Source organism: Bradyrhizobium sp. UFLA05-89, from assembly GCF_059803475.1.
Window position 1 is genome coordinate 1 of record NZ_JBANBA010000035.1, and the last position, 57,671, is coordinate 57,671.

45 protein-coding genes, 3 tRNA genes and 2 pseudogenes (1 of these 50 running past the window's edge) are annotated in these 57,671 nt (G+C 63.3%); 39 read left to right on the forward strand and 11 right to left on the reverse strand.

The features are described 5' to 3' along the window. Window positions 1–92: 92 nt before the first annotated feature. The 8 genes from SO139_RS19630 to SO139_RS19665 all read left to right on the forward strand — a co-directional run bounded on the left by SO139_RS19630 (window position 93) and on the right by SO139_RS19665 (window position 6,786). On the forward strand, window positions 93–413 hold the full coding sequence (locus tag SO139_RS19630; protein WP_498540403.1) for a hypothetical protein: 321 nt from the start codon (window positions 93–95) through the stop codon (window positions 411–413). A gap of 86 nt (window positions 414–499) precedes the next feature. After that, window positions 500–1,132 (forward strand): hypothetical protein, encoded by a 633-nt coding sequence (locus tag SO139_RS19635; protein ID WP_498540404.1) that lies wholly within the window; start codon window positions 500–502, stop codon window positions 1,130–1,132. Between the two features lie 98 nt (window positions 1,133–1,230). Then, the gene (locus tag SO139_RS19640) at window positions 1,231–1,437 is read left to right on the forward strand and encodes a cold-shock protein (RefSeq protein ID WP_498540405.1); all 207 of its coding nucleotides are present in this window, start codon (window positions 1,231–1,233) and stop codon (window positions 1,435–1,437) included. Window positions 1,438–1,743: 306 nt separating this feature from the next. Next, window positions 1,744–4,050: a VapE domain-containing protein gene (locus tag SO139_RS19645; RefSeq protein ID WP_498540406.1), complete on the forward strand. Its 2,307-nt coding sequence runs from the start codon at window positions 1,744–1,746 to the stop codon at window positions 4,048–4,050. A gap of 269 nt (window positions 4,051–4,319) precedes the next feature. Then, window positions 4,320–4,526, forward strand: coding sequence for a hypothetical protein (locus tag SO139_RS19650; RefSeq protein WP_498540407.1), 207 nt, complete (start codon window positions 4,320–4,322; stop codon window positions 4,524–4,526). Window positions 4,527–4,727: 201 nt separating this feature from the next. Further along, on the forward strand, window positions 4,728–5,339 hold the full coding sequence (locus SO139_RS19655) for a hypothetical protein (RefSeq protein ID WP_498540408.1): 612 nt from the start codon (window positions 4,728–4,730) through the stop codon (window positions 5,337–5,339). Then, window positions 5,336–6,094 carry a terminase large subunit domain-containing protein gene (locus SO139_RS19660; RefSeq protein WP_498540409.1) on the forward strand — a complete coding sequence of 253 codons (759 nt, stop codon included), beginning with the start codon at window positions 5,336–5,338 and terminating at the stop codon, window positions 6,092–6,094. The genes SO139_RS19655 and SO139_RS19660 overlap by 4 nt, the downstream gene beginning before the upstream one ends. Continuing rightward, window positions 6,085–6,786, forward strand: a complete 702-nt coding sequence (locus tag SO139_RS19665; protein WP_498540410.1) for a hypothetical protein — start codon at window positions 6,085–6,087, stop codon at window positions 6,784–6,786. Before SO139_RS19660 ends, SO139_RS19665 begins: the two co-directional genes overlap by 10 nt. A 14-nt stretch (window positions 6,787–6,800) precedes the next feature. On the opposite strand, the gene SO139_RS19670 is transcribed toward SO139_RS19665, so the two are convergent. Next, window positions 6,801–7,031 (reverse strand): hypothetical protein, encoded by a 231-nt coding sequence (locus SO139_RS19670; protein WP_498540411.1) that lies wholly within the window; start codon window positions 7,029–7,031, stop codon window positions 6,801–6,803. A 141-nt stretch (window positions 7,032–7,172) separates the two neighbouring features. After that, a tRNA-Arg gene (locus tag SO139_RS19675) sits at window positions 7,173–7,249 on the reverse strand. 369 nt (window positions 7,250–7,618) lie between these two features. Between SO139_RS19675 and SO139_RS19680 the strand changes: the two genes are divergently transcribed. The 6 genes from SO139_RS19680 (at window position 7,619) to SO139_RS19705 (ending at window position 18,807) form a co-directional block, all read left to right on the forward strand. Beyond that, the gene (locus tag SO139_RS19680) at window positions 7,619–12,823 is read left to right on the forward strand and encodes an alpha-2-macroglobulin family protein (RefSeq protein ID WP_498540412.1); all 5,205 of its coding nucleotides are present in this window, start codon (window positions 7,619–7,621) and stop codon (window positions 12,821–12,823) included. Window positions 12,824–12,934: 111 nt separating this feature from the next. After that, complete coding sequence (gene pbpC, locus SO139_RS19685) at window positions 12,935–15,043, forward strand: penicillin-binding protein 1C (protein ID WP_449381020.1); 2,109 nt, start codon at window positions 12,935–12,937, stop codon at window positions 15,041–15,043. Between the two features lie 50 nt (window positions 15,044–15,093). After that, a complete protein-coding gene (locus SO139_RS19690; RefSeq protein WP_498540413.1) occupies window positions 15,094–16,836 on the forward strand; it encodes an ArnT family glycosyltransferase in 1,743 nt (580 codons plus the stop codon). A 1-nt stretch (window position 16,837) separates the two neighbouring features. Then, window positions 16,838–17,677 carry a phosphatase PAP2 family protein gene (locus tag SO139_RS19695; protein WP_474800776.1) on the forward strand — a complete coding sequence of 280 codons (840 nt, stop codon included), beginning with the start codon at window positions 16,838–16,840 and terminating at the stop codon, window positions 17,675–17,677. Between the two features lie 63 nt (window positions 17,678–17,740). After that, complete coding sequence (locus SO139_RS19700) at window positions 17,741–18,472, forward strand: glycosyltransferase family 2 protein (RefSeq protein ID WP_449381021.1); 732 nt, start codon at window positions 17,741–17,743, stop codon at window positions 18,470–18,472. Beyond that, window positions 18,469–18,807: a lipid-A-disaccharide synthase N-terminal domain-containing protein gene (locus SO139_RS19705; protein ID WP_449381022.1), complete on the forward strand. Its 339-nt coding sequence runs from the start codon at window positions 18,469–18,471 to the stop codon at window positions 18,805–18,807. The genes SO139_RS19700 and SO139_RS19705 overlap by 4 nt, the downstream gene beginning before the upstream one ends. Window positions 18,808–19,081: 274 nt before the next feature. Here the strand turns inward: SO139_RS19705 and SO139_RS19710 are convergent, their stop codons facing one another. The 5 genes and pseudogenes from SO139_RS19710 to SO139_RS19730 all read right to left on the reverse strand — a co-directional run. Then, complete coding sequence (locus SO139_RS19710) at window positions 19,082–20,365, reverse strand: MFS transporter (RefSeq protein WP_498540414.1); 1,284 nt, start codon at window positions 20,363–20,365, stop codon at window positions 19,082–19,084. Then, a complete protein-coding gene (locus SO139_RS19715) occupies window positions 20,272–21,435 on the reverse strand; it encodes a hypothetical protein (RefSeq protein ID WP_449381024.1) in 1,164 nt (387 codons plus the stop codon). The genes SO139_RS19710 and SO139_RS19715 overlap by 94 nt, the downstream gene beginning before the upstream one ends. Before the next feature lie 37 nt (window positions 21,436–21,472). Then, window positions 21,473–21,703 carry an aminotransferase class III-fold pyridoxal phosphate-dependent enzyme gene (locus SO139_RS19720; protein ID WP_449381025.1) on the reverse strand — a complete coding sequence of 77 codons (231 nt, stop codon included), beginning with the start codon at window positions 21,701–21,703 and terminating at the stop codon, window positions 21,473–21,475. 94 nt (window positions 21,704–21,797) lie between these two features. Beyond that, window positions 21,798–22,130: pseudogene (locus tag SO139_RS19725) on the reverse strand (aminotransferase class III-fold pyridoxal phosphate-dependent enzyme); the annotation flags it as partial. 49 nt (window positions 22,131–22,179) lie between these two features. Continuing rightward, window positions 22,180–22,950: pseudogene (locus SO139_RS19730) on the reverse strand (SidA/IucD/PvdA family monooxygenase); the annotation flags it as partial. Window positions 22,951–23,434: 484 nt separating this feature from the next. Between SO139_RS19730 and SO139_RS19735 the strand changes: the two are divergent. Next, window positions 23,435–24,340 (forward strand): LysR substrate-binding domain-containing protein, encoded by a 906-nt coding sequence (locus SO139_RS19735; protein ID WP_498540415.1) that lies wholly within the window; start codon window positions 23,435–23,437, stop codon window positions 24,338–24,340. Window positions 24,341–24,754: 414 nt separating this feature from the next. Here SO139_RS19735 and metC read toward each other — a convergent pair whose 3' ends face one another. Next, window positions 24,755–25,948, reverse strand: a complete 1,194-nt coding sequence (gene metC, locus SO139_RS19740) for a cystathionine beta-lyase (RefSeq protein WP_449381027.1) — start codon at window positions 25,946–25,948, stop codon at window positions 24,755–24,757. Window positions 25,949–26,335: 387 nt separating this feature from the next. On the opposite strand from metC, the gene SO139_RS19745 reads away from it, so the two are divergent. The 4 genes from SO139_RS19745 to SO139_RS19760 are packed head-to-tail and all read left to right on the forward strand — an operon-like array spanning window position 26,336 to window position 30,851. After that, entirely contained in the window at window positions 26,336–27,352 is a 1,017-nt protein-coding gene (locus SO139_RS19745) for an amino acid ABC transporter substrate-binding protein (protein WP_449381028.1), read from the forward strand. Window positions 27,353–27,376: 24 nt separating this feature from the next. Continuing rightward, window positions 27,377–28,582 (forward strand): amino acid ABC transporter permease, encoded by a 1,206-nt coding sequence (locus SO139_RS19750; RefSeq protein WP_474800782.1) that lies wholly within the window; start codon window positions 27,377–27,379, stop codon window positions 28,580–28,582. Next, a complete protein-coding gene (locus SO139_RS19755) occupies window positions 28,579–30,099 on the forward strand; it encodes an amino acid ABC transporter permease (RefSeq protein ID WP_449381030.1) in 1,521 nt (506 codons plus the stop codon). Before SO139_RS19750 ends, SO139_RS19755 begins: the two co-directional genes overlap by 4 nt. Window positions 30,100–30,110: 11 nt before the next feature. Continuing rightward, window positions 30,111–30,851, forward strand: a complete 741-nt coding sequence (locus SO139_RS19760; RefSeq protein WP_449381031.1) for an amino acid ABC transporter ATP-binding protein — start codon at window positions 30,111–30,113, stop codon at window positions 30,849–30,851. A 134-nt stretch (window positions 30,852–30,985) separates the two neighbouring features. Here the strand turns inward: SO139_RS19760 and SO139_RS19765 are convergent, their stop codons facing one another. Both SO139_RS19765 and SO139_RS19770 read right to left on the reverse strand, forming a co-directional pair. Continuing rightward, window positions 30,986–32,020: a cysteine synthase A gene (locus tag SO139_RS19765; protein WP_449381032.1), complete on the reverse strand. Its 1,035-nt coding sequence runs from the start codon at window positions 32,018–32,020 to the stop codon at window positions 30,986–30,988. A gap of 84 nt (window positions 32,021–32,104) precedes the next feature. Next, window positions 32,105–33,334, reverse strand: coding sequence for a class I SAM-dependent methyltransferase (locus SO139_RS19770; protein ID WP_449381033.1), 1,230 nt, complete (start codon window positions 33,332–33,334; stop codon window positions 32,105–32,107). Between the two features lie 564 nt (window positions 33,335–33,898). Here SO139_RS19770 and SO139_RS19775 point away from each other — a divergent pair. The 8 genes from SO139_RS19775 to SO139_RS19810 all read left to right on the forward strand — a co-directional run bounded on the left by SO139_RS19775 (window position 33,899) and on the right by SO139_RS19810 (window position 45,993). Next, entirely contained in the window at window positions 33,899–35,371 is a 1,473-nt protein-coding gene (locus SO139_RS19775) for an efflux transporter outer membrane subunit (RefSeq protein ID WP_449381049.1), read from the forward strand. Further along, on the forward strand, window positions 35,361–36,821 hold the full coding sequence (locus SO139_RS19780) for an efflux RND transporter periplasmic adaptor subunit (protein ID WP_498540416.1): 1,461 nt from the start codon (window positions 35,361–35,363) through the stop codon (window positions 36,819–36,821). Before SO139_RS19775 ends, SO139_RS19780 begins: the two co-directional genes overlap by 11 nt. A 27-nt stretch (window positions 36,822–36,848) precedes the next feature. Next, window positions 36,849–39,995 carry an efflux RND transporter permease subunit gene (locus SO139_RS19785; protein WP_449381035.1) on the forward strand — a complete coding sequence of 1,049 codons (3,147 nt, stop codon included), beginning with the start codon at window positions 36,849–36,851 and terminating at the stop codon, window positions 39,993–39,995. Between the two features lies 1 nt (window position 39,996). Continuing rightward, on the forward strand, window positions 39,997–43,098 hold the full coding sequence (locus tag SO139_RS19790; RefSeq protein ID WP_449381036.1) for an efflux RND transporter permease subunit: 3,102 nt from the start codon (window positions 39,997–39,999) through the stop codon (window positions 43,096–43,098). A 38-nt stretch (window positions 43,099–43,136) separates the two neighbouring features. Beyond that, the gene (locus SO139_RS19795; protein ID WP_449381037.1) at window positions 43,137–43,877 is read left to right on the forward strand and encodes a tRNA-uridine aminocarboxypropyltransferase; all 741 of its coding nucleotides are present in this window, start codon (window positions 43,137–43,139) and stop codon (window positions 43,875–43,877) included. A gap of 106 nt (window positions 43,878–43,983) precedes the next feature. After that, window positions 43,984–44,781, forward strand: coding sequence for an ABC transporter permease (locus SO139_RS19800; protein WP_449381038.1), 798 nt, complete (start codon window positions 43,984–43,986; stop codon window positions 44,779–44,781). A gap of 9 nt (window positions 44,782–44,790) precedes the next feature. Continuing rightward, window positions 44,791–45,558 (forward strand): ABC transporter ATP-binding protein, encoded by a 768-nt coding sequence (locus tag SO139_RS19805; protein WP_449381039.1) that lies wholly within the window; start codon window positions 44,791–44,793, stop codon window positions 45,556–45,558. Window positions 45,559–45,919: 361 nt separating this feature from the next. Next, window positions 45,920–45,993: transfer RNA gene (locus SO139_RS19810), tRNA-Cys, on the forward strand. Between the two features lie 419 nt (window positions 45,994–46,412). Here SO139_RS19810 and SO139_RS19815 read toward each other — a convergent pair. Continuing rightward, the gene (locus SO139_RS19815) at window positions 46,413–46,592 is read right to left on the reverse strand and encodes a hypothetical protein (RefSeq protein ID WP_449381040.1); all 180 of its coding nucleotides are present in this window, start codon (window positions 46,590–46,592) and stop codon (window positions 46,413–46,415) included. A 265-nt stretch (window positions 46,593–46,857) separates the two neighbouring features. Between SO139_RS19815 and SO139_RS19820 the strand changes: the two genes are divergently transcribed. The 12 genes from SO139_RS19820 to SO139_RS19875 all read left to right on the forward strand — a co-directional run. Next, window positions 46,858–47,118 carry a hypothetical protein gene (locus tag SO139_RS19820; protein WP_449381041.1) on the forward strand — a complete coding sequence of 87 codons (261 nt, stop codon included), beginning with the start codon at window positions 46,858–46,860 and terminating at the stop codon, window positions 47,116–47,118. Window positions 47,119–47,409: 291 nt separating this feature from the next. Next, window positions 47,410–48,573: a PspA/IM30 family protein gene (locus SO139_RS19825; protein ID WP_449381042.1), complete on the forward strand. Its 1,164-nt coding sequence runs from the start codon at window positions 47,410–47,412 to the stop codon at window positions 48,571–48,573. Between the two features lie 10 nt (window positions 48,574–48,583). After that, window positions 48,584–49,255, forward strand: coding sequence for an OB-fold-containig protein (locus SO139_RS19830; RefSeq protein ID WP_498540417.1), 672 nt, complete (start codon window positions 48,584–48,586; stop codon window positions 49,253–49,255). Window positions 49,256–49,266: 11 nt separating this feature from the next. Further along, window positions 49,267–50,970 (forward strand): flotillin family protein, encoded by a 1,704-nt coding sequence (locus SO139_RS19835; RefSeq protein WP_449381044.1) that lies wholly within the window; start codon window positions 49,267–49,269, stop codon window positions 50,968–50,970. A gap of 229 nt (window positions 50,971–51,199) precedes the next feature. Beyond that, complete coding sequence (locus SO139_RS19840) at window positions 51,200–51,568, forward strand: hypothetical protein (RefSeq protein ID WP_449381045.1); 369 nt, start codon at window positions 51,200–51,202, stop codon at window positions 51,566–51,568. Window positions 51,569–51,721: 153 nt separating this feature from the next. Continuing rightward, window positions 51,722–51,796 (forward strand) — tRNA-Asn (locus SO139_RS19845). Window positions 51,797–52,427: 631 nt separating this feature from the next. After that, window positions 52,428–52,631: a CsbD family protein gene (locus SO139_RS19850; RefSeq protein WP_449381046.1), complete on the forward strand. Its 204-nt coding sequence runs from the start codon at window positions 52,428–52,430 to the stop codon at window positions 52,629–52,631. Window positions 52,632–52,797: 166 nt separating this feature from the next. Then, on the forward strand, window positions 52,798–52,992 hold the full coding sequence (locus tag SO139_RS19855) for a hypothetical protein (protein ID WP_498540418.1): 195 nt from the start codon (window positions 52,798–52,800) through the stop codon (window positions 52,990–52,992). Window positions 52,993–54,660: 1,668 nt separating this feature from the next. Continuing rightward, window positions 54,661–54,789 carry a hypothetical protein gene (locus SO139_RS19860; RefSeq protein WP_498540419.1) on the forward strand — a complete coding sequence of 43 codons (129 nt, stop codon included), beginning with the start codon at window positions 54,661–54,663 and terminating at the stop codon, window positions 54,787–54,789. A 141-nt stretch (window positions 54,790–54,930) separates the two neighbouring features. Beyond that, window positions 54,931–55,596: a protein-L-isoaspartate O-methyltransferase family protein gene (locus SO139_RS19865; protein WP_449383800.1), complete on the forward strand. Its 666-nt coding sequence runs from the start codon at window positions 54,931–54,933 to the stop codon at window positions 55,594–55,596. 198 nt (window positions 55,597–55,794) lie between these two features. After that, the gene (locus SO139_RS19870) at window positions 55,795–57,201 is read left to right on the forward strand and encodes a TolC family outer membrane protein (protein ID WP_449383816.1); all 1,407 of its coding nucleotides are present in this window, start codon (window positions 55,795–55,797) and stop codon (window positions 57,199–57,201) included. A gap of 356 nt (window positions 57,202–57,557) precedes the next feature. Then, window positions 57,558–57,671 carry the 5' portion of a PopZ family protein gene (locus tag SO139_RS19875; protein WP_449383801.1) on the forward strand. The gene runs 651 nt beyond the window's last position, so 114 of the gene's 765 nt are visible here — the first part of the coding sequence; the start codon lies at window positions 57,558–57,560; the stop codon falls past the right edge of the window.

Here is a 57,671-nt window from a genome sequence, read left to right on the forward strand (position 1 = left end):
TTCAACGCACGATCGTCGTAGTGCAAGCCAGCGTCGGCACGCTGCTCGTCGATTAGAGGAGCCTCAAGGACATGTCATACACCTACGCAAACTTGCGCGGCAAAATCCTCGCGCTGGCCGGAAACTACACGCTTCGCGGCGTTGAGGACTGCGGCGTTATCTTCCGCTCCGGAGATCCCAGCAACATCATCGTTACGGTGCCTGGCGATCTGCCGGAAGGCTTCAACTGCGGTTTCATCATTTCTGGGACCGGCACAATCACGCTCGCTGCTGGCGCGACGCCCGGCGTGGTCGCGACGAACAAATCGGGCAAAACCGCACTGACCACGCAGTATCGGGCGGGCTCAATTTTCGTCGCGAAAAACAGCAACGGCCGATCGGCGGAATTCCTCGCCGGCGGGGACTTCTCGTAAAAACCCAGAAGGAAGGTAGAACGACAATGCAACTACCAGTTCGACGGAAAAATCCCAGTGCGGCGCCTGCGGCCGGGTTCGAACAAATGACCAAGGGCTTTGGTGAGGGCAGCAAGCTGCTCGACGGCCTTGCGACATCGGTCAAGAACGCGGTCGGCGCGTATCGCACGTCGCTCGAATCGATCGCGCGTGTCGCGACCGACAGCACGTTGACCCCTGGTGCGCAACTCGTACGCCAGGCGGCGGTAACCAAATCGAAAATGAAGCCCGCGTTTGACGCACTGGTCAAAGCACGCGAAACCGCACGCGCAAGCATCACCGGCCATGAAGCGAAGCTATCGGAAGCGCTGCGACCGAAGGCTGGTCTCAGCCTGGAGGATGTCTCGATCGCCGCCGAGACGCGGGCGCATCTCAAAAGCCTCGACTCTGCCGGTCGGGCGAAGGCGTTCAACGCGATACTGAAGGACGGCGATCTCGAAGGCATGCGCGCGATCGCAAGCGTGCCGCCGATGTTGAGCGGACTCGAAGCTCAATCACACGAGCTTGCCCGAGAACGTTTCCTCACGATCATGGAGCCCGAGGCGTTCACCAATCGCAAGACCCTCGCAGAGGCTGAGAGGTTCGTCGCGGCTTTCGAGGATCAGTTGCGGCAGAATATTGCCGATGCGGTCGACTTCAAGACCGCGGCCGAAATCGAAGGCAAGGCGATCACCGAATAGCGGTCCGCGACGATCCCCCGCGGACTGCTCAACCCCGGCGCGGTTGTTTCTCGCCGATCGCGCCGGGGTTCTCAATCCCCAATTCAGGAACAGAAGCAATGCAAATCGGTAAAGTCGTTAAGTGGAGCTGTGAAAGAGGCTTCGGCTTCGTGAGGACGGATGTCAGCAAACATGACATCTTCGTTCACGCCTCGAAGCTGCCCGTCGGCACTAGCGCGCTGGCACCAGGAACGCACATCGCGTTCGAAATTGAGATCTCCGAGCGGACCGGCAAACCGCAAGCAACCAACGTCAGGTTGGCCTGACGATGAGCGAAATCGATCAAGCCGCGGAGCACGCGTACACGCTTCTGCGCGAGCACGTCGAACGGTATCGCGCCGAAATCGTTCGGGAGCCTCTAGCCTGGCGCACTCGCTGCCGGGAACTGGCGGAAGAGCTGGAGTGGATCCTCTTTTGCCGGGATCATCGACTCCCGCGGGCGCCAAAAAAGCCGCCACCGAAATATCCCCCACCGCCGCCATTGCGGCGCTGACAAAACGAAAGGCCCAACGCGGGGGCACGCGCCGGGCCTTTGGATTACTTGGTGACCGCGCCGTTGGAGGGCGCAATCGATGCATCGTTTGTACACGAACAACCTGAAAACTGCAACTTCTTTTCTTCCTGACGCCAAAAAATTCCCAATCCGACCCGACACGAAGCGACCGGCCATCATCGGATGGAAGGCCGCGGCGACGAATGACCCGGCACAACTCACCGGGTGGGCGGAAGAATTTCCCGGCTGTGCCTGGGCGATCGCGTGCGCCGAAAGCGGCTTGATCGGCGTCGAAATCGATATCAAGGCGCGCAAGCTCGCCAGAGACAAAGATAGCGAACAGGCCGGCACCGAACGTGCTTGGGCGGCATGGTTGGAGCTTTGCGCCGAATGGGGCTTTGATGCCCACCAGCGACCGCACGTCATCAGCAAGTCCGGGGGATATCACTTTTACTTTTCAGCGCCGGGCGTAGATGTGAAGGCGCTGGTCCAACGCGGGATAAAGAAGCTCGACGGCTGGCAGCAAGCCTGCGTCGAGACGCGCATCAACGGCTACATGCTGATTCCCGGCTCCGTAATCGACGGGCTTGCATACACTGTTTGTCCCGATGCCCCGTCCGAGCCCTATCAAGCGCCTGCGGGTTTGATCGAAGCCTCCAAAGACGCCCGCGCGCTGAGAAGCACTCCGCCGGATCCGTCCGTTATCAAGCCGGGCAGCTATGACCTGCGCGCCTTCGCAAAATACATGCTCAAGGTGCATCACCAGGTCGGCATGCCCTATGACGTCTGGCGCGCTGCGATTTGGGCCACCGTCGCGCAGTACGGACGTTATGTCGCCCATCAAATCGCCAGTGCGATGCACGACGGGGAGGCGCAAACCACTTACCTGATTGACGATCTTGTCAACCGCGGTCGGGAGGAATTCCGCGAGGGCGACTCGACATTCAACACGCTGTTTCAATTTGCGCATGAGAACGGCATTCGCGACGTCGTGCCGAAATCGGCCGCCGCGATGTTCGGTTGGCCGGCCGCTCCGCTCGACATCGACGCAATCCTGGCCGAGATAGATGCGGAGGCGAAGGTTATTCCTCCATGTCCTGCGCCGTTGCCCGTCGTGACGTCGCCAGCGCTCGCGCCAGGATTGCCGCCGCCGTCTGGCAGTCCTGGCGCCATGATGGCCGCGCGGCTCGCGTGGGAACAGAAACTCGATATCGACACCAAAACCGGAATCGTCGGCAACCTCGCGAACACAGCGTTGATAGTCGAAAACACGCCGCTACTCGCGGACGCGCTGGCGTACGACGAAATGCAGCGGCTGGTCATGCTGCGAAGCCCGATCGATCCTGACGGAGTGTTCGCGCCGCGGCCGATGACTGACAATGACGTCACGATCGTGCAGCGCTGGTTACAGCATAGCGACCGCGGTTCGAACCGGCTCAAGAGCATTGCGAAAGCGACCGTGCAAGACGCGCTGACCATGCACGCGCACAGATGCGGATATCACCCCGTGCGGGACTATCTGCGTGGCCTGCGGTGGGACGGTGGCAAGCGTTTGGCCACGTGGTTGACGCGATATCTCGGAACGCCGGACACGCCTTATGAGGCCGCGGTGGGCGCGATGTTCCTGATTGGCATGGTGGCGCGTATCGTGCGGCCGGGCTGCAAGGCTGATTACATGCTCGTACTGGAAGGCGAGCAAGGTGCGATGAAATCGGGCGCGTGCAAGGTGCTCGGCGGCGAGTGGTTCGACGATTCGTTGCGGGACATCGCCCATAAGGACGCGTCACAGCATCTGCGCGGATTGTGGCTTGTCGAGGTTGCCGAAATGCACGCCATGGGCAAGGCCGACACCGCATTGCTCAAGGCGTTTATCACCCGGACCGAGGAACGCTATAGGCCAAGCCACGGGCGCAACGAAGTGATCGAACCCCGGCAGTGCATTTTCATCGGCACGACCAACAAAGACACCTACCTTCGCGACGAAACGGGTGGGCGCCGGTTCTGGCCGGTCAAATGCGGTGCGATCGACATTGAGGCACTGAAGGCCGACCGTGACCAGTTATTCGCCGAAGCCGTGGCGCAGTTCGACGCGGGCGCGCAGTGGTGGCCAAACCGGGATTTCGAGCGCGAGCACATCGCCCCGCAGCAATCGGCCCGGTATGAGGCGGACGCGTGGGAGGATGCGATTAGCTCTTGGCTGGCCACCCCGGCCGCGCTCGCCAGACCGAATATCACGGTAGGCGAGATCGCCACACACGCGCTGCACGTCGAGAAGGCCAAGCTGGGCAGGGCGGATCAGAACCGAATCATAGCGGTGCTGGAACGGCTCGGGTGGGAACGTGGAAAGCCCACTATGACGCGCAAGCCTTGGGTACGAAGCCGCTGACCAATGACCGACTATGACTGACTTTCCTAGAGACTCTATGGAGAGAAAATACAGGGGCAGGGTACGCGTATAGACTCTAAGGAAAATTGGTCATGTCAGCCATGTTAGTCATGTCGGTCATGCCAATCGCAAATGTTGACAGTTAACATCGGAAGTTGAAAGTTTACAATAATCGCAACGGTATCAATAACTTACCTAAAATTCAAGTCTCGATCGCCAATCGCAAATGTGCATGATGCTTCTGCGGCACTTCAATTTGGGGTTCACAAATGGCTGACGTGGTTCGACTGCTGCGGGAGAAAGGTTTCATCTGCGTCGGTGACGTCGATGCGTACGACGATGCAATCGAGACGTTCGCAAATGGTGGTAGCCGGGCGGAGCTGATCGAGCGCCTGATGAGCTTGGGAATGACGGCTGGCGAAATCCGCTGGCACGCAGAATATCCGGGTCGGCGCATGGTGGCCGTCGCGATCTGAGGCGACACCGATCTTCGAAAGATGCCACAAATTACCTGACTAACTCAGCTATATCGATCCTTATTAGCGGACTAAGCATCCGCTACTCATGTATTTTGTGTAGCAAAATCAATATGTTGAATTGCCTTGTCTGACTCATGTTGCGTAAATGATTATTATGCGATATAGTACAAAAATCATACCCACCCCGAACGAATTCAAATGGCCAAGACCGGACCCGGTAACTGCGGCGTCTGCAACCACGCCGATCGAGCGCTAATCGACCGCGCCCTGGTCGCGCGCGTCCCGCGCAAGGTGATCAGCGAGCGCCACGGCCTGCCCGTGCACGTGCTCAAGCGGCATGCGGCCTTCCACCTTAGCCCGGCTGCTAAAGCCGCGTTGCTCGTGGCTACGGCGCCCACTGGCGTTGATCCTGACGTCCTGGCGCGGCAGGAGGGCAGCGGTCTGCTCGCCGGCATAGCGGCGGCCCGCATGCGCCTACAGAGCGACGCCAACCTGGCTAGGCAAGCGGGCGACACTCAGGGCGCCGTGGCGGCCGAGAGCGCGGCGCTCAAGCACTATCAGACGATCGGGCGCCTGATCGGGCAACTGGTCAACGTGACGCGTACGGAACACGTGCACCTGCTCGCCAGTCCCGAGTTCATGCAGCTACGCGCCGTGCTGCTCGACGCGGTGAGGCCGTACCCCGAAGCGCGCCTGGCAATCGGCCGCGCGCTCGCAAGCATCGAGAACGACGCCGTGGCCGCTATCACCAAGCAACCAGTGACGATTGACGTGACGCCCATCCCGCCGTGCCCGGTGCCGCTGCCATGAGCCTCGCGCGCAACCTGTCTTGGGCCTTCGCACCGGAACTGCTCGCCGAATCGTTGGGCTACACGCTCGACCCGTGGCAGCGCCGCGTAATCGTGGACCGGCCGCGCAAAGCCCTTCTCGCATGCTCCAGGCAGGCCGGCAAAAGCCTGATTACCGCGCTGGCGTGCCTGGAAACCGTCATTAGCCAGCCTGGCTGCCTGGTCGTGCTGGCCGCGCCGAGCGCCCGGCAGAGCAATGAGCTACTGCGCACCATTCGCAGGCTCTATGACAAGCTCCCCGGCGCAGTGCCGCTGAAGAACGATGCGGTGACAAAAATCGAGTGGCCCGATGGCTCGCGGGTAGTTGCGCTTCCGGGGGATGGTGTGACCACGCGCGGCCTCAGTGCACCGGCCCTAATCGCCTTGGATGAGTGTGGCTTTATTGACGGGGAAATCATTCAAAGTTTGTCGCCCATGCTCGCGACGTCGAAAGGCGGCCGTTTCATCGCGCTTAGCAGCCCTGGTCATCGCGACACGTGGTTCGGGCAACGCTGGCATGACACCGCCGACGAGTCGTGGACTCGAATCTCCGTCACCGCGGATCAATGCCCGAGGATCGACAAGCAGTGGCTAGAGGAGCAGCGCCGCGAGCTTGGCGATGTCCGCTGGCGCCAGGAATTTTTCTGCCATTGGGCAACGGACGAAGAGAATCAATTCTTTTCGACCGAATTAATCAACCGATGTTTCGATCCGGAGCTGAAACCGCTATGGCTGTGACACCGCCGCAATACGTTCACGCGCACCATTGGCCGCACCACCGAGTGAAACCCGTCGACAATTGGTATGTCGGCTGGGATCCGGCAAAAGCCAACGACCGCTCTGTGCTGGCCGCGATCCATCACACGGTTACACCGGATGAGGGGCCGGACTGTTGGATTGAGGGCAAAAATTCCTACAAGCAAAAATCAGTCACGCGGTATGACCTTCGATTCCTACACTCGCTGCCGGTCGGCTTGAATTACGTCGACCAGGCTCTCGCGGTTCGGGAAATTCTGTCACGCGAGCCGCTCGACCGCGCAACGTTGATTATGGACGCAACCGGCGTCGGCGCCGCGGTGGCCGATATTGCGCGGTCAAACGGTGGCCTAAAATTCAAGTCGCTCACCATCACTGCTGGTCGCGAACAGAAGCAGCAAAACGCCGACCATTGGCACGTGGCCAAGGGAATTTTGGTCGGGAAAATGATGGCGGCGCTCCAATCGGGTCAGCTGCACGTCGCGGCAGGATTGCCCGAGGGTGAAGCGTTCCGGTCGGAGCTTCAAAACTTCAAGGTCAAGACGTCCGTCACCGGCCAGGAAAGCTGGAACGCAGACACGTCAGACACAGACGACCGCATTCTCGCAACCAGCTATGCGGTGTGGTGGGCAACATCGCGGGCAACGGTGACCAGGGAGCCGCTTGTTTCGTAACGGTCAACGCCAGGTTAGCCGACGGCGACGCTGACGCCGCCCGAAATGAAACTCAGCATGAGAAGTGCCAGCCCAATTCGCTGCAATAGCTGGCGCCTTCTGTTTCGCTTCGACATGGCGTCGATCATTTCTCGGTTGAAGTAGGCGCCCGGTTGCTCGTAGGCGAAGCTTCCGAAGAACAAAAGTAATGTGCCAATTGCGCCCAGCGCGGCTGAAAACAACCCAAACGCCTTGGTGAGTGTCATGGATCGGATCGCATCTCTTGTCTGACTCTTGTACGACCGACTAGCGGCGAGTGTTGGCGAATCGTTGAAAATGCTGGCGAATTCAGTCAGACAAATTGCTCAGATGTTACTTTAACGTAGTCACCTAAGCCTTTGATTTTTTGGCGATCCCGGCAGGGCTCGAACCTGCAACCCGCGGAGTAGAAATCCGCTACTCTATCCAGTTGAGCTACGGGACCGTCTGGACGGCCCCGGGGATGGGGCCCGGCGACGTCTTTAGCACGCCAAATATGAAAAATCCGCGCGTCCGCCAAGCCCGGATCGAACCGTTTTCCTCAGCCGAGCGACAAAGCGAAGCGATGGACGTTTATTGTCCCGGGTCTGCGACAGCGACGCTTGAGATGTTGCGCCCGCGTCCGGGACGGGTCCACCGGCTAATTTTGTCCGGTGCTGCCACAGGCTGAGGCGGCGCCAGGGGCGGCACTTGGATTTGCTTGCCAATGGCGCATGCGACGTTCTGCTATTCTGGTTCCATCGCCTTGAGTCTGTCACCTTTCCGCGCATTTCATCGCCTACGCGGCGCTCGTCCGCGCTCCCGGGAGTCCATCATGATCAGTTTGATTCGCGCCGTCACAATCTGCGCAGCGCTGGCGCTCGGCCTGGTATCGGCGCAGGCCGCCGACAAGGCGTTCAAGCGCGACGATCTCGCGGATGCCGCGATCAAGCTGGAAGCCCAGATCAAGAGCGAGGCCGGGCCGGTCGCCAAGACCAACGCGACCCTGCGCACCGACGCGGATGCCGCCTTCAGGCGCAACGACGGCCGCAGCGGCCTTTCGATCCTCGGCCAGATCGCCGCCACCACGCCGGAGGATGCCGGCAACTGGCTGCGCATTGCCCGTGTCATCTTCCAGATCACCCCGAAGAGCTCGAGCGAGCAGACTTTCCTGCTCGAGCGCGCCTCGACCGCCGCCTACATCGCCTACATGCGCGCCGGCAATCCGGGCGAGGAGGCTGACGCGCTCGCGATGCTCGGCAGGTCGCTCGCCGAGCGGCATTTGTTCCGGCCGGCGCTGGATGCGCTGCGGCTGTCGCTCGACATGCGGGAGGTCGCCGACGTCCGCGGCCAATATGAGAAGCTGCGGGACGAGCATGGCTTCCGGCTGCTCGACTACACCGTCGATTCCGACTCGGCGGGCCCGCGCGCCTGCTTCCAGTTCTCCGAGGAGCTTGCCAAGCGCACCGACTTCGCGCCGTTCCTGGCGCTCGCGGGGCAGGACAAGCCGGCGCTGTCGGCCGAGGGTAAGCAGCTCTGCGTCGACGGCCTGAAGCACGGCGAGCGCTACAACATCAACCTGCGCGCCGGTCTGCCTTCAACCGTGAAGGAGGGGCTGCCGAAATCGGCCGAGTTCAACATCTATGTGCGCGACCGCAAGCCGTTCGTGCGCTTCACCAGCCGTGCCTACGTGCTGCCGCGCACCGGCCAGCGCGGCATTCCCGTGGTCAGCGTCAATACGCCGGCGGTCAACATCAACGTGTTCCGGATCGGCGACCGCAACCTGATCAACACGGTTGTCGACAGCGACTTTCAGAAGACGCTGTCGCGTTACCAGCTCTCCGATCTCGGTGGCGAGCGCGGCGTGAAGGTGTGGTCCGGCGAACTCGCGACCGCGACGACGCTGAACCAGGACGTCACCACCGCATTCCCGGTCGACCAGGCACTCGGCGATCTCCAGCCCGGCGTGTACGTGATGACGGCCGCGGCCAAGGGGCCGGGCAGCGACGACGATTCCCAGCTCGCGACGCAATGGTTCATCGTTTCGGATCTCGGCGTCACCGCCTATTCCGGCAACGACGGCATCCACGTCTTCGTCAACTCGCTGGCGTCGACCGATCCGGTCGGCAAGGCCGAGGTGAGGCTGGTTGCCCGCAACAACGAAATTCTGGCGACTCGCAAAACGGACGATGCCGGCCATGTGCTGTTCGAGGCAGGGCTGGCGCGCGGCGAGGGCGGGCTGTCGCCGGCGCTGCTCACGGTCAGCGGCGAGAAGACCGACTATGCCTTCCTGAGCCTGAAGACCAGCGCCTTCGATCTCACCGACCGCGGTGTTGCGGGACGCGCGGTGCCGGCCGGCGCCGACGCCTTCGTCTATGCCGAGCGCGGCGTCTATCGCTCCAACGAGACCGTGTATCTCACGGCGCTCCTGCGCGACGGGCAGGGCAATGCCGTCACTGGCGGGCCGCTGACGCTGGTGATCGAGCGTCCCGACGGCGTCGAATTCCGCCGCGCCGTGCTGTCGGACCAGGGGGCCGGCGGCCGCACGCTCTCCTTGCCGCTCAACTCGGCGGTGCCGACCGGCACTTGGCGGGTGCGCGCCTTCACCGATCCGAAGGGCTCGTCGGTCGGCGAGACCACCTTCATGGTCGAGGATTACGTCCCCGACAGAATCGAGTTCGATCTCACGTCCAAGGACAAGCTGATCAAGGCCAATGCTCCGGTCGAACTGAAGGTCGACGGCCATTTCCTCTATGGCGCGCCGGCCTCGGGCCTCCAGCTCGAAGGCGACATGCTGGTTGCGCCCGCCGACGAGCGGCCGGGCTTCGCCGGCTACCAGTTCGGCGTCGCCGACGAGGAGACCACCAGCAACGAGCGCACGCCGCTGGAGAATTTGCCGGAGGCCGACGCCAATGGCGTAGCGACTTTCCCGGTCACGTTGGACAAGCAGCCGTCATCGACGCGGCCGCAGGAGGCGCAGATCTTCGTCCGCATGGCGGAGACGGGCGGCCGCGCCGTCGAGCGCAAGATCGTGCTGCCGGTCGCACCCGCGGCCGCGATGCTCGGCGTCAAGCCGCTGTTCGGCGACAGGAACGTTGCCGAAGGCGACAAGGCCGAGTTCGACGTGGTGTTCGTCTCGCCTGAGGGCAAGACGCATCCCCGCGACGGCCTGCGCTACGAGCTCCTGAAGATGGAGTCGCGCTACCAGTGGTATCGCCAGAACAATTATTGGGAGTACGAGCCGGTCAAGTCGACCTCGCGCGTCGCTGACGGCGATCTCACCATTGCCGCCGACAAGCCGTCGCGCATTTCGCTCAACCCGCAGCCCGGCCGCTACCGGCTGGACGTGAAGTCTACCGATGCGGATGGTCCGGTGACGTCGGTGCAGTTCGATGTCGGCTGGTATTCGGACGGCAGCGCCGACACGCCCGACCTTTTGGAAACCTCGATCGACAAGCCGCAATACGCCTCCGGCGACACCATGACGGTGTCGGTGAACGTGCGTAGCGCCGGCAAGCTCACCATCAACGTGCTCGGTGACCGCCTGCTGACCACGCAGACCGTCGACGTCAAGGAAGGCACCGCGCAGGTGAAGATCCCCGTCGGCAACGACTGGGGCACCGGCGCCTATGTCGTGGCGACGCTCCGCCGGCCCCTCGATGCGGCGGCCCAGCGCATGCCGGGCCGGGCGATTGGTCTCAAATGGTTCGGCATCGACAAGCAGACGCGCACGCTCGCCGTGAAGCTGACGCCGCCGGCACCGATCCGGCCGAATGCGGCGCTGAAAATCCCGGTGAAGCTCGACGGACTCAATCCGGGCGAGGACGCCAAGATCGTCATCGCGGCAGTCGATGTCGGCATTCTCAACCTTACCAACTACAAGCCGCCGGCGCCGGATGATTATTATCTCGGCCAGCGCCGCCTGACCGCCGAGATCCGCGATCTCTATGGCCAGCTTATCGACGGCATGTCGGGCACGCGCGGCCAGATTAAGTCCGGCGGCGACGCGGGTGCTGCCGAGCTCCAGGGCTCGCCGCCCACACAAAAGCCGCTCGCGCTCTATTCCGGCATCCTCACGGTTGCCGCGGACGGCACCGCGGAGGTGAGCTTCGACATTCCTGAGTTCGCCGGCACCGCGCGCGTCATGGCGGTGGCGTGGACCGCCACCAAGCTTGGCCGCGCCAATACCGACGTCGTGATCCGCGATCCCGTGGTGCTGACGGCGACGCTGCCGCGCTTCCTGCTCAATGGCGACCACGGCACGGTCAATCTCGAGATCGACAATGTCGAGGGGCAGGCCGGCGACTACACGATCAATGTGAAGACCGCTGGCCCGGTCAAGATGACCGGCAATCCCGCGACCACGGTCAGGCTCGCCGCCAAGCAGCGCAACTCGTTCTCGCTTGCGCTCGATGCAACCGCGGCGGGGCAGGCGACGCTCGATGTCGACATCAAGGGGCCGAACGGGCTTGCGCTCGCGCGGCACTATGCGCTCGACGTCAAGGCGGCGACGCAGGTGCTGGCGCGCCGCTCGATCCGCACGCTGGCGAAGGGCGAGAGCCTGACGCTGACCTCGGACATGTTCTCCGACCTCGTGCCGGGTACCGGCAGCGTCTCGGTCTCGGCGAGCCTGTCGACCGCGCTCGACGCCGCGACGATCCTCAAGGCGCTCGATCGCTATCCCTATGGCTGCTCGGAGCAGATCACGAGCCGCGCCATGCCGCTGCTTTACGTCAACGAGCTCGCGGCCGGTGCGCATCTTGCCATGGACACCGAGGTCGACCAGCGCATCCGCGATGCAATCGAGCGGCTGCTGGCCCGCCAGGGCTCGAACGGCTCGTTCGGCCTGTGGTCAGCAGGCGGCGACGACGCCTGGCTCGATGCCTATGTGACTGACTTCCTCAGCCGCGCCCGTGAAAAAGGCTTTGTGGTGCCGGACGTGCTGTTCAAGAACGCGCTCGACCGCATCCGCAACTCGGTGGTGAATGCCAACGAGCCGGAGAAGGACGGCGGCCGTGATCTCGCCTACGGCCTCTACGTGCTCGCGCGCAACGGCGCAGCTCCGATCGGCGATCTCCGCTATCTCGCCGATACCAAGCTGAACAATCTGGCGACGCCGATTGCGAAATCGCAGCTTGCGGCAGCGCTCGCTCTGGTCGGTGACCGCAACCGTGCGGAGCGGGTCTACGGCGCAGCGCTCGACTCGCTCGCGCCAAAGCCCGTGCTGGAGTTCGGCCGCAGTGATTACGGCTCGCAGCTCCGCGATGCCGCAGCATTGGTTTCGCTCGCCGGCGAAGGCAACGCGCCGAAGGCGACGTTGACGCAAGCGGTGTCGCGGGTCGAGACCGCACGCGGACTGACACCCTACACCTCGACACAAGAGAATGCGTGGCTGGTGCTGGCGGCGCGGGCGCTGGCGAAGGAAAGCCTGTCGCTCGATGTCGATGGCCAGGGCGTCAAGACCGCGCTGTACCGCAGCTACAAGGCGGCGACGCTGGAGGGCAAGCCGCTGAAGATCACCAACACGGGTGATGCTCCGATACAGGCCGTGGTCTCGGTGTCGGGTTCGCCGGTTACGCCGGAGCCAGCCGCTTCGGCCGGGTTCAAGATCGAGCGCAACTACTTCACGCTCGACGGCAAGCCCGCCGACATCAGCAAGGTCAAGCAGAACGATCGCTTCGCCGTGGTGTTGAAGATCACCGAGGCCAAGCCTGAGTACGGTCACATCATGGTGTCCGACTATCTGCCGGCGGGCCTCGAGATCGACAATCCAAAGCTGGTGTCGTCGGGCGACAGCGGCACGCTGGACTGGATCGAGGACGGAGTGGAGCCCGAGGATACCGAGTTCCGCGACGACCGCTTCACCGCCGCAGTCGACCGGGCCTCGGACGCCAAGTCGGTCTTTACCGTCGCCTATGTCGTGCGCGCGGTCTCGCCCGGCAAATACGTGCTGCCGCAGGCCTATGTCGAGGACATGTACAATCCCTCGCGCTACGGCCGGACGGGGACGGGGTCGGTCGAGGTGCGAGCGGCGAAGTGAGATGGGCTCGAACCTGAGCTAGTTCGTATGAGCGAAGCCGCGCAACAAACTCCATCGTCATGCCCTGGCTTGACCCGGGCATCCACGGCCACGCGTGCGGTGGGTGACGACGTGGATGGCCGGGTCAAGCCCGGCCATGACGGCGCGAGGGGAGGCGTCGCACGTATCCTCTCGATAGCCGCGTTTGCGCTTGTCGTTGCAATCGGTGCATTCGTGGCCTGGGTGTATTCCCTCGGCCCGCTGCCGCTCGACGAGGCGCGCGCAGTTTCCACCACCATCGTCGATCGCAACGGCAAGCTCCTGCGCGCCTACGCCATGGCCGACGGGCGCTGGCGGTTGCCGGCCGAGACCAAAGCGAACGTCGATCCGACTTACGTGAAGCTGCTGCTCGCCTATGAGGACCAGCGCTTCTACGCGCATGACGGCGTCGATCCGCTCGCACTGGGGCGCGCCGCGATCCAGCTTGCGACGCGCGGTCATATCGTCTCGGGCGGATCGACCATCACGATGCAGCTCGCTCGGCTGATGGAGCCGCGGCGGCAGCGCTCGCTCCACGCAAAGCTGCGGCAGATCGTGCGCGCGATCGAGCTGGAGCGCAGCCTGAGCAAGGACCAGATCCTCGATCTCTACCTTACACTCGCGCCCTATGGCGGCAATCTCGAGGGTATTCGTGCCGCATCCATCGCCTATCTCGGCAAGGAGCCGAAGCGGCTGTCGCTCGCGGAAGCCGCGCTTCTGGTCGCGTTGCCGCAATCGCCGGAAACACGCCGGCTCGATCGCTATCCCGAGGCGGCGCGCAAGGCGCGCGACCGCGTGCTGGACCGCATGGTCGAGGAGCATCAGATCAGCGCCGATGACGCCAAGCAAGCGAAGGCCGTACCCGTGCCGAAGCTGCGCAAGCCGATGCCGATCCTGGCGCCGCATGCGTCCGATACAGCGCTTTCAACCGTCAAGGACGCGCCGGTCATCAAGCTGACGCTGGACGCCAATCTCCAGAAGGTGCTGGAGCCGCTCGCACGCGACCGCGCCATCGCGTTGGGTCCGAACATTTCGGTCGGCATCATCGTCGTCGACAATGAGAGCGGCGACGTGCTGGCACGCGTCGGCTCCGCCGATTATTTCGACGAGAGCCGGGCAGGGCAGGTCGACATGACCCGCGCATTGCGCTCGCCGGGCTCGACGCTGAAGCCGTTCATCTATGGCCTCGCGTTCGAGGACGGCTTCGTCCATCCCGACAGCCTGATCGACGATCGCCCGGTCCGCTTCGGCTCCTACGCGCCGGAAAATTTCGACATGACTTTCCAGGGCACTGTGCCGGTGAAGAAGGCGCTGCAGATGTCGCTGAACGTACCGGCGATCGTGCTGCTCGACCGGGTCGGCTCCAGCCGCATGGCCTCGCGGCTGCGGCAGGCCGGCGGCAATCTGGTGCTCCCCAAGGACGAAGCGCCGGGTCTAGCCATGGGCCTCGGCGGTGTCGGCGTCACGCTCCAGGATCTTGCGCAGCTCTATGCGGGCCTCGCCAGGCTCGGAACCACGCGCCCGCTGCGCGAAATCATGACCGACAGGGACGTGCGCGAGCCATTGCGGCTGCTTGACCAGGTCGCGGCCTGGCAGGTCGGCAACGTGCTTCTCGGTACGCCGCCACCCGAAAACGCCGCCCACAACCGCATCGCCTTCAAGACCGGGACCTCCTACGGCTATCGTGATGCCTGGTCGGTCGGCTTCGATGGCCGCATGACCATCGCCGTCTGGGTCGGCCGTCCCGACGGCGCGCCGGTTCCCGGTCTGATCGGCCGCGCGGCAGCAGCGCCCATCCTGTTCGATGCCTTCGCCCGGAGCGGAAAGTTGCCGGTCCCGCTGCCCAAGCCGCCGAAGGGAACCCTCCTCGTCAGTAACGCCAAGCTGCCGTTGCCTCTGCGGCGGTTCCGTCCTGTAGGGGAACTCGTGCGCGCTGGCGGCGAGCAGGCTCCCCACATCCAGTTTCCCCTGAATGGTTCCCGGATCGACGTCGACCGCTCGGCCGGCAGCGAGGCTGCCACCATGCCCGTGAAGGTCGCCGGCGGCGTTCTGCCCATGACGATACTGGTCAACGGCACCGCGCTCGGCGAGATCGACGGACGGCGCCAGAGGCTGATCGATCCGCCCGGCCCGGGCTTTGCGCGGCTGACCGTGATCGACGCCACGGGCGCCGCCGACACAGTCGTCATTCGAATTCAATGAGCCCGGCTTAAGCGGTTGTAGGGGCGGTGGTTTCAGCGTATGCGGAACCAATGGTCGAGACCTTTGCCCGCCCCCGTTTCGGAGAGCCCCGCGAGCCGAAAACCCCCGTAAATCCGGGCAACCGGTTCGTGCGCGTGATCGATGCCGTCACCGGCAGCCACGCCCGCGCAATCGGCTTCCTGGTGCTGTGCGCGCTGCTTCTGCTCTTGCCCGGCTTCTTCACGATTCCGCCGGTCGATCGCGACGAGGCGCGCTTTGCGCAGGCGACCAAGCAGATGGTCGAGACCGGCGATTACGTCGACATCCGCTTCCAGGACGACGTCCGCTACAAGAAGCCGGTCGGCATCTACTGGCTGCAGGCGGCCGCCGTTCATACCGCGTCCGCGCTCGGCCTGCCGCGCGCCCAATTGCGCATCTGGGTCTACCGCGTGCCGTCGCTGGTCGGCGCGATCGGTGCGGTGCTGATGACCTATTGGACCGCGCTCGGCTTCGTCACGCGCCGCGCCGCCGTGCTTGCGGCGCTGGTCATGTGCGCGTCCGTGCTGCTCGGCGTCGAGGCGCGGCTTGCCAAGACCGATGCGGTGCTGCTCTTCACCGTGGTTGCGGCCATGGGCGCGATGGCACGGGTTTACCTCGCCTGGCAGCGCGGCGAGGACGAGGCGCATCCGCCGTGGAGCTATCCCGCGATCTTCTGGACCGCAATCGCCGCCGGCATCCTGATCAAGGGGCCGCTGATCCTGATGTTCGCCGCGCTCACCATCATCGTGCTGGCGATCCAGGACCGCGACGCGTCCTGGCTGTGGCGGCTGCGCCCGCTCTGGGGCCTGATGTGGGTGCTGGTGCTGGTGCTGCCCTGGTTCATCGCGATCTTCTGGCGTGCAGGCGATGCCTTCTTCGCCGATTCCGTCGGCGGCGACATGCTGAGCAAGCTTGGCGCCCAGGAATCCCATGGCGCGCCGCCCGGACTCTATCTGGTCCTGTTCTGGATCACCTTCTGGCCGGGCGCGCCGCTCGCGGCGATGGCGGCGCCGGCGGTGTGGCGGGCCCGGCGCGAGCCGGGTGCACAATATCTGCTGGCGTGGCTGATCCCGTCCTGGATCGTGTTCGAAGCGGTGCTGACCAAGCTGCCGCACTACGTGCTGCCGCTCTATCCGGCGATCGCGATCCTCACGGCGGGTGCCGTGGAGCGGCGCGTGCTGTCGCGCTCCTGGCTGATGCGCGGCTCGGCCTGGTGGTTCGCCATCCCGGCGCTCGGCTCGATCATGGCGGTCGTCGGTGCGGTCATGCTGACGCGCCAGCCGGCTTTCGCGGCATGGCCCTTCATCGCGGCGTCGCTGATCTTCGGCCTGTTCGCCTGGTGGCTCTACGACAACAACCGCGCCGAACGCTCGCTACTCAATGCACTGGTTGCGGCGCTGATGCTGGCGGTCGTGGTCTGGGGCCTGGTCCTGCCGTCGCTGACGCCGCTGTTTCCGAGCGTCGAGATCGCGCGCGAATTGCGCAACGTGCGCTGCGTCGGCCCGAAGGCGGCCTCTGCCGGCTATCACGAGCCGAGCCTCGTCTTCCTGACGGGAACGTCGACCCTCCTGACCGATGGCTCGGGTGCTGCCGACTTCCTCAAGCAGGGCAACTGCCGCTTTGCGTTCGTCGAGCAGCGTTCCGAGCGCAGCTTCGTCCAGCGTGCCGAGGCGATCGGGCTTCGTTACCGCGTTGGCTCGCGCATCGACGGCTACAACTTCTCGCAGGGGCGCGCGATCTCGATTGCGATCTTCCGTTCGGAAGGGTCCGAGTAAGATGTCCGCCGACGTCGCACATCGCCCGAGCTACGGCGCGCAATTGCTGACGGTCTCGGGCCGCGCACTGGCACAACTCGTCCGTGCTCCCTCGCATTCGCGGCGCGCCGAAGCGGCGCGCCGGCTGGCGCTGCATTCACTCTGGCTGAGTGCGGCCGGCGCGACCCTGATCATCGCGCTGATGGTCGTGTTCGACATGAGCGAGATCCAGATGATGCCGGCGCGCGGCACGCCCGGCCTGTGGCCGATCAAGATCCTCACCGATTTCGGCAAGGATGAGTATGTGCTGACGGCGCTCGCCGCCGCGCTCGTGACTGTGGCACTGATTGCGGCCGGCCGGCACGGCACCTCGCGTGCGCTGCTGCTCGGCTTCGGCACGCGGTTGCAATTCATCTTCTTTTCCGTGCTCTTCTCGGTGCTGGTCGGCGAGGTCCTGAAATACGTCATTGGCCGCGGCCGGCCCTTCGTCGGCGGCAAGGCGAACGCGTTCAATTTCATTCCCTTCAGTGGAACGGAAGCCCATGCCAGCCTGCCTTCCGGCCATGCGGTGACCGCGTTCGCATTGGCCTTTGCCGTCAGCGCAGTGTGGCCGCGCCTGCGCGTGTTCATGTTCACCTATGCCATCGTCATCTTGCTGACGCGGCTGGTCCTGCTGGCCCATCATCCGAGCGACGTCGTGGCCGGCGCTCTGGTCGGCATCGTCGGCACCATGGCGGTACGCTACTGGTTTGCGGCACGCCGGCTCGGCTTTGCCATCAGCAGCGACGGGGTGATCGTGGCGCTTCCAGGGCCGGTATTCACACGCCTCAAAAGGGTTGCCCGCGGGGCATCCGCCCCATAAAAGCGGCTGCCTGCTGACCGGACCGGTTCCCGCCGCGGGCCCATTCCAACCACGAGCATCGATTTGTCGTTCCAGCCCTCGGTTTCCATCGTCGTCCCCGTGCGCAATGAGGCGGACAACATCGCGCCTCTGATCGAGGAGATCGGCGCTGCGCTCGATGGCCGCTGGGCCTATGAGATCGTCTACGTCAATGACGGCTCGACCGATGCGACCGGCGAGCGGCTGTCGGCCATCATGAAGCAGCGGGGCAATCTGCGTCAGCTCCGCCATGCCAGGTCAACCGGACAGTCGGCGGCCGTACGCAGCGGTGTACGAGCGGCACGTGGGGCGATCGTGGCCACGCTCGATGGCGACGGCCAGAACAATCCGGCCTTCCTGCCGGACCTGATCGCAGCGGTCGAGAAAAGCGATCGCATCGGCCTCGTCGCCGGCCAGCGGGTCGGGCGCAAGGACACCGGCTTCAAGAAGTTGCAGTCGCGCATCGCCAACGGCGTGCGCGGCACGATCCTGAAGGACGGCACGCGCGACACCGGATGCGGCCTGAAGGTCTTCCGCCGCGAGGTGTTTCTGATGCTGCCCTATTTCGACGGGCTGCATCGCTTCCTGCCTGCGCTGGTGCGCCGCGAGGGTTTCGAGATCGCCTATGTCGACGTGATCGACCGGCCGCGCCGCGCAGGCGTATCAAACTACGGCTTCTTCGACCGGCTATGGATCGGGATCATGGATCTCGCCGGCGTGTGGTGGTTGATCCGGCGCAAGAAGCCGACGCCAGAAGTCAGCGAGGTGAAGGCATGATCATCCAATACGGCCAGGCGCTGAGCAACTATCTCTACGACGTCTTCGTCGCCAAGTTCGACTTCTGGCTCGCATTCGGCCTGGTCGCGCAGCTCTTCTTCACGGCGCGCTTTCTCGTGCAATGGATCGCGAGCGAGCGTGCCGGAAACAGCGTGGTGCCGATGGCCTTCTGGTTCTGCTCCATGGGCGGCGGGCTGATGACGCTGGTTTATGGCGTCGTGAAGCGCGAGCCGGTCATCATCCTCGGACAGGCGCTGGCGACCATCATCTACGTCCGCAACATCATGCTGATCTGGAAGAACCGCGGCAGCGCCTCGAAGACGCTGGATCGCTGATCCCTGTCCGGGCCAGGGCTTTTGGCCCGTCCGACCAAAATGTCGAAAACAACCCCATGCAAAGTAAGACTGGCGATCGCCGGTCCTAAACGCCAGGCATCCGGTAGATAAGGCGTATCGAACAAATTGGAGTTGACGCAGAGCCGGGCAGGGCGGCCGCCTCCGCCTCGTTTCTGCGGTAGGGCCCGCCCTCGCGCAGGCGATCGAGATGCCGCTGCTCTCGGGCGCATGGATAGACTCATTTCAGCGAGCAGCGATTTCCGCCGTGGCACTTTTATGGGTTGAGCGCCTTCTGGTGCCTGGCTTTCCGGCGCTTGATCACGTCAGTATAGAGCGAGCACAGCGTCACGACCACAATCGCAAAGCTGGCCGCCGCGCCGCCCTGCTTGTCGATCAGATATCCAAAGAGAGGCGCAACGAGCGAAAATGATCCGTCTCCCGCCATGGATGCGACAGACATCGCCGTAGCGCGGCTGTCTGATGATTCAGCATACCGGTTGATCAGTATGCGCATGATCGGATCGGAGATGCCTTGGGCGACCGCGTGGAGCGCAAGCCCTATGGAGACAATGACGATGCCAACCTTGCCTTCGGATGCAAAGGAGAGGCTCATGATGGCGAAGGCGGCCACGATCAGCGCGGTTTGCGTATGCAGCAGGCCGAAGACGCGACAGATGCGCTCGACGAAGAACGAGGCGACGAGCGAAATGAACAGGAGTGCCGTGAAGCATGTGCCGATCCATTCCAACGGCAGATGGTGCAAATCCGAGAAGGGCTGAAACGCCCAGAAACCGGCCTTTACGCCGATCGTGATAATCGCGAATTGCAGCAGGACCCGCCGATATTCGGCGTTGCGTCGGACCAGCGCGACCGCGGACACGACAACGGTCTTAAGCGCCGTGTTTCTGCGGCCACCTTCCTTGAGGAACAGGGCTGCTACGGGCGCGGAAATGAAGATTGCGATGGACGTGAGAATGAATGTGCTGCCCATCGTGTACCAGGTTGCGAAGACCGACCCGAAGGCCGAAGCAACACCGCGCGCGATGTTCCGCATGCCCCATCCGATGGACTCGACCCGCTCATATTCTTCGGTCTTTGCAAGGGCCTTATACTCGTCGTACACAAGAGCGGAGTCGGTGCCGGACGCCATCGACATCGAGAGGCCTAGGCCAGCCTCGAAGAGCATCATCTGCCAGTACTGATCGCAAAGTCCGAGACCAAGATAGCAGGATGCGGCCACCAGCGAGCCAAGGACCAGCGTGAGCTTCCGGCCGATACTGTCTGCAAAGACACCGCACGGCACTTCGAAACCAGCTTTGGCGATATAGTAGAAGCTCTCCAATGAGAGAGCCGTTGCGAGTGAGAAGCCCAGGCTCTGGAAGTACAAGACGCTAAAGGCCACGTGAAAGTAGCTGTTGCGCGAGAACCGGAAGACGATGAAGGCTAACCCGAACGGCTCTACCCTCATTGAGCGGCCCTTCCGAGCATTCGAATACCCGTCGCATAGATGGAGGCCCAGGTCGGCAGGTCCGGCACGACGGTCTGAGATCTCAGCCATCCGAAACACGAGTTCGCGGCATAAAGGTAGAACCTGACACGCCAGTTTCCGCGCAGCGCAGCAGCCGGCAGCATCTGTGCAACACTTTCTTCCGCCGCCTCGATCCCGGCCTCCGTCGAGGCGAAGTAGCGGTCGTCCAGGTCCATGACAAGCTGGGAGCCGGAGAGTGACAGCGCGTAAACGGGGGCCGCGCTTTTGCTTTCCTTCTTGATGAGGATCGGCGAAAGGCCAGCTATGCTGTGCAGCACGTTGGCGGCATCGTAAAGCGGCGATCCATGGAAAGCCACGTGCGGTGCCTTTCCTTCCCAGCTCGCCCTCGGATCTATGAGTAGGAAGCCCTCGTGTTGCTGCGAGGGGATAATATTCCGCAATTGTAAATCGCCGTGAATGAAGGAGGACGGAGCCGCATCGTCTGTCATGCGGCTCACGGCCGTATCCAGCATCGTGAGCGGCGCAGCGAAGGTACGTCCGTTGATGATCACGCGGCTCGCGACGATGTCCGAAAGAGGGGGAAGGCCCACAATCCGCCCGGCATTGATGCGCATGGCCTCGTTGTCGGTCAGGAGTGCGGTGGTCCGTCCCGTGAGGTGATACTGATCGAGCCGCCAGGCCTCCGGCGTCAGTGTCTCCGAATAGATCGGGGCCATGCAGTTTGCAAAGCGATTGAGGGTACGTTCCCATCCTTCGACCAGTTCGCCCACACCATCGTAGAGATCATGTTCGATCGTCACGTCTTTGCCAGCTTCCATGGCGAACCACCCGACAGATCGTTCGACGGATCGGCAATACACCGCGGGAAAATCGATATGCGGTGCACTGCTCGTGAATTTCCGGGCGGCTTCGAAGAAGTCCGTCTCCTCGCGCATTACATCGCTTGCGCCGATCTTGATGACGACCGACGGCTCTGCGCTAACGTAGAACAAGGCGAGGGAGCCCGTTCCACTCGTCAGCCGACGAAAAGTAGGCGCAAAGCCGCGGTTTCTCACCGATCGATTGGCCATGCATGAGTCCAGCGCTTGCTGGACGCACATGGTCATATCGGGGGGAGAAGCATGAAGGTGGCTGTTCATGGGAGGACTCTTTTAGTTACGCGTCGGGGCCAGCAGCTCACGCGGCGACGGCCGGGACTGCGCCGATCGCTTCCAGCGCGTCGAGGGCTGATGCGAGCGATTCGAGCTCGATCGTCAGCGGCGGCAGGAATTTCAGGACCTCATCGTTGGGCCCGCAGGTCTCCGCGATGACGCCACGACGATAGAGTCCCCGCGAGAGGTTCTGGGCGATGGCTGCGTCCGTGAAGGCGAGACCAGTGAAGAGCCCGCGCCCCCTGATCGAAGCCACGCCTGGTGGAAAGAGGGGGACGATTTTTTCGAGTCTGCTTCGAGAGGAAGGCGGTCTTGCGGGCGATCCCGGTCGCGAAGCTGTCGTCGGTCCAATAGGCGTGGATCGCCGCCGTTGCGCCGACAAAGCCGAGATTGTTACCGCGGAACGTGCCATTGTGTTCGCCCGGTGCCCATTTATCGAGTTCGGGTTTGCGAAGGACGACCGCGAGCGGCGTCCCAAATCCACTGAGCGATTTGGACAGGGTTACGATGTCCGGCACGACGCCGGACTCCTCGAAGCTGAAGAATGTTCCGGTGCGCCCGCATCCGGCCTGAATATCGTCCACGATCAGGAGGGCTCCGACCTCCTTGGCGAGCTCGCTGATCTTCCGCAGCCATTCCGGCCGGCAATGCGAAAGACCGCCCTCTCCCTGAACGGTCTCCACGATGAAGGCGGCCGGTGCTGCGCCATAGATCGACGCTTAGCGACCGTTGCACGCCCTCGGGCGCCGCATGGAAATAATCGACAAAGTCCGGGAAGTAGATGTGCTCGGTGAAGGGGCTTGTATCCTTCAGCTTGACGCCCTGTCCGCGCCAGATCAGGTGAAGCTGAACGTCCGGGTAGCGACCAAGCAGGTCGAGGGCGATCTCGATAGCGCTTTGGCTGGCGCCAACGATCGCAAGGCTCCTTGGGGCCGCCTCGAGTCCGATAGCATTGAGACCAAAGAGGTACTGGGAGGCATGAAAGATACGCTTATCGTTCACCTCGGCGAAGACGGGCGGCACCAAGGGCGATCGACCGGGCGCAAATGCGATCGTTCGAGCCAGGCGCGTTCTGCCGTCGGCCGATCGGATTTGATAGAGATCGGCACCAAGCGACCGATCCACCTGGATCGATACAATTTCCTCGCCGTAGGAGACGACCTCGGCAAATTGCTCTGCGACCCAGCGGACATAGCCCGCGTACTCCGTGCGCGGCGGGAACGGCTGATCGAGATTGAGGAAATCGAACAAGCGTCCGACGGACTCCAGATAGCTCAGGAAACCGTATCGGCTGCGTGGATTTCTGGGAGTGGCGAAATCCCGAAGCGGATTGTGCTGGATGTCGCTTCCCTCGAGAAGCATTCCCGGCTGCCAATTGGGCTCAAGAGATCGCTCGAGAAAAAGAACATTCCCTCGGAAATGCGCCTCCTTCATCATCACCGCCAGAGCGATGTTTGCGGGACCAAAGCCGATCCCAATGCAATCGTAGATATCGCGCATCATTGCCAGTGCACCTCAGCGGTTTGCGGACACAATCGATGAAAGTCTGTTCGTGGAAATCGCGCGGCGAGGGGCGGCTCACCTGTCCGGACGGCCGCCGGATCGTTTCATGCGCGATACCGGCCGGCCGCGGAGATGTTCGCTTGACCACGCGTGCGCCGCGCAGCTCGAACCGGGAGATACTTCTCTCAAGGCTGATCGCGGCGAAGGATCATTCTTCCAATGACGCTGCCCGGAAATCGCCAGTTCTCCGTTCGGGCTGAAGCGAGCCTTACGGCTCGGCCTGAAAGCGGCCGTATGAATTCCGTCGACGGCGTAGCGGCCATCGTCGAAAGATTGCGCGTAGCCCATCCGATGCCCCATCGCCTTGGTCTTCAAAATCTTCGGGAGCCGCTGATTGGTCCGCACTGATCTTGCGTGACACTTTTGTGAATTAGTTGCGCCGAGGCAATTGACAATTTCTAATACACATTAGAAAAGCCAGCGCATGACCTTCGCGAACCTTCCACCCCTCAATGCCTTGCGCTATTTCGAAGCTGCGGCCCGCAGGAGGAGCTTCACGTCGGCGGCCGAAGAACTGCACATCACCCAGAGCGCGGTGAGCCAGCAGATCAGAAACCTGGAAAGTTTCATCGGAGCCGCTCTTTTCAAGCGCGGCACTGCGACGGTCGTATTGACCGACATCGGCAAGAAATATTTTGAAACTGTCAGCAAGGCGCTTGAGCGTATTGATACGGCGACGTCCAAAGCGAAGACAACGCAGCGAAGCAAGAAGATCGAGCAAATCTGCCTTAGCGTGTCGCCGTCGTTCACGCATCTATGGCTCGTCAAGCGTCTCTATAAATTCCACCAGGACGTGAAAGACATCCAGTTGGCCCTGAATGTCACGCGGCACTACGTGGATTTCGAAGTCGAGAACGTGGATATGGCCATCCGTCACGGCGATGGTGAATGGCCCGGCCTTCATGCCGATCTTCTGATGAAGGACCGCATGGTGGCGGTCTGCAGTCCACGGCTCCTTCAGAAGCAGCGGGTGCCGAAGAGTCTGCCGGAGATTGCCAACTATCCCATCATCGAGGATCCCGTCTATCGGTACTGGGCCCGCTATGCCCGCCAAGTCGGCCATCAACTCGATCTGACCGACGCCGTCCAATACGATGACAGCGGGGTCATCGTCGAAGCCGCCATCAACGAGCAAGGTATCGCGATGGCGCGTGCATCGCTCGCTTCCGCGGCTCTTGCGCGCGGCCAGCTCGTCAAGCTGTTCGACGCCGATTTTTCCGACGCACTCGGATATTACATCGTTTTTCCATCTGCCCATAAGATTCGTCGAAGCGTGACGCGTGTGAGCAAATGGTTGCGACTGGAAGCTTCGCGTGAGCGCACCATCTAGTTCCTTCCAGGTCGGACCCGCCTGAGCGCGTTAGCTATCTCGGATATCTTGCTAGCGCGGCAGAGCGGACGCCGCGCCAGAGACGAACAGGGCGGCCGCCTCGGCCTAGTTCCTGGGTAGGGCTCGCCGGCTACATCGAGCACGGGATGGGCCACCGAGCAGATATGCGAGTGAATGCAGCGCAAGTCGTGCAGGCGATCGAGATGCCGCTCGGCGTCGGCGAGTTAGGTGTTACGCGGCCTGGACATTTCCACCAGCAGTTTGCGCGCCTCGTTGGCATCGCCCGACATGAGCACATCGAAGGCGATGCACAGCGAGTCCATAGTCCGCTGGTAGAAGGTTGCCAACTGCAACGCGCCCGCATCACCCCTTTGTTGCGGTGCGTTTGTTAGGCGGGATGCCCAATTTCGAAGCTCAAATTGCCGCGTTGAAGGCAGCAAAGCCGCGATCGAGATCAGCCTTGAGGTCCTCGACGCTCTCGAGCCCGATATGCAGACGCAGCGTCGGACCGCCCGGGGCCCACTTCGTTGCCGTGCGATAACTGTCGCAGTCGAAGGGGATGGCGAGGCTCTCGAAGCCGCCCCAGGAATAGCCCATTCCGAACAGCTTGAGGCTATCGAGCATGGCATCGACTGCCTTCTGCGGCGCGGGCTTCAAGATGACGCTGAACAGGCCGGAGGCGCCGGTGAAGTCGCGCTTCCAGATCGCGTGGCCCGGATCTGTCTCGAGCGCGGGATGGAGCACGCGCGCAACCTCCGGCCGCGTGGCGAGCCAGCGCGCCACGTCGAGCCCCGAGCGATAGTGCTGTGCCAGCCGCACCGACAGCGTGCGCATGCCGCGCAGCGCGAGGAAAACGTCGTCGGGCCCCGCGCAGACACCGAGCAGGCGGATGGCCTCGGTCACGAGCGGCCACGCCTTGGCATTTGCGGAGATGGTGCCGAACATGATGTCGGAATGGCCGCCGATATATTTGGTCGCGGCCTGCATGCTGATGTCGACGCCCTGGTCGAGCGAGCGATGATAGAGCGGCGTCGCCCAGGTGTTGTCGTCGATGACGAGCGCGTCGCGGGCGTGCGCGACCTCGGCGACCGCGCGAATGTCCGGCATCTCGAAGGACTGCGAGCCCGGCGCTTCCACCAGCACCGCGCGCGTATTGGGCTTGAACAGGGCTTCGATGCCTGCACCGATCAGCGGATCGAAATAGGTGGTCTCGATGGCGTAGCGCGCGAGCAGGCCGTTGCAGAAATTGCGCGTGGGCCGATAGACGTTGTCGCAGACGAGCAGGTGATCGCCCGCCTTCAGCACCGCGAGCAGGGTGGTGGTGATCGCAGCCAGGCCCGACGGCGCGATGCCGACGCCGGCGCAGTTCGGTCCCTCCAGCGCCATCAGCGTCTCCTGGAGCGCCTTGGTGGTGGGAGTGCCGTGGCGGCCATACTGGAACTCGCCGCGATGGGCGTGCAGGTCCTCGGCCGTCGGGTAGAGCACGGTCGAACCGTGCACGACCGGCGGATTGACAAAACCCTTCTGCGCCTTGGTGTCGCGGCCGGAGGTCACCAGCCGGGTGTCGGGATGTTGCGAGAAGGGCTTCGCGCCCGCAGAAGAATCCATGCGTGTGCTTTCAAAACTGGGATTGTCGGCGCGGAAAGTCCCCGCGCGGGACGGCGGATCGACCGCAACTGGTAATAACAGATCACAGAAGAGTCCCGTCAACCCCTTGACCCGGCTCGCCAGTCGTTCTGTGATGCGCAGGTGCTATTCTGTCGCCGCATGTTGAGGGGCTTGCCGCGACCTTCGATCCACCGCCCGAGGGACCATGCCTGACAGCCTGGCGTCCAACGGTTTCCGGCAGGGGATCAACGGGGTTGGCCCACAGCTTGCACGATGTTCAGCGAAAGACGTTCAGCGAAGGATGTTCAACGAACGTTCCCATACGCCATTAGATTAGAGACGACCGCACGTCGCCCCCAACACGATGCCCTTGAAAGGCTTCAGCCCATGAAACGCGTAACTCTGGTTCTCACCCTTGCTCTCGCCGCCGGCCTGTCCGCCCCGGCCGCCCAAGCGCAAACGCTCAAGACCATCAAGGACAGGGGCATGCTGTCCTGCGGCGTCAGCCAGGGCCTGCCGGGCTTCTCGTCGCCGGACGACAAGGGCAACTGGACCGGGCTCGACGTCGACCTCTGCCGCGCGGTCGCGGCGGCCGTCTTCAACGATCCGACGAAAGTCAAATACGTGCCGACGTCCGCCAAGGACCGTTTCACCGCGCTGCAATCCGGCGAGATCGATCTGCTCTCGCGCAACACCACCTGGACGATCTCGCGCGATACCTCGCTCGGCGCCAATTTCGCCGGCGTGAACTACTATGACGGCCAGGGCTTCATGGTGAAGAAGTCGCTCAAGGTGAATTCGGCGCTGGAACTCAACAGCGCCTCGGTCTGCGTCCAGACCGGTACGACCACCGAGCAAAATCTCGCCGACTACTTCAAGGCCAACAACATGAAGTACGAGGTGATCGCGTTCGCCACCAACGACGAGACGGTCAAGGCCTATGAATCCGGCCGCTGCGACGTCTTCACCACCGACCAGTCTGGCCTCTACGCCAACCGCCTGAAGCTTGCCAATCCCAACGACCACATGGTGCTCCCGGAAATCATCTCCAAGGAGCCGCTCGGTCCGATGGTGCGCCACGGTGATGACCAGTGGTTCGACATCGTCAAATGGACCCTGTTCGCGATGGTCACGGCCGAAGAGCTTGGCATCACCTCCAAGAACGTCGACGAGAAGGCGAAGTCGGACAATCCCGAACTGAAGCGCGTCCTCGGCACCGACGGCAATTTCGGCGAACAGCTCGGCCTGACCAAGGACTGGGTGGTCCGGATCGTGAAACAGGTCGGCAATTACGGCGAGGTGTTCGACCGCAACGTCGGCACCGGCTCACCGCTGGGTATTGCCCGCGGCCTCAACAGCCTTTGGAACAAGGGCGGTCTCCAGTACGCTCCGCCGATCCGCTGATTGCCAAGCCCACGGCTTGCGGCGATGAGCACCGAGGCCCGAAAACCACCGCCGCAGATCGCGCTGAAGCTGAGGCGCGCTCTCGGTGGTAAGGCTGGCTGGAACGGCGTCGCCGTCCAGCTCGCCTTCGCCGCGATCCTGGGCTGGATGGCCTATGAGATCATCTCCAATGCCCGCGCCAATCTGGAAAACCAGCACATTGCTGCCGGTTTCGGATTCCTGAGGAACAATGCGGGCTTCGACGTCAATCAGACCCTGATCCCCTACACCGGCTCGGACACGTTCTTGCGCGTGTTCGTGGTCGGGCTTCTGAACACGCTGGTGGTCTCGGTCGTCGGCATCTTCTTTGCCACCATCATCGGCTTCATCGTCGCGCTGTGCCGGCTCTCCCCCAATTGGCTGCTGTCACGCGTCGGCGAGATCTATGTGGAGATCATCCGCAACCTGCCGCTCCTGTTCCAGCTGCTGTTCTGGTACCTCGCGGTGCTCGCGGCCTTACCCAATCCACGGCAGAGCATCTCGCTGCTGGGCATTGCCTTCATCAGCAACCGGGGACTGGTCATTCCACGCCCGGTCGGCGAAAGTGGATTCGAGGCGTTCCTGGTGGTGCTGGCGCTCGGCATCGTCGCTTCGTTGGCGCTGCGCGTCTACGCGCGGCGCGAGCTCTACCAGCGCGGCCGCATGATCCGGATCTGGCCCTACGTGCTGGGCCTTCTGTTCGGGCTTCCGCTCGTCACGATGCTGATATTCGGTCTGCCCTTCACCTTCGAGCTGCCGCAGCTCAAGGGCTTCAATTTCGCCGGCGGCTCGCGGATCATTCCGGAATTCGTGGCGCTGTCGGTGGCGCTGTCGACTTACACGGCGGCCTTCATCGCCGAGATCGTGCGCGCCGGTATCCTGTCCGTGCACAAGGGACAGATGGAGGCGGGATCCTCGCTGGGCTTGAGCCGCGGCACCACGCTACGGCTGATCGTGGTGCCGCAGGCCATGCGCGTGATCGTCCCGCCACTGACCAACCAGTATCTCAACCTCACCAAGAACTCCTCGCTTGCCGTCGGGATCGGCTATCCTGATCTGGTCTCAGTGTTCGCCGGCACATCGCTCAGCCAGACCGGGCAGGCGATCGAGATCATCGCCATGACCATGGCCGTCTACCTCCTGATCTCGCTCTTCACCAGCGCCGTCATGAGCGTCTATGGCTGGCGCATCAACCGGAGCCTGGGAGCATGACGGATATCACCGCGTCATCCTTCGTTCGCCAGGACCTCGTTGCGGAGCGGCCTGCGCCGGTGAAGACCACCGGCTTCGTCGGCCTTGTGCGCACGCGCCTGTTGAACTCGCCGACCAACATTCTCTTGACGATCCTCGGCGCGCTGCTGCTCTGGTACACCGTCATTCCCGCGCTCAGATTCCTGGTGGTCGACGCCGTCTGGACCGGAAAGGACCGTACGGCGTGCCTGCCCGAAAATGCGGGGTATGTGGTCGGTGCCTGCTGGCCCTATATACAGGCGAAGCTTCCGCAGCTCATCTATGGCTTCTATCCCGAGGCGGAACGCTGGCGGGTCAATCTGACCTTCATCCTGGCGGCAGTCCTTTTGTTGCCGCTGCTGATTCCGCGCCTGCCGGCGAAGGGACTCAATGCCGGCCTGTTCTTCTTCGCCTTCCCGGTGGTCGCATTCTTCCTGATGCACGGCGGCGGCATCACCGGTTTCGGCCTGAGCTGGACCGCCGGCCTGCTGCAACTGTTCGACGACAGCGTCATCGGCGCGGGGCAGGTACTGGTCAGCCTCGGCAAGAGTTCGGCCATCGGTCCGCTTTTGTGGGTCGTCGGAAACTTCATCGTGCTGGTCGGCACCGCGATCCAGTGGCTGATCTTTCCGCTGACCTGGCTGCGCGATCAGATCCAGGCAAGTAGCCAGTCGGTCTGGATCGATTTCGCGATCACAACTATCGTCGTCTCGTTGATCCTGTTCTTCCTGGGCGGGGGAATGCGCACCGGCTGGCGCGCGCTTGCATCGAGCATAGCGACGTTCATCGGCACCGCGCTCGTGATCAAGCTGATGGGGCTCGATCACGGCGGCCTGCCGATCGTCGATACACGCCTGTGGGGTGGGCTCCTGGTGACGCTGGTGGTTGCCGTGACCGGCATCGTCACCTCCATGCCGATCGGCGTCGCGCTGGCGCTCGGGCGCCGCTCGACGATCCCGCTGATCCGGATCTTCTCGATCGCCTATATCGAGTTCTGGCGCGGCGTGCCGCTGATCACCGTGCTGTTCTTCGCGACCTACATGCTGCCCCTGTTCCTGCCGGGCAACTTCACGGTCGACGGCCTGGTGCGCGCATTGATCGGCATTGCGTTGTTTACCGGCGCCTACCAGGCCGAAAACATTCGCGGTGGGCTCGCTGCGGTTCCGCGTGGGCAGGGAGAGGCGGCTTCAGCACTGGGCCTGTCCTGGTGGAAGACCACCTCGCTGATCGTGCTGCCGCAGGCGCTGCGCCACGTCATCCCGAGCCTCGTCAACAGCTTCATCTCGCTGTTCAAGGACACTTCTCTGGTCTCGATCGTGGCGCTGTTCGATCTGCTCGGCTCGCTCAGGGCATCCTTCTCCGACCCGGTCTGGTCGACGCCGTCGACGGCGTTCACCGGCTTTGCCTTTGCCGGAGTCCTCTATTTCCTCTTCTGCTTTGGAATGTCGCGTTACTCACTCTTCGTCGAGAACCGACTCAACGCCCATCGCCGCAACTGAACGGGGTCACCATGTCCGCCAGCCCGATCGTCAAGATTTCCGGCCTCAACAAATGGTATGGCGACTTTCACGTGCTGCGGGACATCGATCTCGAGGTCGAGAAGGGCGAGCGCATCGTGATCTGCGGTCCCTCGGGCTCGGGCAAGTCGACGCTGATCCGCTGCATCAACGCGCTGGAGGAGTTTCAGGAGGGCGAGATCGTCGTCGACGGTATCGAGCTCGGGCCGAACCTGAAACACATCGACGCGGTGCGCCGCGAGGTTGGCATGGTATTCCAGAGCTTCAATCTATTCCCGCACCTCACGGTGCTCGACAATTGCACGCTGGCGCCGATCTGGGTCCGCAACATCCCGAAGAAGGACGCCGAGGCGACCGCGATGAAATTCCTGGAGCGGGTCAAGATCCCGCACCAGGCCAACAAGTTTCCGGGCCAGATGTCCGGCGGCCAGCAGCAGCGCGTCGCGATCGCGCGCGCACTCACCATGAATCCGAAGGTGATGCTGTTCGACGAACCCACCTCGGCGCTCGACCCAGAAATGGTCAAGGAGGTCCTCGACACCATGGTCGACCTCGCCAAGGAAGGCATGACCATGCTCGTCGTGACGCATGAAATGGGCTTTGCGAAGGAGGTCGCCAACCGCGTGGTGTTTATGGACGCCGGTCAGATCATCGAATCCAACACGCCGCAGGAATTCTTCGCCCATCCGCAGCACGCGCGCTCACAGCTTTTCCTGAGCCAGATATTGCGGTGATCTCGATCCTCATGGTGAGGAGCGAGCAAAGCGCGCGTCTCGAACCATGAAGGCCCCTTCGTCCTCGCGGCCATCCTTCGAGACGCGGCGCAAGGCGCCGCTCCTCAGGATGAGGTCGGAAGGCGCGCCGCGCCTTACACAAACGGCGGCTTGATGTTGCTGCGCTTCTCCAGCCAGGCCGGCACCGGCAGATTCTTGGCGCGCATGAAGTCCGCATTGAACAGCTTGGACTGATAGCGGCTGCCGGAATCGGCGAGCACGGTGACGATGGTCTTGCCGGGCCCGAGCTTCTTCGCGAGGCGAATGGCGCCAGCGATGTTGACGCCCGTCGAGCCGCCGAGGCACAGGCCCTCATGCTGGAGCAAATCGTAGATCAGGTTGACCGCTTCCTCGTCGGGAATGAGGAAGGCATCGTCGACCTTCGCGGTCTCGACGATTGCGGTCGCGCGGTTGAGCCCGATACCCTCAGTGATCGAGCCGCCGGACGTCGCAGTGGGCTCGCCGGTCCGGAAATATTCGTACATCCCGGCGCCGTGCGGATCGGCACAGGCGATGGCGACGTCCTTGTTTTTCTCCTTCAAATAGCGGCTGACGCCGGCAAGCGTACCGCCGCTGCCGACCGAGCAGGCGAAGCCGTCAACCTTGCCCCCGGTCTGCTGCCAGATTTCGGGGCCGGTGGATTCGTAATGCGCCTTGGCATTGTCGAGGTTGTTCCACTGGTCGGCGAACAGCACGCCGTTCGGCTCGCTCTTGCGCAACTCATCCGCGAGTCGGCGCCCGACATGCTGGTAGTTGTTGGGATTGGCGTAAGGCAGCGCCGGCACCTCGACGAGCTCGGCGCCGCACAGCTTCAGGAAATCCTTTTTCTCCTGGCTCTGGGTCTCCGGGATCACGATCAGCGTGCGATAGCCGCGCGCGCTTGCCACGACTGCAAGGCCGATGCCGGTGTTGCCGGCGGTTGCCTCGACCACCAGGCCCCCCGGCCTCAGTTCGCCGCGCTTCTCGGCCTCCAAGATCATCCATTTGCCGGCGCGGTCTTTCACCGACTGGCCGGGATTCATGAATTCGGCCTTGCCGAGAATGGTGCAGCCGGTCTGTTCGGACGCACGCTTGAGCTTGATGAGGGGAGTGTTGCCGATGGCTTCGACAACGTCGTTTTTGATGGTCATGTCAGGCAATTACCGGCTGGTTCTGTGAGGTGATCGAGACCCTAAAGTAGGGTCTCCGGCCACACAAGGCGAGGGCGCAAAGTCTTAATGCTGCTTTGCGAAGACGACCTGCCGGACGTCGATATTTCCGGAGAGGAAACCGGCCTCGCAATAGGAGAGATAGTACTCCCAGAGTCGCCGGAACCGATCGTCGAAGCCGAGCGGCACGAGGTTGGGCCAGGCGCTGCGGAAGTTATTTCGCCAGGTGGCAAGCGTCTTGGCATAATCTTGCCCAAAGATGCGCTCTCGGATGACGGGGACACCAAACGTCTCGCCAAGGGATTTGAGCACGGCGGGCGAGGGCAGCATGCCGCCGGGAAACACGTAGCGCTGGATGAAGTCGACCTCGCGCCGATAGGTCTGAAACAACCCGTCCTGGATGGTGATGGCCTGGATGCCGGCAAGACCGCCCGGCAACAGGCGATCACGTAGCTGCGCGAAATATTTCGGCCAAAACTGCTCGCCGACGGCCTCGATCATCTCGATCGAGGCGATGCGGTCATACCGGTCGCGCTCATCGCGGTAGTCCTGAAGGCGGATCTCGACCTTGTCGGAGAGACCGGCGTCCTGGATGCGCTTTTGCGCAAAGTCGCGCTGCTCGGTCGAGATTGTCAGCCCGACAACGTGCGCACCAAAAGTCTTGGCCGCGTACTCGGCAAATCCCCCCCAGCCGCAGCCGATCTCGAGCAGCTTCTGTCCCGGCTTGAGATCGATGGCTTCGGCGAGCCTGCGATACTTGTTGGTTTGGGCTGCCGTGAGATCGGTGGTGTTCTCTTCGAACAGCGCCGAGGAATAGGTCATGCTCGGATCGAGCCAGGCGGAATAAAAGGCGTTGCCGATGTCGTAATGCGCATGGATATTGCGCCGCGCCTGGCGCCTGGTGTTGCGGTTGAACCAGTGCCGGACCACCTGGACGAGGCGCATCAGCGGCTTGTCGCGGAGCATGGCCTGGATCAGGTCGTGGTTGACGCAGAAGATATAGAGGAACTGCGTGAGATCGGGCGTATCCCAATCGCCCGCGAGATAGGCTTCGGCAATCCCGATATCGCCGGCATTGATGAGGCGCGGCGCAAAATCGTAATTGTGCAGCCGCATCACGGCATTCGGGCCGGGCTCGAGGCCGCCGAGCCGGATGACGCGGCCGTCGGGCAGGATCACGTCGAGCGTGCCGCGCCTCAGACGTGAGCCGAAGGCGAGCGCGAGGCGAACCAGGCGGGGCAGGTCTGCGAGGACCGTCTCGACATTGTCGGGGGTGACCGGAATCGCGTTCTGCATCGGCATCACCTGAACTGGCACTGTCCGACCGCTCAGGTAGCCGCGCCCATCCCGGTTCTCGCTGGACCCGAGAGCGCCCCCGCAGGCAGTCAGCGACGGGTAGTATAAGCGCGCGTTTCCGCGGCCGCCAAGCTGTCGCGTTGTCGGCAATGCCCCCTGCCGCTCGATGTCTGAAGAGCTTCGGTGCGCTGCGGCGCAGGATTCAGTGGAGGGCAGCCCTTCTGTGGCCGTCCCGATCCCGCTGTGGCGGCAATACCACATGAAATGTTGGTAAGCTTGTCGACGCCGGGGAGCGCGTCGAAATGCGAGAAAGCCCTATAGAAGTAGGCAAAACCTGCGTGTTTCGCGACTTCGTGAAGTCCATTTGCGGGGCGGGCTTCGCAGTTGCGGGACTGTCCGCCCCGGCCACGCCCCGCTAATATGCGGCACGGTTGCAGGAAAGCATCACGCTGTGAACGAAACGGAGACCATCCCCCAACTGAACCACCGCGAATCGGTTAATCCGGCCGCGCGGTGGCAGTTGCGTCTGCCCGGCAGGGGGTGGATGTGACCCGAAGATTTCCGATGGTCGTCGTCCGGCGATCGTACTGTCCCGCACGTGAGCTGCTGGTTGGGCTGCTGGGCGCAGTGGGCCGGGCGGTGGCGCTTGGCCTGGCACTGAGCTCCGCCGGCTGCGTGCTGACGCAGGACTTACCCGATCCGGCGCTCGACGTGCCCAGCCAGTATAAATACGCCGGCAAGCCCGATGCGCCGCCGCCGCTCGACTGGTGGCGCGGCTTCCGCTCGGCGGAGCTGACGCAATTGATGGAGGAGGCACAGACCGTCAACCTGGACATCGCCGCCGCCGTCTCGCGCATCTTCGAGGCCGACGCCCAGGCGCGGCAGGCCGGTGCAGCCCTGCTGCCGAGCTTGTCCGGCTCGGGCTCGGAGACCTATTCGCGGACGTCAGGCTCCTCGTCCTCCGGACTCACCAACGGCGGCCGCGAGGTCGTCAACTATTCGGCCTCGCTGAGCGCGAGCTACCAGCTCGATTTCTGGGGCCAGAATCGGGACGCATTGCAGTCCGCCGAAGAGACCGCCCACGCCAATCGCTTCGATCGCGACGTCGTGGCGCTGACCACGCTCACCAGCGTTGCCAACGCGTATTTCCAGGTGCTGGCCTCGCAGGATCGCTTGCGCACCGCGCAAAGCAACATCGCCAGTGCCCAGCGGATCCTCGATGCCATCAAGGAGCGGCGCAAGGCGGGCACGGGCACGGACCTCGACGTCGCGCAGCAGGAGAGCGTGCTCGCCAACCAGAAGGCGCTGGTGCCGCCGCTGCGGCAGACGCTCGATCAGAACATCAACGCGCTGGCCGTGTTGGTGTCGCGCCCGCGGGAGAGCGTGCGGGTCGCGGGCGGCTCGCTGAACCAGATCGGGATCCCGCGCGTCACACCGGGACTGCCGTCCGAACTCTTGACGCAGCGGCCCGATATTCGCCGGCAGGAAGCGCAGCTGGCGTCCGCCACCGCCAATATCGGCAATGCCCGCGCGCAGTTCTTTCCGACCATCCAGCTCACCGGCAATGGCGGCTATCAGAGCTCGGCGCTGGTATCGCTGTTCCAGCCGCACGCGGCCTTCTTCCAGCTCGTCGGCAGCGCGACGCAGCCGATCTTCGACGGCGGCAAGATTCTCGGCAATTTCGAGTATGCCAAGGCACGGCAGGACGAGTTGCTCCAGACCTACCGCAAGACGATCGTCCAGGCTTTCGCGGATGTCGACAACGCGCTGTATTCGATCAAGCAGACCACGATCAAGCTGCAGTTGCAGCGCGAGGTCGTCGTGGCGTCACGCCGCGCGTTCGATCTCGCCGAGCAGCAGTTGCGCGCCGGCACGGCCGATATCGTGACGGTGCTCAACACCCAGCTGACGCTGTTCCAGGCGGAGGACACGCTGTCGCAGGCGCAGCTTGCCCGCCTGCTCGCGATCGTCAGCCTGTACCAGGCATTGGGCGGCGGTTGGGAGCCGAGAATGGAGAAACCGGTCAATGCTCTTTAAGCCGGACACGAAGGAAGGCGCGAAGGACGAGGCAGCCAAGCGCGGCTCGTCCCGGCGCGGCCGCCGCTTTGTCTCCACGCTGATCACGCTCGCGATCATCGGCGGGCTCGGCTATTTCGGCTGGACCGCGTGGCACCAGAAGCCTGCGAATGACCGCAATGCGCGGCCAGACCTCCCCGTGCCCGTGCTGGCGGCGTCCCCGCGCATCCAGGACGTGCCTGTTTATCTCGACGGCGTCGGCGCGATCCGCGCGCTCAACACCGTCACCGTGCGTTCGCAGGTCGATGGCAAGCTGATCGCGGTGAATTTCATCGAAGGCCAGGACGTCAAGAAAGGCGACGTGCTCGCCGAGATCGATCCCGCGATCTACCAGGCGCAGTATGATCAGGCCGTGGCCAAGAAGGCGCAGGACCAGGCTCAGCTCGCCAACCAGCGCATCGACCTCACACGCTACGAGCAGCTCGCCGCCACCAACGCCGGCTCCAAGCAGCAGGCCGACACCCAGCGCGCGGCGGTCGCGCAGACCGAGGCACTGATCAAGGCCGATCAGGCCGCGATCGACAATGCGGCGGCAACGCTGAGCTACACCAAGATCGTGGCGCCGCTCTCGGGCCGCGCCGGTCTTCGCCAGGTCGATCAGGGCAACATCATCCATGCCTCCGACACCACGGGTCTCGTCGTCATCACGCAGTTGCAGCCCATTGCGGTGTGGTTCAGCCTGCCGCAGCAGCAGATCATGCGCGTCAACGCCGCCGCGTCGAAAGGCGCATTGCCGGTCGACGTGTTCGGCAATGACGGTGTGACGGTGATCGACACCGGCAAGCTGACCGGCATCGACAACCAGGTCGACCCGACGACCGGCACGCTCAAGCTCAAGGCGGAATTCCCCAATGCCAGCTACCAGCTCTGGCCGGGCCAGTTCGTCAATGTCCGCCTCAAGGTCGAGACACTGCCGAAAGCACTGGTGGTGCCGACATCGGCCGTGCAACGCGGGCCGGTCGGCACCTTCAGCTATGTGATCGGCGAGGGTGATATCGTCTCGGCCAAACCCGTGACGGTGACGCAGCAGAATGAGCATGATGCCGTGATCGCGAGCGGTCTGTCGCCGACCGATCGTGTCGTCACCACCGGCTTTGCCAATCTCTCTGACGGCTCCAAGGTGATCATCGGCCGCGACGACCAGACGCCGTCGGCGGATCTTGCGCCGCGCAAGCGCAGCCGCGCGCCGGATGCCCAGAAAGGCGGTCAAGCCAAGGACGGGCAGGCAAAGGATGGGCAAGCCAAGGATGGGCAAGCCAAGGATGGACAGGCCAAGGATGGGGCCAAGGACCTGCAAGGCAAGGATGGCGAGCGCCGCGCCAAGCGGCAGAGCGGTGAGGGCGATCAGAAAGGCCAGACTGGACCGGCACAGGGGGCAGATTCATCGGGCAGTGGAGCGAAGCAGCCATGACCCCGACCTCGACCGGCTGATCACGTCATGGGCGTCTCCGAACCCTTCATTCGCCGGCCGATCGCGACCTCGCTGCTCGGCATCGCGCTGCTGATCGGTGGCGCGCTCGGCTACTTCTCGCTTCCGGTCTCGGCGCTGCCGCAGGTCGACTTCCCGACCGTGCAGGTAACGACGCAACTGCCCGGCGCGAGCCCCGATGTCATCGCCTCGCTCATTACCGCGCCGCTGGAGCGGCAGCTTGGCCAGATACCGTCGTTGTCGGCGATGAACTCGACGAGCTCGTTCGGCGTCAGCCAGATCTCGCTGCAATTCGATCTCAACCGCGACATCGACGGTGCGACGCAGGACGTGCAGGCTGCGATCAACGCAGCCGCCGGCGTGCTGCCCAAGACGCTGCCTTACCCCCCGACCTACGCCAAGGTGAATCCGGCGGATGCGCCGGTGATGACACTTGCGCTGCGCTCCGACACGATCTCGCTGCGGGTGATGAGCGACATCGCGGATACGCTCCTGGCGCAGCGGCTGAGCCAGATTTCCGGCGTCGGCCGCGTCTCGGTGCTTGGCGGACTGAAACCGGCGGTGCGCATCCAGGCCGACCTCGCGCGGCTGGCCGCCTACGGCATCGCCATGGAGGACCTTCGCAGCGCGATATCCAATGCCAACGTCTCGGGCCCGAAGGGGTCGCTCGACGGCGCGCAGCAATCCTACCTGATTGCGGCCAACGACCAGATCGCCGCGGCCGATGCCTATCGGCCGGTCATCGTTGCCTACCGCAATGGCTCGCCCGTCACCATCGGGGATATTGCTCAGATCGTCGACGGTCTGGAGAATGATCGGACCGGCGGCTGGTACCAGGGCTCGCCGGCGGTGATCATCGACATCCAGCGCCAGCCCGGCGCCAACGTGATCGACGTGGTCAGCCAGATCCGGGCCGAGATCCCGAAAGTCCAGCGCGCGATCCCGGCCGGCGTGAACCTGACCGTGGTCTCGGACCGGACCGTCACCATCCGGGCCTCCGTCCATGACGTGCAGTTCACGCTGATCCTTGCCGTCGTGCTGGTGACGCTGGTCGTGCTGCTGTTCCTGCGCTCGCTGCGCGCAACCGTGATCGCCGGCGTCGCGCTGCCGCTGTCGCTGATCACGAGCTTCGGCATCATGTATTTCGCCGGCTTCAGCCTCGACAACCTCTCGCTGATGGCGCTGACCATCGGCACCGGCTTCGTGGTCGACGATGCCATCGTGATGATCGAGAACATCGTCCGGCACATGGAGAACGGCGAGAGCGCGATGCAGGCCTCGCTCAGGGGAGCGAGCGAGATCGGATTCACCGTGATCTCGCTGACGGTGTCGCTGATTGCCGTCTTCATCCCGCTACTGTTCATGTCGGGCCTCGTGGGCCGGATGTTCCGCGAATTCGCGCTGACGCTGACGATCGCGGTCGTGACTTCGGCGGTGGTCTCGCTGACGCTGACGCCGATGATGTGCTCGCGCCTCCTCAAGCACGCGCACGAGGAGCTGGCTGTGCCGGGGCTCGCCGCGGTCAGCCGCTTCATCGATCGCACCGTCGAATTCTACCACAGGACCTTGCTGTGGGTTCTCGAGCATCAGCGCACGACGCTGGTCGTGACCTTCGGCACGCTGATCCTGACCCTCGTGATGTATGTCGTCGCGCCCAAGGGCTTTCTGCCGCTCCAGGATACGGCCTCGATCACGGCCGTGACGGAAGCCGGCGCCGACGTCTCCTTCGCCGAGATGCAGAAGCGGCAGGCGGAAGCCGCCGATGCCATCAAGGCCGATCCCGACGTGGTCGGCGTGGTCTCGGTGATCGGGGCGGGGTCGGTCAACCCGACCACCAATGTCGGACGCCTCGTCATGACGCTCAAGCCGCGCGGCGAGCGGCGCGACGACGTCAGCGTGGTCGTCGACAGGCTGAAGAACAGGGTTGCCGCGATCCCCGGCATGACCGTGTACTTCCAGCCGGTCCAGGACGTGCAGATCTCGACCCAGTCGAGCCGCTCGCAATATCAATACACGCTCACCGGCACCGACGCGGCATCCGTCTCGGAATGGTCGCGCAAGCTGGTCGCCGAGATGCGACGCGATCCGCTGTTCCGCGATGTGTCGTCGGAGGCGCAGGAAGGGGGGCTGCGCGCGCAGCTCGACGTCGACCGGACCCGCGCCGGCCAGCTAGGCGTCAACCTGCAAGCCGTCACCGACACCCTGAACGATGCCTTCGCGCAGCGCCAGATATCCACCATCTACGGCCAGGCCAACCAGTACCGCGTGGTGCTGGAGGCGCTGCCGATGTACCAGCGTGATCCGTCGATCCTGTCGAAGCTCTATCTGCCGGGCGCCGCAAGCGCCACCGTGGGCGCGCCTAACGCTCAAGTGCCGCTGTCTGCCGTGGCGACGCTCACGCGGACGACGGCGCCGCTGGCGATCTCGCACCAGGCGCAATTCCCAGCGATCTCGCTCAGCTTCAACCTGGCGCCGGGCGCCGCCCTCGGTGACGCCGTCGAGGCCGTGAAGGCGATCGAGACCCGCATCGGCATGCCCCGCAATATCGTCGGCGTTTACGCAGGCGATGCCGCCGAATTCGCCAAGGCGCTTGCCGGGCAGCCCTGGCTGCTGCTCGCTGCCGTCATCACGATCTACATCGTGCTGGGCGTGCTTTATGAGAGCTACATCCATCCGATCACGATCCTGTCGACGCTGCCGTCAGCCGGCGTTGGCGCAATCCTGGCGCTGGTCCTGTGCGGGCAGGACCTGTCCGTCATCGGCCTGATCGGCATCATCCTTCTGATGGGTATCGTCAAGAAGAACGCCATCATGATGATCGACTTCGCGCTGGAAGCCGAGCGCGGGCAGGGGATGGCGCCGACGGAGGCGATCGTTCAGGCCTGCCTGTTGCGCTTCCGTCCGATCATGATGACGACGCTCGCGGCGCTGTTCGGCGCGCTCCCGCTTGCGGTCGAAAGCGGCACCGGCTCGGAGCTGCGCTTTCCACTCGGCATCTCCATCATCGGCGGCCTCCTGCTCAGCCAGTTGCTGACTCTCTACACCACGCCGGTGATCTATCTCGCGCTCGACCGGATCAATCGCCGCCTCGAGCGCGCACTGCCCCCGGCCGAGCCGGGAGGCCCGCCGGTTGCGGGCGCAACCGAGGGGATGTGAGATGGCATCGATCTCGGAGCCCTTCATCCGCAGGCCCGTCGCCACGACGCTGCTCTCGATCGGGCTCTTCCTCCTGGGTGTCGTGGCCTACGAGTTCCTGCCGGTCTCGTCGGTGCCCAACGTCGACTTCCCCGCCATCTTCGTGTCGGCGAGCCGGCCTGGCGCAGACCCTTCCGTCATGGCGGCAACCGTCGCCGCACCGCTGGAGCGGCGCCTGGGCGAGATTGCCGGCATCAACCAGATCACCTCGACGAGCTCGCTCGGCACAACCAACATCCAGCTTCAGTTCAATATCGGCCGCGATATCGATCGCGCCGCGCGCGACGTGCAGGCGGCGATCAACGCATCGCTGATTGACCTGCCAAGCGATTTGCCGGCGCTGCCGCGCTTTCGCAAAGCGAATTCCGCCGCAGCCCCCGTCTACGTGCTGGCTCTGACCTCCAAGACGATCTCGACCGCCGCCATCTATGACGTCGCCGATACCGTGCTCGCGCAGAGGATCTCGCAGGTGCCGGGCGTCGGCAACGTGACGATCAGCGGCGCCGATCAGCCGGCAGTGCGCATCCAGCTCAATCCGGTCGCGCTGTCGAATGCCGGCATCGCCACCGACGACGTGCGGACCGCCATCATCAATGCCAATCCGCTCGGTCCGATCGGCATCTTCAACGGCGAGCGCCAGAGCGAGACGCTGGCGCTGAACCGGCAGATGCGCACCGCCAAGGAATTCCGCGACATCGTCATCAAGAGCTCGAACGGCAATTTCGTTCGTCTCGCCGACGTCGCCGACATCGAGGACTCCGTCCGCAACGCGCGTTCCATCGCCTGGTTCAACAAGCAGCCGGCGGTGCTGATCCAGATCACCAAGCAGGGCGATGCCAACGTCATCGATACCGTCGACCGGGTCAAGGCGCTGATCCCCGAGCTGAAGCAGTGGATTCCGGCAGGCGTGGATATCTCCACCCTGGTCGATCGCACCGGCACGATCCGCGCCAGCGTGCAGGACATGCAATGGACGCTGCTGGCGACCGCGATCCTGGTCATGGTCGTGGTGTTCGTGTTTTTGCGGCGGATCACCCCGACGATCGCGGCCGGCATCTCAGTGCCGCTTGCGCTCGCCGGCACCTGCGCCGGCATGTGGCTCGCGGGCTTCTCGATCGACAACCTCTCGCTGATGGCGCTCGCGATCTCCGTCGGATTCGTGGTCGACGACGCCATCGTGATGATCGAAAACATGTTCCGCAATCTCGAGCATGGCATGCGGCCGTTCCAGGCAGCGCAGGAGGGGGCGAAGCAGATCGGCTTCACCGTGCTGTCGATCAGCCTGTCGCTGATCGCGGCATTCACGCCGCTGATCTTCATGGACGGCATCGTCGGCCGCCTGCTGCGCGAATTCTCGCTGACGCTGACCTTTGCGATCGTGGTCTCGACGCTGGTCTCGCTCACGGTCACGCCGATGATCTGCGCCCAATATATCCGGAACACCACGTCGGAGACGGCCACGCTGTTCGACAGGGTGATCGAGGGATCGCTGTCGCGCATCGTCAATTTCTACGCGCGGACCTTGCGCGCCGTGCTTGAATTCCCGCTTTCGACGCTCATGGTCTTCTTCGCCACCATCGCCCTCACGGTGACGCTCTACGCCAAGGTGCCGAAGGGCTATTTCCCGACCGACGATTCCGGATTCATCATCGGCGCGACGCGGGCCTCCGCCGACATCTCGTTCCAGTCGATGCTGGGCTTGCAGCAACAGCTCGCCGACATCGTGATGGCCGATCCGGCCGTTGCCGGCATCGGCTCGGTGCTGGGCGGCGGCGGGCCGGGCCCGGCCACCTCCAACCGCGGCACGATGTTCATCAGCCTGAAGCCGCCGGCCGAGCGGAATTATGTCTCGACCGAGATCGTCATCGATCGCTTGCGCCGCAATCTCTTTCGTGTCGCCGGTATCCGCCTGTTCATGTTCGCGGCACAAGACGTCCGCGCCGGCGGACGGCAGAGCGACTCGAACTACCAGTATACGCTGTCGAGCACCGATCTCGACCTGTTGCAGCAGTGGGCGCCTATCGTCGCCAAGCGAATGGAGACGGTCGAAGGCATAACCGACGTTTCCGCCGATCGCGATCCCGGCGGATTGCAGCTCACCCTGTCCATCGACCGCCAGAACGCCTCGCGGCTGGGTGTCCGCGTGCAGGACATCGACAATGCGCTGAACAACGCGTTTGCGCAGCGGCAGATCTCGATCATCTACACCCAACGCAACCAGTACATGATCGTGCTCGAGACCGATCCGAAATTCCAGGTCGACCCGACCAATCTCGACCGCATCTATGTTGCGGGCGCCAATGACGTGCAGGTGCCGTTGTCAGCCGTGATCCGCGCCCAGCGCGGGCTCGCCTCGCTCGCCGTGTTTCACTCGCAGGGATTCCCCTCGACGACCGTGTCGTTCAACACCTTGCCGGACGTGCCGCTGCAGGTCGCGACCCAGAACATCCAGCGTGCGGTCGAGGAGTTGCACATGCCCGAAGGCATTCGCGGCAGCTTTGACGGCAACGCCGGCGATTTCGCCCGGACCAGCGGCCGGCAGCCGCTGCTGATCCTTGGCGCGCTGGTCGCGATGTATATCGTGCTCGGCGTGCTCTATGAGAGCCTTGCTCATCCACTCACGATCATCTCGACCTTGCCTTCGGCCGGGCTCGGGGCGCTGCTCGCTCTCCAGATCACCAACACGCCGCTGACGGTGATCGCGTTCGTCGGCATCATCCTGTTGATCGGCATCGTCAAGAAGAACGGCATCATGATGGTCGACTTCGCGCTCGACGCCGAGCGCCAGCGCGGCCTATCGTCGGCTGATGCGATTTTTGAGGCGTGCCGGGTGCGCTTCCGCCCGATCCTGATGACGACGATGGCTGCGTTGTTTGCCGGCATTCCGCTCGTCATCGCGACGGGGCCCGGCACGGAATTGCGCCGGCCGCTCGGCATCACCATCATCGGTGGCCTGTTCGTGTCGCAGATCCTGACGCTCTACACGACGCCGGTGATCTATCTCCTGATCGACCGGCTGCGCCGCCGCTCCGAGCCGGGTGCAGTGCATGCGCCTGCGGAATAACGGTTGTTGAAGCGCAGGGCCAAGCGTATAGCGGCTGGATGTCGAACCCGTCTGACGTCACCACCGCAGCTCCCGAACCAGTTGCCGAATGTCCACACTGCCAGAAGCCGATGCCGCTGTGCATCTGCGACAGCGTCACAGCGCTCGACAGCCGCATCGCGCTCCTGATCCTTCAGCATCCGCAGGAGCAGGACAGGGCGCTCGGCACCGCGCGGCTGACGGCGCGGCATTTTGCCGATGCGACGGTGCGGGTTGGGCTGTCATGGCCGAGCCTTGCCAAGGCGCTCGGACGACCGGTCGCGGATCCCGCGCGCTGGGCGGTGCTCTATCTCGGATCGGCGCGCGCCACCGATCTCGATAGCGACGCCGACATCATCGCGCTCACGCGCAAGGGCGAGATCGCCGACAATCAGCGCGCCATTTTGAACAGGATCGAGGGCGTGGTGCTGCTCGATGGCACGTGGAGCCAGGCCAAGGCGCTGTGGTGGCGCAATCCCTGGATGCTGAAGTGCCAGCGCGTGATCCTCAATCCCGCGAGGCCGTCACGCTACGGGCGCTTGCGCCGCGAGCCGCGCCGCGACGGGCTCGCCACCATCGAGGCTGCGGCCATGATGCTCGCGAGCCTCCAGCAACGGCCCGACATCGCCGAAACGCTGCATGCGAGTTTTGAACGGATGTTAACACGCTATCGCAAAGTGCTGGCGGAGACGCCTGAACTTGCGCCAAAACCGGCAGGCCGAGGCCGCCGGCGCGATTTTCGCCGCAGCCGCCGCGGCTGACCGCCAGCGCCGAGGGCTTGCCCGCTGCGGAGCGGACAGATAGAGACTCGGGGGGCATATATTGCCATCCCGTGATCGGGCCTAGCGTTGGAAAGCCAGGAGCGGGATGGGAAGTCGCATTCAGGCTGCGGCCAGGGAAATTGTCCGGCAAGGGGCGCAATTCGATCGCTGGGGCACGCTCGCCCTGATGGACATCTCCTTGCGTTATCGCCGCACCGTGATCGGCCCGCTCTGGATCACGCTGACTCTCGCGGCAACCATCGCCAGCGTCGGCACGGTCTATGCGACGCTGTTCAAGCAGGACGTCGCGGTCTTCCTGCCGTCCTTCGCCGTCGGCCTGATCGTCTGGACGCTGATCGCCGCAACGCTCCAGGAAGGCTCGAACATCTTCGTGGCCTCCGGCCATCTGATCAAGGCCGTGCCGGCGCCGCTGATCGTGCACGTGTTGCAGATGACGGCGCGCAACGTCGTCATCTTCCTGCACCATCTGCTGCTGGTCGGTCTGCTCTATCTCGTAGTGCCCTGGCCGCTGCACTGGACCCTGGTGCTCGCGGTTCCCGGCTTTGCGATCCTGCTGGTCACGCTGGTCGGCGGTGCGACGGCGCTGGGTATGCTCTGCGCGCGCTTTCGCGATATTGGATCGGCGATCGTCAGTGGCCTGCAATTCGTCTTCTTCCTGACGCCGATCATCTGGACCGAGGACGCGGTACGCGGGACGGCCTTCCATTGGCTGACGCGGGTCAATCCGTTCGCGACGTTGCTCGATCTCGTGCGCAAGCCGCTTCTGTCGCAGCCTGCCGATCCGGAGCAGTGGCTGCTCGGATCGCTCTACGCGGTCGGCATGGCGATGATCGGCCTCGGCTGCTACGCGAGATACCGCCATCGCGTCGCGTACTGGATTTAGGTGCGCGCCATGAGCTCCGCTGCCCATATCGTGCTGCGCAATGTCTCGGTCGCGTTTCCCGTGCTGTCGTTTCGCGACCGCTCGCTGCGCAGCCGGTTCGTGCGCGCGGTGACGCTGCGGAGTGCCGGCAATGCGCCGCGCCCGCACCTTGTCTCCGCGCTGAACGGCGTCGATCTCGAGATCCGCGCCGGCGACCGGCTCGGCATCATCGGCGCCAACGGCGCCGGCAAGACCACGCTGCTCAGGGTGCTGGCCGGCATCTACCATCCGACCGCCGGCACGGTCGATGTCTGCGGCCGCTGCCTGTCGTTGTTCGATCTCGCCGCCGGCTTCGACGAGGAGGCGACCGGTTACGAGAACATCCTGCGGCGCGGGCTGGTGATCGGAGCGCGGCGCACCGAGATCGAGGCGCGGCGCGCGGAGATCGCCGAGTTCACCGAGCTCGGCGACCGGCTCGACCTGCCGCTGCGTACCTATTCCAGCGGCATGATGCTGCGCCTGATCTTCGCGGTCGCAACCGCGATCGAGGGCGAGATCGTGCTGCTCGATGAGTGGATCGGCGTCGGCGACCAGCACTTCCGCAGGAAAGCGCGGCAGCGGCTCGACGCGATCGTGGCGCGCGCCGGCATCCTCGTGCTCGCCTCGCACGACATCGATCTCATCAAGAACACCTGCAACCGCGCGATCCAGTTGCGCGACGGACGGATCGCTGCCGCAGGTTCGACCGAAGACATCCTCGGCCAATACCTGGCTGGCGCCGGCGAGGGCAGGGCTTAATCCAACCGCCGTTGGAACCTTGAGTCGGATTACCACCGCTTGTTGGCGTTTGTGACCTGACCAAGGCGGGCGCAGAAAAAAATGGAAATTATGGACTGGAAGCGCCGGCAGGGCTGAGCGAGTCTGGACATTGAGCACCACAGGCTAAAGTGGTGCCACAGGGAAGAACGCTCATGCTCGCCGCGCTCGAGATCAATTTCGCGCTGTGGGGGATGATTATCTGCGCAAGCATCAAGCTGGCCGAGATGCTTGGGTAGCGGCCGCCCCGCCGCAATCTGGACGACCTTCCAAAACTGATCGGGAAGTCGGATGAAGGCGGTTGCCTAAGTCCTTGATCCCCTATATCAGTCCGGCCTTACGGGGCCACGTGGCGGAGTGGTTACGCAGCGGTCTGCAAAACCGTTTACACCAGTTCAATTCTGGTCGTGGCCTCCATCACAACCTCCTGATTTCCCAGCGTAAATCATGCCAGCGTGCGGACCCCATTCCGCCAGATGATGCGACGCGGTCCGAACTCACCCGGATTTGTCCGGGGTTGGCGGTTAATCGCGATTCAGGTGCCTTGGCATGAAGATCGCATCACCTAGATGATGAGTCCTGAAGCCGAGAATCTTGGAGCGCACGTGGGCGAGATCGTCCGATTTATTCCGAAGTCCGAGATCGAGCGGGCCCGTCTGATACGGGAAGCCCGCGCGATCTATGAGAGCATCTTTCCGTCCACTGGTCCTGTTAGGGACTCACGTGAGTCGGACGACCAGTCAGGCACTGAGAGCTGATTGATTGTTTCCGCCAGATGCGAGGCGGCGACTGTTCTTACGGACGTAGCTTAAAGGGAAGAGTGCGGGACGTCGTGCTCAGCCGGCGGCGTACCAGCCATCCGGAAACGGCAGCAGCGGCCAAGCGCCTTCGTTGTCGTTGGCGGCCTTGAGCGACGCGTCGAATTTCCACGAGCGGGGCACGAATTCCTCCTCCGGTACGGGCTCGATGGCGGCCCGCACGGCATCCAGCAGCAAGTTGAATTCGGCTTCGCTCATCGCACCCTCCGGACCATTCCCGACGGCGCAAACTCGCAAAACCGGCTTTTTTCCCGATTGAGCGGATCGGTCGAATTTTATCGATCCGTCGATCGGCGCTCGTTTGGTTAGTGATTCCCTAAGAAAACCGGCGCGGAACCTAAGGGGTTCCACCGCTGCGCCAGTGTGAAAGAGATCACATTCCCAGAAGTTTCTTTCCCGTAAGTCTGGCGTGAAGCCGGTCAATGAAGGGCCGGGGCGGCCGAAGCCGACGGGAGACGCGACGATGAAGGCGAGGTTCCTGAAGTTAGCAGGCGTAAAGAGCCGGGCCCGGCGGGCCTCGACTCTCGGGTTGTTCCTGGCGCTGTTTGCTTCCGCCGCCTCCGCCCAAGGCACACCCGAACAGCGCCGGGCCTGTACCCCCGACGTCTATCGTCTCTGTGCCGGCGAGATCCCCAACGTTCGCGCCATCACCGCGTGCCTGCGTCGCAACAAGGCGAGCCTGAGCGAAGCCTGCCGCGCCGTGTTCGACCAGGCGGGCGGTTAAGCTGGCTACCTGTGGGTTCGTGCGCAGCAAGTTAGGTCAGGCGCAGTCGAAATCGGCGCCGCAGCCCTGTGGATATGCTGCGGACAAGCTGTGCGTGGCTGTGGCCCGGTTCTCGCATTTCGATGAAAATTGCAACCGGCGCGGGCAAGAAGTCTTGATCGGCGGTGGTGTATCGGTGAGCGGAGGTCTTTGAACGCCGTCCCTGTCGGCGGCGACTAACCAGTACAGTGCATAAGGATCAGTGAAACGTGATCGGTTTCTCGCCTTGTAAAGCACCAAAATGGTGCTTTAGTGCTTTTCATGAACCCGTCCCCCCGACAAGCGCCATCCGCACTGCGCTACAGGCTCGCCCCTGAGCCGGCCGTCAAAGCCGCGCTGGAGGCGACCTTCGACGCCTATGACCGCATGATGGAGATTCTGGAGGAGGTCGCCCGCACCCATAATGTGGGCTCCAACGTCGTGCTGCTGCATGCCCATGCCTACGACGCGATCCGGAAACAGACCGGCCTGCCGTCACGTCTGGTAACGCTGGGGCTGCGCGACCGCGCCGACTATCGCGCATCGAGCGGCCGGCGGCTGCCGCTCGACGACAAGCTCGCCAAGCTCAAGGGGCCGACCACGATCTCGATCGCCACCGTGCAAGGGCGCTTCAGCGTGCCGTTCGATTATGTCGGCTACGCCGAGGGCTGGGGCCAGAGCGTGCCCGCCCATCTGATCCGCACCGACGACGGTTTTGAAATTCACTACGGCGTCACGCCGAACAATCTGCCAGAGGAGGAGAACGCCATGGAGACCATCGCTGCCGCCCCCGAGAACTTCCTGTCCCGGGTCGGACGCCTGATCGCAGGCATCGCCTATGACGCGATCGAGCAGGCCGAAGGCAAGAACAAGCTGAAGGTCGTGGGCCAGGCCATCCGTGAGATCGAGAACGCGGAGAACGAGGCCCGCGAAGCGCTCGCCGCCGCGCGCGCCGAGGAATATCGGCTGAACGCCCGGCGCAGCGAGATCGAGCGCGCGATGACCGATCTCGCCACAAAGATCCAGGGCGCGATCGACGACAGCCGTGATGACCTCGCCCGCGCCGGCATAGCACGGCAGATGGACCTCGAAGCGCAGTTCGAGGTGCTGTCGCGCGCGATCGACGAGAACAACGAGAAGATCGAGCAGTGCGTTACCTCGTTGCGCGCGGTGCTCTCGGCACTTCAGGATGCCGAGCAGCGGCGCGCCGATCTCGAGAAGAGCGAGGCGGCCGCAGGCACACATTCTACCGCAACTTCGACGAAACAGACCGGCAACTCGGCTGCAGCAAAGGCGCTGCGCGCGGGCAGGGCGGTGGCGCGGGCCACCGGCGTGCCGGCCGGCATTGCGTTCTCGAGCGACATCGACGAGCTCAGCGCGTTGCATCGCGACAAGGAGATTGCGGCGAGGCTTGCGCGGTTGAAGACGCGCTCCTGAGTTCGCGGCCATGAGCACATTGCTCGAACATGTGATGGCGCCCGAGGTCAGGCCGTTCGCGATCGCGGCGGCCATGATCGTCATCGTCGGCTCGGTCGAGGTGGTCTCGATGATGGTCGGGGCCTCCCTGAGCGAGATCCTCGGCAACGCCGTCGACTTCGACCATCCCGGCCACAGCGGCGTAATCAACGCGATCTCCTGGATCAATCTCGGCGGCGTGCCGCTGTTGATCTTCCTGCTGCTGATGCTCGGCGCCTTCTCCATCACCGGTTTCCTGATCCAGGACGTGGCGCGGATGGTCGCCGGCCCCTTGCCGGCGAGCATCGCCTCGCTCGGCGCGGTGATCGTGTCCGTCCCGCTGGTGCGTGTCTCCAGCGGCTTCATCGCAAAAGTCATTCCCAAGGACGAAAGCTACGCCGTCGGGCTCGGGGATCTCGTCGGCCGTGTCGGCGAGGTCGTCATCGGGCCCTTGGACCAGGGCCCGCCCGGCCGCGTCAGCGTCGCCGACGTCCATGGCAACCGGCATTTCGTTTGGGCGGTCGCGGCGCCTTCCTCAGAACCGCTGGCGCAGGGAAGCCTCGTCCTGCTGGTCGATCGCGACGGCACCCGCTTTTTGGCGGTGAAAGCCGACGATGAACTCAAACCGTCCAAGTCCACTCTAAGCAATCAGCACAGCCATTAGCGGAGAGATTCATGTTTGACATCGCAGTCCCAGCCATGATCGGCGTTGCGCTGATCGTCGTCCTGGGCATTGTGTTCACCACCCTCTACAAGCGCGCCACGCGCGACGAGGCATTCGTCCGCACCGGCCTCGGGGGCAAGAAGGTCGTGCTCGACGGGGGCGCCATGATCCTGCCGATCTTCCACTCCTATGCCAGCGTCAATCTGAAGACGCTGCGGCTGACGGTCGAGCGCAAGGAGCGGGAATCCCTGATCACCAAGGACCGGCTGCGCGTCGATATCGTCGCCGAGTTCTATGTCCGCGTCCGTCCCGACGATGAGAGCATTGCGCTGGCGAGCCAAACGCTGGGCGCGCTGACCAATGACGCCGAAGCCCTGCGCAACCAGGTCGAGGCAAAATTCGTCGACGGCCTGCGCTCAGTGGCGGCCACCATGACCATCCTGGAACTGCAGGAGAAGCGTAGCGATTTCGTCAAGCACGTGCAGGCTACCGTGGAATCCGACGTCAAGTCCAACGGACTTGAACTGGAGTCGGTGTCATTGACGAAACTCGACCAGACCGACGTCAAGTTCTTCAACCCGGAAAACTTCTTCGACGCGGAGGGTCTCACCCAGCTCAAGACCATCACCGAGACCCGCCGGCGCGACCGCAACGCCATCGTGCGCGACAACGAGGTGGCGATCGCACAAAAGGACCTCGAGGCGCGGCAGCAGACCCTCGGGATCGAGCGGACCAAGAAGGAGGCCGAGCTCTCGCAGGAGCGCGACATCGCCAACAAGACCGCAAGCACGCGCGCCGAAGTGGCCACCGCGACGCAGACCGCGCGCCTGACCGAGGAGAACGCCCGCATCGACACCGATCGCGCGGTCGCCGAGAAAGAGGCCGGCGCCAAGCAGATCAAGGAAACGGCGGTGATCGAATCCGATCTCGCCATCAACAAGCGCAAGACCGACGCGCAGCGCGAAATCCAGATCGCGACGCAGGAGAACGAGATCCAGATCGCGGCCAAGAGCAAGCAGACCTCCGAAGCCGTCGCAGAAGCCAAGACTGCGGAAGCCGTGGCCGTGTCAGCGGAGGAAAAGGTCGTGACCGCGCGCGCGGTCGAGGTCGCCGACCGTGCCCGCCTCACGCAGGTGCTCGCCGCGCGCACCGAGGCCGAGCGCAAGTCGACCGAGCTGATCGTTGCGGCCGAAGCCGAGAAAAAGGCCGCCCTCGATCGCGCCGAGGCCACCAAGACGCTCGCGAGCGCGGAAGCCGAAGCCAACAAGATCAAGGCAGCCGGCGTCAAGAACATCGGTGAAGCCGAGGCGGCCGTGATCACCATGAAGAACGAGGCGCAGAACAAGCTCGGCAGCAACGTCATCGATTTCGAGATCGCCAAGAAGCGGATCGAGATGATGCCGTCGGCGCTCGCCGAGATGGTGAAACCGATCGCCAACATCAAGGACGTCCGCATCCTGCATACCGGCGGCGCTTTCGGAGGCAACGGCGCAGGTGGCAGCAATGCCGGATTCGGCGAAGGTCTCGCCGGCGAGTTGTTGAAGGTGCACGCGCTGCGGCCGATGATCGACGAGATCCTGCGCCAGAGCGGCTTTGCACCGGGCGAGGATCCGGTGAAGGCACTGGTCGGTGCCGTCACCGGCAAGAGCAATGGCGCTGCGGTCGAAGTTGCGGGAAGCGTGCCCGCGCCGCAGACAACCGACGCGGCAGAGTAGGCCGTGAATGCGCCGGCTATGAATGCCCATTCATTGCTGGCGTGAGCCCTAGTCGATAAGAACAGGCCGTGCGCTTCTCGCGTGGCGTACCGTTCCGGAGTGCAGGTCGATCGCGTGTCGAACCTTTCGATCGCTCTCCGGACGAACCCTGCAAGGTAATGCATTGGTTGCCCCGGCGCCTCCGCCCACGACGGGCAAGCGCCGGATTTTCTTTTTCATTGGGGCTCTCATGAAATATTTTCTGTCTGCACTCATTGCACTCGGTCTCGCGGTCACAGCCGCGCCATCGCAGGCCGCGGATTCCCGCAACGTCTCCGTCGTCAACGAGACCGGCTACGCCATCAAATTCCTCGGCTTCAATTCGCCGGACGATGATCTGGACGAATGGGACAACGAGCTCGACAAGACCTTGCAGAACCAGGCGAGCACGTATGTCGAGTTCGACGAGGACGATGAAGGATGCGTCTGGAACATCCGCGTCGACTGGCAGAACTACAACGAGTCCGTGCTGTGGAAGAACGTCAACCTCTGCAAGTTCAACGTGCTGAGGTTGCGCTACGACCCCGGCACCAAGACGACCTCCTTCATCGCGGAGTGAGCGTCGCATCACGGCGCGTCCGCGCCCGCAGCGGGGACCGGCGGGGAGGGGACGAGCGCCCTTCCTCCTGATGGCGAGGATATGACGAATTCGTCCTTTGCAAGCGCCGGAGGCTTTGTTATACGCAGCCGCGCGAACGTTGGTTCGCCCTTTTCCTCGGTAGCTCAGCGGTAGAGCATCCGACTGTTAATCGGATGGTCGCTGGTTCGAATCCAGCCCGGGGAGCCATCAGGCTGTTCTCAGCCGTTCTTTCTCATTCGCACTCATCCGCTAACCCCGTCTAACCATTGAATTTTCCGGCTGACCCGACTGCGTCGGCGTTCGGAGCGGAACGGTTTCGTTCCCCGCCGTTCGCGAAATTTCCGGCGTATCAGTCGGGTATCGGCAAGAAGCAGGGCGGTTTCGAATGAGGTGGTATTTCGAAATCGAGAACGAACCATGAAACTGGCGTTGGCGCTCTCCGACTGGCGAAGCCGCCTAGGCGGTGAAGCTGGCGGAGGCTCGCCGGGGGGCATCAGGACACCAAGATCACCCTCCAGGCAGGCGTTGACCCTTCGGCGGCTCGGCAGGTCTCACGACTCGCGGCTGAATGTCTCTTGCTAGTCGTGACGCTGGTCGATGACGCCGAACTGCCTCGCCTAACTGCGTTCGCTCACGAGGAGCTTGATCGCGCTCTCGATGAGCGGAAGGCGGACAAGCGAACCGGTCCATAGGACATCCCGCTGAACGGCAAGACTAGACCTCGGCGCGTCGGTCCACTTTTGAACACTTGGCGTTCACCCGCGCGACGCTCTGCCGTCGCGGAACGAAGGCATCCGTTGCTCCGTTGGTCGATCTCATTCGTTCAAGGAGGATCGTGATGGACTGGAACCGCGTCGAAGGAAACTGGAAGCAGATGAAGGGGAAGGTGAAAGAGCAGTGGGGCAAGCTCACCGACGACGACCTTGATGTGATCAACGGCAGGCAGGAACAACTCGAAGGCCGACTGCAGCAACGGTACGGCTACGCCAAGGATCAGGCGCAGAAGGAAGTGAATGACTGGTACGGCCGTCAGAAATGGTGATGATAGTCCACTCGAAGAACCCCGCAGATGCGGGGTTCTTTTTTGCTTACGACGCCGCATCTTGCCGCATGTTAGTGCGTGCCGCTGCGATATCTGCCAGAATTTCCCGGTGGTCCAACGATGGGCCAAGTCTTCCAAAAATCAACAACAACCAAGGAGACTTGCCATGCGTGCCTGTGCTCGCGCGGATGATGCTGCTGTTGTGTTTCGCCAAGATATTGAAAGACTTGCGTATCAACTTGCCGAATTGGAGGAACTGCGGAGCCAAGTGCTTGAGGCCGAGCAGAAGAAGCGAAATAGACGAACGCTGAAACACATGGGATTGGGCGCATCGAGCCAAGGCACGCATTGCGGGCAATGATCGTTAAAGGGGTGTTCTTTGTCGCATTGGCATCGCTTGAGACTGCTTGGCTATATGGCCTTGCCAAAGCAGCGATAGCCGTTGGCGATTGGTTGCTATCCTAGAAGCGCAATCACGGCACTTCCCAAGGAAGCTCGCTCAACGCGTTACTCCGGGCGAGGAAGATCAGATGCGCCGATAGGCGGCCTCTCGGCCGTGCGACGACAGGAGGACCAACTGAGGCGGCCTTGCTTCTCGCGCGAAAGCTTCTCTTGGACGGTTGCTAAGATTGCGCTGCCAGAGCGGGCAGGCAACGACCAAGGGGCAAAAACGACCCCGGCCATGGGGGGCTTCTAGAGTAAGCCGGGGCCGTTGAAGTTTGCTTGGCAGGAGTTGCCAAGCGCCGGCAGCCTAACCGGTTGGGGCGTTTCGCTCTGTTCACTTTGGACATAAAATTGGCCCCAGCTATTTGGGCGGCGAGCTGGGGCCATCTCCGCTCGGTGCAGGGGGGGATTGCCGACCGGAGCATGCCGAGAACACGCGAAGTTGCCACTTGTTCCTGAGTCACTCGACCGTGCACTTTACTCCCCGCTATCCACAGTCTTGCACGTAAGGGAGATTGACAATCGAGTTGATTCGGCACTTCGGCCCTGTAGCCTTCGTCTTGGGAATGCCAAGGGTTTTGCGTAGGGGGAATCCATGGATAGTACCGAGCGAGCCTTCGTCGTTATCGCGGCGACGGGTTTCTACGTCATGGTCGCTGGCATCACTTGGCTACTGGTTAGTTGAGATAGAGCTGCCGTTACACGCTGACAGGAAACAGACCGCCAACTAAGGCGGCCTAAAGTGAGTGCCAAATCGCCACATCGCGAACCATGTTCTTCGCCGGAGAACTACGGGTATTCGCGAGAGGGCTCTGCGCGCTTCAGCAAGCGGGCTGGCAATGGAGGCAAAGCCCAACCGGACCTCGCGGCCACGAATCCTCCGCGGAGCAGCGCGACCTGTAAGGCCCACGTCAGTTTGTCGCCGTACGATCACTCCGCCGAAGCTATAGGCGACGAGAAATAGGCGGCTTTAGCTGGAGGGTCAGATGGTAGTTCGGACCCTTTTGATAGCTGTTTGCATTTTGCCGTTGAGCGTATGCCCGGGTCTTTCCAAAGGAAGCGGCTCTCATACAGACCCTCCTTGGAATCACGAGCATATAGACGTCCTGCCTGCCGATGTCCGCGCCTACATCACAGGCGTCTGCAAGGGGCCGCCTCAAGCCCAGCACGACTTCGCTACCTACCTGCCGAGCGAACACCGGTGGCGCATCAATCTTGAATACCTTCAATGCGAGGGTCTCGGTCGTGACTTCCGACGAGGCAACCAATGTCTCGATGTGGACTTCGTACAAGTCGGCTCCCACTTTCGGCTCGTCAGAAAGCAATATGCAGCCTGCGGTTTTTGACCGCTAAGCCTCCGTCCAGAAAGTCGAGCAATAGCCAATGAAGTGAAGCCGCCGACGTAAACAAGTCGGTGCCTGTGTTGCCGCCTCAGCCAGCAGGCAAACGCCATAACCTATGCCGGAGCGCAAAGGTCTTCACGCGGTCGTGCACACCGTTTGCCGCGCCGACATCGGAAGGACGCCAAATCGACTCAATTCAAATCGAGGTTCCCTGACGCTGGGCTTACGCGGAGCTGATTCCGATGCCGAACGTTCAGGTCGACCATTCCCTGTTGGTCCCCTCGATTCTGCCCACCGACATCCCCGATCTCAGCGACGACGAATGCCTCGCGTTGCTCGCGCGCGGCCGGCTCGCCGTCGCGATCGAATAGGGCGCAAAGGCGTCAGGCCTGCGTCGACCGGCCCGAGGCTGCCGCCTTCGGGGCAATCGCCATGTTGCGTTTTGGCGAGGCATGTTCCAAAGATGCCGCCACGTTTTTCCCGCGGCGCCGTCCGCATTCCAGGGTTCCCTAATGTCCGGTTTTGCGACCGCGCGCCAAAAGATGGTCGATGGCCAGGTGCGCACCAGCGACGTCACCGATCGCCGTATCCTCGATGCCATGCTCGCGGTTCCACGCGAGGCTTTCGTCCCCGCAAGCCGGCAGGCGCTGGCCTACCTCGACCTGGACCTCGACGTGGCCGAAGGCGGATCGGCCAAGCGATATCTGATCAAGCCGGCGCTCACCGCCAAGCTGCTGCAGGCGGCCGAGATCGGCGAAGCTGATCGTGTCCTGGTGGTCGGCTGCGCCACCGGCTACGTCGCGGCCCTTGCCGCGCGGCTCGCTGGGCAAGTCACGGCTACGGAAAGCGATTCAGCGCTCGCCGCAAAAGCGAAGAGCAATCTGGCCGCCCTGGGATTTGCCAATGTGACGTGCGCAGCAGCGCCCTGTGAAGAGGGGGATCCGGCGGCCGCTCCCTACGATGTGATCATCGTGAACGGGGCGACCGAAGTGACGCCCAGCGGGCTCTTCGAGCAGCTCAAGGAGGGCGGTCGGTTGGTCGGCGTGTCGGCCGAGACGACGCCCCAGCGGGCCGTGATCGTGACCCGCGCTCACGGCGAATTTGGCCACCGCGCGCTGTTCGACGCCGCAGCCCCGGTCCTTCCCGGCCTTGCGCGGGCGCCCGCCTTCGTCTTCTGACGGGATGGAACCCGTTAAAAATACCGTTCTGAATCAGAAGTGTGGCAGGGATGCTGCACGTGAAGAGTTTCCGCTGCGAACAACCGTCGGGTAGTTCCGTCCGGCTTGCCCCCGTCCTATGGTGCGCCGGGGGCAATGACTCTCTGTCACCCGGCTCGCGGGCACGAGCCGGCGATAAGAATGAAACGGAATATCTGGATGCATGGGGTGAAGCTCTTCACCGGAGCTGCGGTTTCGGTCCTCCTGATGGCGCTTGCCGGGCCGACTCCTGCCTTGGCGGAGACGATCGAAGGTGCGCTGGTGCGCGCCTATCAGGACAATCCGCAGCTCAACGCGCAGCGCGCATTTGTCCGTTCGACGGACGAAAACGTGCCGCAGGCATTGTCCGGATATCGCCCCAAAGTCTCGGTGACTGCGAGCGTCGGCACTCAGTATCTGCACACCGACTCGACGGCGGCTAGTAACAGTGGCCTCGTGATACACACGCTCACGAGTGGAAATAATGCGCCGCGCGCTGCCGGTCTCACCGTGACGCAGACACTATTCAACGGCAACCAGACCGGTAACCGGACCCGGGCCGCGGAGAATCAGGTTTCCGGCGCTCGCGAGGGATTGCGCAATCTCGAGCAGCAGGTGCTGTTCTCGGCGGCGCAGGCCTATATGGACTATCTGCGCGATTCGGCGACGGTCGAGGTCAACAAGAGCAACGTACGGGTGCTCGAGCAGACGCTCAAGCAGACCCGAGATCGCTTCAACGTCGGCGAAGTCACCAGAACCGACGTGGCACAGTCGGAAGCGCAACTGGCCGCGGGGCGAACTCTCGAGCAGCAATCCGAAGCCACTCTGACGGCGACGCGAGCGACCTATCGGCGCATCATCGGCATCGAGCCGATCAATCTTGCGCCGGGCTCACCGGTGGATCGCCTGCTGCCGCAATCACTGCCTAGGGCGGTCGAGCTTACGCTCATCCAAAACCCGACCGTGACAGCGGCGATGTTCGGGATCGATGTCGCCTTCATGAATCTGAAGGTGAACGAAGGCGCGTTGCTGCCGACGGTCACGTTCCAGGCCTCGGTCAATCAAGCCTATGAACAAACTCTGATCACTCCAAGCACGTTCAGCGCTGCCGCCATCGCGCAGGCCTCGATGCCACTGTATCAAGGCGGCGCCGAATATGCGCTGATCAGGCAGTCCAAGGAGTCGCTGGCGCAGCAGCGCCTCACGCTCGATCAAACGCGCGACCAGGCTCGGTCCGACACCGTATCTGCCTGGGGCCAGCTCGAAGCGTCCAAGGCGCAGGTGCAATCGGCGCAGGCCCAGGTGACGGCATCGGAGATCGCATTGAACGGTGTGCGCGAGGAGGCGAAGGCCGGCCAACGCACCACGCTCGACGTTCTCAACGCACAGCAGGCGCTGGTCAACGCCCGCATCAACCTCGTGAATGCGCAGCACGATCGTGTCGTGAACTCCTATCGCGTTCTCAGCTCGGTCGGCCGCCTGTCGCCGATCGTGCTCGGCCTGAAGACCAACGTCTACGATCCCAGCGTGCATTACCACCAGGTGCGCGATAGCTGGGCCGGCGTACGCACGCCCGACGGACGCTGATCTCCGCGCTCAAGGCATGATCCGCAATCTAAAGCGCGATGAAGATTCATCGCGCTTTAGATTGGCGTCGCCACATCGCGATGCTGCCTTGCGGTTTGCTTGCAATCGTCAAACGCCCTGACATAGCCTTTCACTGAGATGAGGGCGCGATTCGCGCCGCATCTCATGTTGTTTGCGTAGGGCTTCGGTGACGTGGGCAGGGGCGCACCGCCGCGCAGTGAGTCGCAATCGCCTGATCTGGGGACAAGTCAGGCGGTCGCGGCGAAAATGTCGAGCCACCCATTCGGAACCGGTCAATCCTGTCGTGCTTGGTGTAAAACAACGCATGCGAGGGCGTTGATGATGTGGAGTCGGAGATGACGCAGCCTGCAAAGGTGCAAGAACCCTCGATGGAGGAGATTCTGGCCTCGATCCGGCGCATCATTGCCGACGATGAGGCCAAGCCGCCGCCGACCGAGAAGGCCGCCGAA

Coding starts and splice junctions, on each gene's coding strand:
- SO139_RS19670 (WP_498540411.1), bottom strand. CDS start 7,031: ATGACACTCACCAAGGCGTTTGGGTTGTTTTCAGCCGCGCTGGGCGCA.
- SO139_RS19760 (WP_449381031.1), top strand. CDS start 30,111: ATGTCCGCCAGCCCGATCGTCAAGATTTCCGGCCTCAACAAATGGTAT.
- SO139_RS19695 (WP_474800776.1), top strand. CDS start 16,838: ATGTCCGCCGACGTCGCACATCGCCCGAGCTACGGCGCGCAATTGCTG.
- SO139_RS19820 (WP_449381041.1), top strand. CDS start 46,858: ATGAAGGCGAGGTTCCTGAAGTTAGCAGGCGTAAAGAGCCGGGCCCGG.
- SO139_RS19665 (WP_498540410.1), top strand. CDS start 6,085: ATGGCTGTGACACCGCCGCAATACGTTCACGCGCACCATTGGCCGCAC.
- SO139_RS19705 (WP_449381022.1), top strand. CDS start 18,469: ATGATCATCCAATACGGCCAGGCGCTGAGCAACTATCTCTACGACGTC.
- SO139_RS19785 (WP_449381035.1), top strand. CDS start 36,849: ATGGGCGTCTCCGAACCCTTCATTCGCCGGCCGATCGCGACCTCGCTG.
- SO139_RS19790 (WP_449381036.1), top strand. CDS start 39,997: ATGGCATCGATCTCGGAGCCCTTCATCCGCAGGCCCGTCGCCACGACG.
- SO139_RS19735 (WP_498540415.1), top strand. CDS start 23,435: ATGACCTTCGCGAACCTTCCACCCCTCAATGCCTTGCGCTATTTCGAA.
- SO139_RS19830 (WP_498540417.1), top strand. CDS start 48,584: ATGAGCACATTGCTCGAACATGTGATGGCGCCCGAGGTCAGGCCGTTC.
- SO139_RS19850 (WP_449381046.1), top strand. CDS start 52,428: ATGGACTGGAACCGCGTCGAAGGAAACTGGAAGCAGATGAAGGGGAAG.
- SO139_RS19690 (WP_498540413.1), top strand. CDS start 15,094: ATGGTCGAGACCTTTGCCCGCCCCCGTTTCGGAGAGCCCCGCGAGCCG.
- SO139_RS19750 (WP_474800782.1), top strand. CDS start 27,377: ATGAGCACCGAGGCCCGAAAACCACCGCCGCAGATCGCGCTGAAGCTG.
- SO139_RS19715 (WP_449381024.1), bottom strand. CDS start 21,435: ATGAACAGCCACCTTCATGCTTCTCCCCCCGATATGACCATGTGCGTC.
- SO139_RS19870 (WP_449383816.1), top strand. CDS start 55,795: ATGCATGGGGTGAAGCTCTTCACCGGAGCTGCGGTTTCGGTCCTCCTG.
- SO139_RS19805 (WP_449381039.1), top strand. CDS start 44,791: ATGAGCTCCGCTGCCCATATCGTGCTGCGCAATGTCTCGGTCGCGTTT.
- SO139_RS19755 (WP_449381030.1), top strand. CDS start 28,579: ATGACGGATATCACCGCGTCATCCTTCGTTCGCCAGGACCTCGTTGCG.
- SO139_RS19635 (WP_498540404.1), top strand. CDS start 500: ATGACCAAGGGCTTTGGTGAGGGCAGCAAGCTGCTCGACGGCCTTGCG.
- SO139_RS19835 (WP_449381044.1), top strand. CDS start 49,267: ATGTTTGACATCGCAGTCCCAGCCATGATCGGCGTTGCGCTGATCGTC.
- SO139_RS19780 (WP_498540416.1), top strand. CDS start 35,361: ATGCTCTTTAAGCCGGACACGAAGGAAGGCGCGAAGGACGAGGCAGCC.
- SO139_RS19640 (WP_498540405.1), top strand. CDS start 1,231: ATGCAAATCGGTAAAGTCGTTAAGTGGAGCTGTGAAAGAGGCTTCGGC.
- SO139_RS19795 (WP_449381037.1), top strand. CDS start 43,137: ATGTCGAACCCGTCTGACGTCACCACCGCAGCTCCCGAACCAGTTGCC.
- SO139_RS19650 (WP_498540407.1), top strand. CDS start 4,320: ATGGCTGACGTGGTTCGACTGCTGCGGGAGAAAGGTTTCATCTGCGTC.
- SO139_RS19865 (WP_449383800.1), top strand. CDS start 54,931: ATGTCCGGTTTTGCGACCGCGCGCCAAAAGATGGTCGATGGCCAGGTG.
- SO139_RS19840 (WP_449381045.1), top strand. CDS start 51,200: ATGAAATATTTTCTGTCTGCACTCATTGCACTCGGTCTCGCGGTCACA.
- SO139_RS19645 (WP_498540406.1), top strand. CDS start 1,744: ATGCATCGTTTGTACACGAACAACCTGAAAACTGCAACTTCTTTTCTT.
- SO139_RS19710 (WP_498540414.1), bottom strand. CDS start 20,365: ATGGCTGAGATCTCAGACCGTCGTGCCGGACCTGCCGACCTGGGCCTC.
- SO139_RS19765 (WP_449381032.1), bottom strand. CDS start 32,020: ATGACCATCAAAAACGACGTTGTCGAAGCCATCGGCAACACTCCCCTC.
- SO139_RS19660 (WP_498540409.1), top strand. CDS start 5,336: ATGAGCCTCGCGCGCAACCTGTCTTGGGCCTTCGCACCGGAACTGCTC.
- SO139_RS19860 (WP_498540419.1), top strand. CDS start 54,661: ATGCCGAACGTTCAGGTCGACCATTCCCTGTTGGTCCCCTCGATTCTG.
- metC (WP_449381027.1), bottom strand. CDS start 25,948: ATGGATTCTTCTGCGGGCGCGAAGCCCTTCTCGCAACATCCCGACACC.
- SO139_RS19855 (WP_498540418.1), top strand. CDS start 52,798: ATGCGTGCCTGTGCTCGCGCGGATGATGCTGCTGTTGTGTTTCGCCAA.
- SO139_RS19655 (WP_498540408.1), top strand. CDS start 4,728: ATGGCCAAGACCGGACCCGGTAACTGCGGCGTCTGCAACCACGCCGAT.
- SO139_RS19815 (WP_449381040.1), bottom strand. CDS start 46,592: ATGAGCGAAGCCGAATTCAACTTGCTGCTGGATGCCGTGCGGGCCGCC.
- SO139_RS19775 (WP_449381049.1), top strand. CDS start 33,899: ATGGTCGTCGTCCGGCGATCGTACTGTCCCGCACGTGAGCTGCTGGTT.
- SO139_RS19745 (WP_449381028.1), top strand. CDS start 26,336: ATGAAACGCGTAACTCTGGTTCTCACCCTTGCTCTCGCCGCCGGCCTG.
- SO139_RS19800 (WP_449381038.1), top strand. CDS start 43,984: ATGGGAAGTCGCATTCAGGCTGCGGCCAGGGAAATTGTCCGGCAAGGG.
- SO139_RS19680 (WP_498540412.1), top strand. CDS start 7,619: ATGATCAGTTTGATTCGCGCCGTCACAATCTGCGCAGCGCTGGCGCTC.
- SO139_RS19770 (WP_449381033.1), bottom strand. CDS start 33,334: ATGCAGAACGCGATTCCGGTCACCCCCGACAATGTCGAGACGGTCCTC.